The organism is Bacteroidota bacterium, assembly GCA_018266755.1.
Classification (GTDB): Bacteria; Bacteroidota; Ignavibacteria; order Palsa-1295; family Palsa-1295; genus JAFDZW01.
In genome coordinates, this window is sequence record JAFDZW010000005.1 from 1604320 (window position 1) to 1661990 (window position 57671).

General features: G+C 54.6%; 55 protein-coding genes (2 of these 55 only partly in view). 35 read left to right on the top strand and 20 right to left on the bottom strand.

Annotated features, from left to right (window positions below; all coding sequences use genetic code 11):
- The 8 genes from JSS75_11430 to JSS75_11465 form a co-directional block, all read left to right on the top strand.
- On the top strand, positions 1–45 hold the 3' portion of the coding sequence (locus JSS75_11430) for a 4Fe-4S dicluster domain-containing protein (GenBank protein MBS1904307.1). Its footprint begins 1284 nt before the window's first position; the window shows 45 of its 1329 coding nt (coding positions 1285–1329); its start codon lies off the left edge, out of view; its stop codon occupies positions 43–45.
- Positions 46–81: 36 nt separating this feature from the next.
- Positions 82–504 carry a GxxExxY protein gene (locus JSS75_11435; GenBank protein ID MBS1904308.1) on the top strand — a complete coding sequence of 141 codons (423 nt, stop codon included), beginning with the start codon at positions 82–84 and terminating at the stop codon, positions 502–504.
- Positions 505–529: 25 nt separating this feature from the next.
- Complete coding sequence (locus tag JSS75_11440) at positions 530–1132, top strand: DUF3501 family protein (GenBank protein ID MBS1904309.1); 603 nt, start codon at positions 530–532, stop codon at positions 1130–1132.
- A gap of 23 nt (positions 1133–1155) precedes the next feature.
- Positions 1156–1638 carry a 6-carboxytetrahydropterin synthase gene (locus JSS75_11445; protein MBS1904310.1) on the top strand — a complete coding sequence of 161 codons (483 nt, stop codon included), beginning with the start codon at positions 1156–1158 and terminating at the stop codon, positions 1636–1638.
- A gap of 108 nt (positions 1639–1746) precedes the next feature.
- Positions 1747–2334 carry a GTP cyclohydrolase I FolE gene (gene folE / locus JSS75_11450; protein MBS1904311.1) on the top strand — a complete coding sequence of 196 codons (588 nt, stop codon included), beginning with the start codon at positions 1747–1749 and terminating at the stop codon, positions 2332–2334.
- 124 nt (positions 2335–2458) lie between these two features.
- Positions 2459–4243, top strand: coding sequence for a M61 family metallopeptidase (locus tag JSS75_11455; GenBank protein MBS1904312.1), 1785 nt, complete (start codon positions 2459–2461; stop codon positions 4241–4243).
- 341 nt (positions 4244–4584) lie between these two features.
- Positions 4585–5001 (top strand): HNH endonuclease, encoded by a 417-nt coding sequence (locus JSS75_11460; protein ID MBS1904313.1) that lies wholly within the window; start codon positions 4585–4587, stop codon positions 4999–5001.
- Positions 5001–5240 carry a (4Fe-4S)-binding protein gene (locus JSS75_11465; protein ID MBS1904314.1) on the top strand — a complete coding sequence of 80 codons (240 nt, stop codon included), beginning with the start codon at positions 5001–5003 and terminating at the stop codon, positions 5238–5240. The genes JSS75_11460 and JSS75_11465 overlap by 1 nt, the downstream gene beginning before the upstream one ends.
- A 33-nt stretch (positions 5241–5273) precedes the next feature.
- Here JSS75_11465 and JSS75_11470 read toward each other — a convergent pair whose 3' ends face one another.
- The 4 genes from JSS75_11470 to kdsB all read right to left on the bottom strand — a co-directional run bounded on the left by JSS75_11470 (position 5274) and on the right by kdsB (position 9258).
- Complete coding sequence (locus JSS75_11470) at positions 5274–5957, bottom strand: uracil-DNA glycosylase (protein ID MBS1904315.1); 684 nt, start codon at positions 5955–5957, stop codon at positions 5274–5276.
- 104 nt (positions 5958–6061) lie between these two features.
- Positions 6062–7330, bottom strand: a complete 1269-nt coding sequence (gene coaBC, locus JSS75_11475; protein MBS1904316.1) for a bifunctional phosphopantothenoylcysteine decarboxylase/phosphopantothenate--cysteine ligase CoaBC — start codon at positions 7328–7330, stop codon at positions 6062–6064.
- Between the two features lie 63 nt (positions 7331–7393).
- The gene (locus tag JSS75_11480) at positions 7394–8518 is read right to left on the bottom strand and encodes an aminotransferase class V-fold PLP-dependent enzyme (protein ID MBS1904317.1); all 1125 of its coding nucleotides are present in this window, start codon (positions 8516–8518) and stop codon (positions 7394–7396) included.
- Positions 8515–9258 (bottom strand): 3-deoxy-manno-octulosonate cytidylyltransferase, encoded by a 744-nt coding sequence (gene kdsB, locus JSS75_11485; protein MBS1904318.1) that lies wholly within the window; start codon positions 9256–9258, stop codon positions 8515–8517. The genes JSS75_11480 and kdsB overlap by 4 nt, the downstream gene beginning before the upstream one ends.
- Positions 9259–9351: 93 nt before the next feature.
- Between kdsB and JSS75_11490 the strand changes: the two genes are divergently transcribed.
- A complete protein-coding gene (locus tag JSS75_11490; protein ID MBS1904319.1) occupies positions 9352–9798 on the top strand; it encodes an META domain-containing protein in 447 nt (148 codons plus the stop codon).
- Here JSS75_11490 and recQ read toward each other — a convergent pair.
- Complete coding sequence (gene recQ, locus JSS75_11495; GenBank protein MBS1904320.1) at positions 9786–11987, bottom strand: DNA helicase RecQ; 2202 nt, start codon at positions 11985–11987, stop codon at positions 9786–9788. The genes JSS75_11490 and recQ overlap by 13 nt on opposite strands.
- 242 nt (positions 11988–12229) lie before the next feature.
- Between recQ and JSS75_11500 the strand changes: the two genes are divergently transcribed.
- Positions 12230–12499 carry a TfoX/Sxy family protein gene (locus JSS75_11500; GenBank protein ID MBS1904321.1) on the top strand — a complete coding sequence of 90 codons (270 nt, stop codon included), beginning with the start codon at positions 12230–12232 and terminating at the stop codon, positions 12497–12499.
- 20 nt (positions 12500–12519) lie between these two features.
- On the opposite strand, the gene JSS75_11505 is transcribed toward JSS75_11500, so the two are convergent.
- From JSS75_11505 to JSS75_11525, 5 genes are all read right to left on the bottom strand, one after another.
- The gene (locus tag JSS75_11505) at positions 12520–13242 is read right to left on the bottom strand and encodes a DNA alkylation repair protein (GenBank protein ID MBS1904322.1); all 723 of its coding nucleotides are present in this window, start codon (positions 13240–13242) and stop codon (positions 12520–12522) included.
- Positions 13243–13247: 5 nt separating this feature from the next.
- The gene (locus JSS75_11510; GenBank protein ID MBS1904323.1) at positions 13248–14003 is read right to left on the bottom strand and encodes a VOC family protein; all 756 of its coding nucleotides are present in this window, start codon (positions 14001–14003) and stop codon (positions 13248–13250) included.
- Between the two features lie 4 nt (positions 14004–14007).
- Positions 14008–14715, bottom strand: coding sequence for a YebC/PmpR family DNA-binding transcriptional regulator (locus tag JSS75_11515; protein MBS1904324.1), 708 nt, complete (start codon positions 14713–14715; stop codon positions 14008–14010).
- A gap of 69 nt (positions 14716–14784) precedes the next feature.
- The gene (locus JSS75_11520; protein ID MBS1904325.1) at positions 14785–15042 is read right to left on the bottom strand and encodes a DUF1905 domain-containing protein; all 258 of its coding nucleotides are present in this window, start codon (positions 15040–15042) and stop codon (positions 14785–14787) included.
- A 5-nt stretch (positions 15043–15047) separates the two neighbouring features.
- The gene (locus tag JSS75_11525) at positions 15048–16874 is read right to left on the bottom strand and encodes a homocysteine S-methyltransferase family protein (protein ID MBS1904326.1); all 1827 of its coding nucleotides are present in this window, start codon (positions 16872–16874) and stop codon (positions 15048–15050) included.
- Between the two features lie 277 nt (positions 16875–17151).
- Here JSS75_11525 and JSS75_11530 point away from each other — a divergent pair, with 277 nt between their 5' ends.
- Together JSS75_11530 and JSS75_11535 are read left to right on the top strand one after the other, a co-directional pair.
- Positions 17152–17556: a hypothetical protein gene (locus JSS75_11530; GenBank protein MBS1904327.1), complete on the top strand. Its 405-nt coding sequence runs from the start codon at positions 17152–17154 to the stop codon at positions 17554–17556.
- Positions 17557–17725: 169 nt separating this feature from the next.
- On the top strand, positions 17726–17911 hold the full coding sequence (locus tag JSS75_11535; GenBank protein MBS1904328.1) for a hypothetical protein: 186 nt from the start codon (positions 17726–17728) through the stop codon (positions 17909–17911).
- Positions 17912–17914: 3 nt separating this feature from the next.
- Here the strand turns inward: JSS75_11535 and JSS75_11540 are convergent, their stop codons facing one another.
- Positions 17915–20500, bottom strand: coding sequence for a DUF5110 domain-containing protein (locus tag JSS75_11540; protein ID MBS1904329.1), 2586 nt, complete (start codon positions 20498–20500; stop codon positions 17915–17917).
- 187 nt (positions 20501–20687) lie between these two features.
- Positions 20688–21554 carry a hypothetical protein gene (locus JSS75_11545; protein ID MBS1904330.1) on the bottom strand — a complete coding sequence of 289 codons (867 nt, stop codon included), beginning with the start codon at positions 21552–21554 and terminating at the stop codon, positions 20688–20690.
- A gap of 92 nt (positions 21555–21646) precedes the next feature.
- Here JSS75_11545 and rsmA point away from each other — a divergent pair, with 92 nt between their 5' ends.
- From rsmA to JSS75_11565, 4 genes are all read left to right on the top strand, one after another.
- Positions 21647–22450, top strand: coding sequence for a ribosomal RNA small subunit methyltransferase A (gene rsmA, locus JSS75_11550; protein ID MBS1904331.1), 804 nt, complete (start codon positions 21647–21649; stop codon positions 22448–22450).
- A 168-nt stretch (positions 22451–22618) separates the two neighbouring features.
- Entirely contained in the window at positions 22619–22927 is a 309-nt protein-coding gene (locus JSS75_11555) for a hypothetical protein (protein ID MBS1904332.1), read from the top strand.
- Positions 22928–23251: 324 nt separating this feature from the next.
- Positions 23252–24229: a phosphatase PAP2 family protein gene (locus JSS75_11560; GenBank protein MBS1904333.1), complete on the top strand. Its 978-nt coding sequence runs from the start codon at positions 23252–23254 to the stop codon at positions 24227–24229.
- A 226-nt stretch (positions 24230–24455) separates the two neighbouring features.
- Complete coding sequence (locus JSS75_11565) at positions 24456–26072, top strand: T9SS type A sorting domain-containing protein (GenBank protein MBS1904334.1); 1617 nt, start codon at positions 24456–24458, stop codon at positions 26070–26072.
- Positions 26073–26328: 256 nt separating this feature from the next.
- On the opposite strand, the gene JSS75_11570 is transcribed toward JSS75_11565, so the two are convergent.
- The 5 genes from JSS75_11570 to JSS75_11590 all read right to left on the bottom strand — a co-directional run bounded on the left by JSS75_11570 (position 26329) and on the right by JSS75_11590 (position 30323).
- Entirely contained in the window at positions 26329–26889 is a 561-nt protein-coding gene (locus JSS75_11570) for a hypothetical protein (GenBank protein MBS1904335.1), read from the bottom strand.
- 123 nt (positions 26890–27012) lie between these two features.
- The gene (locus tag JSS75_11575; protein MBS1904336.1) at positions 27013–27570 is read right to left on the bottom strand and encodes a hypothetical protein; all 558 of its coding nucleotides are present in this window, start codon (positions 27568–27570) and stop codon (positions 27013–27015) included.
- 130 nt (positions 27571–27700) lie between these two features.
- The gene (locus JSS75_11580) at positions 27701–28150 is read right to left on the bottom strand and encodes a hypothetical protein (protein MBS1904337.1); all 450 of its coding nucleotides are present in this window, start codon (positions 28148–28150) and stop codon (positions 27701–27703) included.
- 184 nt (positions 28151–28334) lie between these two features.
- Entirely contained in the window at positions 28335–29084 is a 750-nt protein-coding gene (locus JSS75_11585; GenBank protein ID MBS1904338.1) for a hypothetical protein, read from the bottom strand.
- Between the two features lie 471 nt (positions 29085–29555).
- Complete coding sequence (locus JSS75_11590; protein MBS1904339.1) at positions 29556–30323, bottom strand: hypothetical protein; 768 nt, start codon at positions 30321–30323, stop codon at positions 29556–29558.
- 286 nt (positions 30324–30609) lie between these two features.
- Here JSS75_11590 and JSS75_11595 point away from each other — a divergent pair, with 286 nt between their 5' ends.
- From JSS75_11595 to dnaA, 11 genes are all read left to right on the top strand, one after another.
- Positions 30610–31455 carry an ankyrin repeat domain-containing protein gene (locus tag JSS75_11595; GenBank protein MBS1904340.1) on the top strand — a complete coding sequence of 282 codons (846 nt, stop codon included), beginning with the start codon at positions 30610–30612 and terminating at the stop codon, positions 31453–31455.
- A 369-nt stretch (positions 31456–31824) separates the two neighbouring features.
- A complete protein-coding gene (locus JSS75_11600) occupies positions 31825–33237 on the top strand; it encodes an FAD-binding protein (GenBank protein ID MBS1904341.1) in 1413 nt (470 codons plus the stop codon).
- Positions 33238–33783: 546 nt separating this feature from the next.
- Complete coding sequence (locus tag JSS75_11605) at positions 33784–34443, top strand: sigma-70 family RNA polymerase sigma factor (GenBank protein MBS1904342.1); 660 nt, start codon at positions 33784–33786, stop codon at positions 34441–34443.
- 122 nt (positions 34444–34565) lie between these two features.
- Positions 34566–36383 carry an OmpA family protein gene (locus tag JSS75_11610; protein ID MBS1904343.1) on the top strand — a complete coding sequence of 606 codons (1818 nt, stop codon included), beginning with the start codon at positions 34566–34568 and terminating at the stop codon, positions 36381–36383.
- Between the two features lie 235 nt (positions 36384–36618).
- Positions 36619–38961, top strand: a complete 2343-nt coding sequence (locus JSS75_11615; protein MBS1904344.1) for a T9SS type A sorting domain-containing protein — start codon at positions 36619–36621, stop codon at positions 38959–38961.
- A 249-nt stretch (positions 38962–39210) separates the two neighbouring features.
- A complete protein-coding gene (gene dnaB, locus JSS75_11620; GenBank protein ID MBS1904345.1) occupies positions 39211–40626 on the top strand; it encodes a replicative DNA helicase in 1416 nt (471 codons plus the stop codon).
- Between the two features lie 4 nt (positions 40627–40630).
- On the top strand, positions 40631–41023 hold the full coding sequence (locus JSS75_11625) for a RidA family protein (protein MBS1904346.1): 393 nt from the start codon (positions 40631–40633) through the stop codon (positions 41021–41023).
- Between the two features lie 187 nt (positions 41024–41210).
- On the top strand, positions 41211–42359 hold the full coding sequence (locus JSS75_11630) for an acyl-CoA dehydrogenase family protein (protein MBS1904347.1): 1149 nt from the start codon (positions 41211–41213) through the stop codon (positions 42357–42359).
- A 1-nt stretch (position 42360) separates the two neighbouring features.
- A complete protein-coding gene (locus JSS75_11635; GenBank protein ID MBS1904348.1) occupies positions 42361–42588 on the top strand; it encodes a hypothetical protein in 228 nt (75 codons plus the stop codon).
- Positions 42585–43754 (top strand): anhydro-N-acetylmuramic acid kinase, encoded by a 1170-nt coding sequence (locus tag JSS75_11640; protein ID MBS1904349.1) that lies wholly within the window; start codon positions 42585–42587, stop codon positions 43752–43754. The genes JSS75_11635 and JSS75_11640 overlap by 4 nt, the downstream gene beginning before the upstream one ends.
- Before the next feature lie 313 nt (positions 43755–44067).
- A complete protein-coding gene (gene dnaA / locus JSS75_11645) occupies positions 44068–45582 on the top strand; it encodes a chromosomal replication initiator protein DnaA (GenBank protein MBS1904350.1) in 1515 nt (504 codons plus the stop codon).
- Positions 45583–45690: 108 nt separating this feature from the next.
- Here the strand turns inward: dnaA and JSS75_11650 are convergent, their stop codons facing one another.
- Together JSS75_11650 and JSS75_11655 are read right to left on the bottom strand one after the other, a co-directional pair.
- On the bottom strand, positions 45691–46914 hold the full coding sequence (locus tag JSS75_11650; protein MBS1904351.1) for an RNA polymerase subunit sigma: 1224 nt from the start codon (positions 46912–46914) through the stop codon (positions 45691–45693).
- Positions 46915–47038: 124 nt separating this feature from the next.
- Positions 47039–47392 (bottom strand): transcription initiation protein, encoded by a 354-nt coding sequence (locus JSS75_11655; GenBank protein ID MBS1904352.1) that lies wholly within the window; start codon positions 47390–47392, stop codon positions 47039–47041.
- Positions 47393–47685: 293 nt separating this feature from the next.
- Here JSS75_11655 and JSS75_11660 point away from each other — a divergent pair, with 293 nt between their 5' ends.
- From JSS75_11660 to bamA, 8 genes are all read left to right on the top strand, one after another.
- Positions 47686–48756: a M42 family peptidase gene (locus tag JSS75_11660; GenBank protein ID MBS1904353.1), complete on the top strand. Its 1071-nt coding sequence runs from the start codon at positions 47686–47688 to the stop codon at positions 48754–48756.
- A gap of 37 nt (positions 48757–48793) precedes the next feature.
- Positions 48794–49504, top strand: coding sequence for a hypothetical protein (locus JSS75_11665; GenBank protein ID MBS1904354.1), 711 nt, complete (start codon positions 48794–48796; stop codon positions 49502–49504).
- A gap of 70 nt (positions 49505–49574) precedes the next feature.
- Positions 49575–50228 (top strand): DUF2059 domain-containing protein, encoded by a 654-nt coding sequence (locus JSS75_11670; protein ID MBS1904355.1) that lies wholly within the window; start codon positions 49575–49577, stop codon positions 50226–50228.
- 4 nt (positions 50229–50232) lie between these two features.
- Complete coding sequence (locus tag JSS75_11675) at positions 50233–51045, top strand: glutamate racemase (GenBank protein MBS1904356.1); 813 nt, start codon at positions 50233–50235, stop codon at positions 51043–51045.
- A 59-nt stretch (positions 51046–51104) separates the two neighbouring features.
- Positions 51105–52121 carry a flotillin-like protein FloA gene (floA, locus tag JSS75_11680; GenBank protein MBS1904357.1) on the top strand — a complete coding sequence of 339 codons (1017 nt, stop codon included), beginning with the start codon at positions 51105–51107 and terminating at the stop codon, positions 52119–52121.
- 81 nt (positions 52122–52202) lie between these two features.
- Entirely contained in the window at positions 52203–53558 is a 1356-nt protein-coding gene (gene glmM / locus JSS75_11685; protein MBS1904358.1) for a phosphoglucosamine mutase, read from the top strand.
- 86 nt (positions 53559–53644) lie between these two features.
- Positions 53645–54502: an isoprenyl transferase gene (locus JSS75_11690; protein MBS1904359.1), complete on the top strand. Its 858-nt coding sequence runs from the start codon at positions 53645–53647 to the stop codon at positions 54500–54502.
- A gap of 28 nt (positions 54503–54530) precedes the next feature.
- Positions 54531–56981 (top strand): outer membrane protein assembly factor BamA, encoded by a 2451-nt coding sequence (gene bamA, locus JSS75_11695; protein MBS1904360.1) that lies wholly within the window; start codon positions 54531–54533, stop codon positions 56979–56981.
- Positions 56982–57058: 77 nt separating this feature from the next.
- Here the strand turns inward: bamA and JSS75_11700 are convergent, their stop codons facing one another.
- Positions 57059–57671 carry the 3' portion of a hypothetical protein gene (locus JSS75_11700; protein MBS1904361.1) on the bottom strand. The gene runs 158 nt beyond the window's last position, so the window shows 613 of its 771 coding nt (coding positions 159–771); the start codon falls outside the window, past its right edge; it ends in the stop codon at positions 57059–57061.

Consider the following 57671-nt stretch of genomic DNA (forward strand, 5'->3'; position numbering starts at 1 on the left):
TATCGCGCGATGGGATTTACGAAATTTTTGAACCGGGGGCGATAGGCCACGGATGAACGCGGATCAAGCGGATTTGCACAGATGATTAAGCACCAAGCGATTACCGAGAAGATTATTCGAGGGTATTACAAAGTGTACAATACGCTGGGATACGGTTTTCTCGAAAAGGTCTATGAACAAGCACTCTGTCTTGAACTTCGTAATCAAGGGTTGCACGCGAGTACACAACAAGAAATAGAAGTATACTACGAAGGCTCTCGGGTCGGGCTGTATTATGCCGATCTTGTTGTAGAGCATTGCGTCATTGTCGAACTCAAAGCAGCCGAAGGACTTGCGCCAGAATACGAAGCCCAACTACTCAATTATCTGAAAGCAACAGACATTGAAGTAGGGTTGCTCATGAATTTCGGCCCAAAAGCACAGTTCAAACGGATGATCTTTGACAACGAACGAAAAGCGATCCGTGATAATCCGCTTGATCCGCGTTCATCCGTGGCCAATTGAAAGTTTGAAATAGACAACCATGTATATGAAACCGATTGAATTTGCTGATGTAAAGAATATCTACGAGTACGAGAAGGTGCGCACTGCCTTCCGCCAGCAGGTGATCGCTGCCAAGAAGCCGCGGCGCATGCACCTTGGCGAGGATATGACGCTCGTCTTCGAGAATCGCGATAGCGTACTCTTCCAGATCCAGGAGATGATCCGCACCGAGCGCATCATCACTGACGAGGGCATGCAGCACGAGATCGACACCTACAACCAGATCCTACCGAAGGAGAACGAACTCTCGGCGACACTCCTGATCGACATCACCGAGAAGCACCTGATCAAGCCGATGCTCGATTCGCTCGTCGGCCTTGGAAAGGACTCGTTGTTTCTGAAGATCGGCAACCAGGAGCTCCCTGCGCTGTTCGACGAATCGCAGCTCGAAGACGATCGTATCAGCGCGGTGCAATACATCAAATGGAAGCTTTCGGACGACGATGTACAGGCATTTGCCAACCGCACAACCCGGATCAGCCTCGTCTGCCGCCACCCGAACTATCTTGCCGAGCACGTCCTTACAGAGGAGCAGCGTATGGCATTATCAAACGATCTTCTTGAATCCGTTCGCCCGGTCTCGGCGTAATAGGACTTGCCGGAGGTATTACTATGGTATATGTAACCAGAAAAGCTCATTTCTCAGCCGCGCACCGGCTCTTTAACCCCACGTTCAGCGCCGAGCGCAACGAGGCCGTCTTCGATAAGTGCAACAACCCACACGGGCATGGCCACAATTATACACTCGAAGTGACTGTCGCCGGCGTCCCGGATCCGCTCACCGGCTATGTGATCGACCTCAAAAAGCTCGCCGCCATGATCGACGAGTATATTCTTGACCGCGTCGATCACAAGCATCTGAACTTCGACGTCCCGGAGCTTCGCGGCATCATCCCGACGGCCGAGAACATCTCGATCGTCTTTTGGCAATTGCTCGAGCCGCGCATTTCCGAAGGCACGCTGCACTCGATCAAAGTATTCGAGAGCGACAACAATTTTGTAGAATACAGAGGCGAACCGGTCGGCCCGCTGCCGCGATACGACATCGACGCAACGCAGGGCCAGCCGATCGAAGACCACCCACTCTATGCATAGAAACCGAAACGTATGACTCCTGTGACGACATTACCGGGCCGCATGGCCGATGCATCGCGAACGATGACCGAAGCCGAGCTTGCGGAGCTCGAGCACGGGCCGGACGAGATGCCCTATACGAAAGAAGGCTCGGAATCGGACCCGACCCTTCGCTCGCTCACGCGTTCGCTGCTTGTCGAGCTCGGCGAAGATCCCGAACGCGCGGGGCTCAAACGGACGCCGCACCGCGTGGCAAAGGCCATGCGATATCTGACGAGCGGCTATGAGATGAATATCGAGAAGGTGCTCAACGGCGCCATCTTCGACGAACAGGTCGACGAGATGGTGATCGTTAAGGACATCGACTTCTTCTCGATGTGCGAGCATCACATGCTCCCCTTCTTCGGGAAAGCGCATATCGCCTACATCCCGAATGGTAAGATCGTGGGTCTCTCGAAGATCCCGCGCATCGTCGAGGTCTTTGCCCGCCGCTTGCAGGTACAGGAACGTATGACCCGCGAGATCGCCGACACGCTCATGGAGCATCTCAATCCGCTCGGCGTAGCAGTCGTAACCGAAGCACGGCACATGTGCATGATGATGCGCGGCGTCGAGAAACAGAACTCCGTCACGACGGCCAGTGCAATGCTGGGTGCATTCAAAGAAAAGCCGACGCGTTCCGAGTTCATGACACTCATCAACTCGAAGCTCGTCTGATCCCTGCCACGGGAGACGCGGGAAACGGGCGGCCATGGGTCGCCCGTTTCGTTTTATGAAACTCTCTGGGGTGATTTGCGCATACCAATGCATTCATCCGACACATATCTTCATGCGCTCATTCATGCTCGCCACTGTTCTGATGCTCGTTGCCTCGGCATCGCTTGCGCAGCAGCTATCGTTCACTGTCGATCTTACCAAGACCGGTTCGAAGGAAGCCTTCGTCGAGCTTTCGATACACGGGCTCAAACCGGCGAAGAAGCCAAGTTACCAAATGCCGGTCTGGGCTCCGGGCGCCTATTCGGTGACGAACTACGGACGCTTCGTCAAGAACTTCAAAGTCGTCGATGCCTCCGGCAAGGAGATCCCAGCAACGAAAGTGAATGAGAATCGCTGGGAGATGCCCGCCGGATCCAAGCCCGCGAAGATCACATACTCCGTGATCAACTCGTATCTCGACTCGACGAGCCTTTACTTCGCCATGTGTCATATCGACACCAATTTCTTCTTTGCGAACGGGACTTGCTTGTTCGGGTATATGAACGATGACAAATCGCTCAAGGCGAAGGTCGGATATCTCATCCCCTCCGGCTGGTCTGGGTATACGGCAAACAATACGGCCGAACTTCCGAAGACGCTTTCGCTTGATGCCAGTAATTACGACGAACTGGCCGATGCGCCGATCATGGCGGGCAAGGGGCTGCAAGTGCGCGAATTCGAGCAAGGTGGGGCGAAATACGATGTCGTCGTCGCAAGCGATGAGTCGTTCCTAATGGATTCGCTCGAGATCTATACGAAAAAGATCGTCAAGTCACAAACCGATTTCTTCGGTGACACCCCGTTCAAACGGTACACCTTCCTGATCAACGCACCCACGTTTTCCAAAGCGCCATCCCAGGCATTCGGCGCATTGGAGCATGCAAATTCCAGCGCGTATCTGATGATCAACATGCCGTGGTCCTTCTTTAAGGAATTCGGCATCTCGACAATCTCGCACGAGTTCTTCCATCTCTGGAACGTCAAACGAATCCACTCCAGCAAGCTCGGACCGTTCGACTATACACAGCGCGTGATGACGACATCGCTCTGGCTGAGCGAAGGCGTTACGGACTACTATGCAAATGCGCTGCTATCTCGCAGCGGAATCCTTCCGCCGCACGCCTTCGAAAAAAAGATCGCCGAGTGGTCGATGGCGTCCGGTGGTTCTCGCGCCGTGAAAGAAGAAACCCTCGAACAACTCTCGATCGACGAGAGCGCGTTCGATCTGGGGAAAGCCATGAGTTTCTACACCAAAGGCCCGCTCGTCGCGCTGATGCTCGACATCGAGATCCGCACTCGCACGAACGACCAGTATTCTCTCGACGATGTCATGCATGGGCTTTATGCGCAATCGAAGAACAAGAACTACTTCAAAGACGAAGAACTCATCGGCCGCATCGAGAAGATCACAGGCCTCAACCTTCAGAGCTTCTACAAGAGCTATATCGCCGGGACCGATTCGCTGCCACTCGCGTCCTATCTCGTGCAGCTTGGACTGCTCAAAGACGTCGAACACACCGAATACTCCGGGTTCGCCTGGCGTACGCGGTTTGTGCACGACGATTCCGCGCTCGTGATCGAATCGTTCTATGACAACAGCGAACTCGATACTGCCGGCCTTGCGATCGGCGATACAATCCTTTCGATCAACGGGCAGCACATGACACGCGACGATGCCGACGAATTCTCGATGAATCACGCGACTCCGCAACGGCTCGACATTGTGTTCCGCCGACATGGTACGACGCTACAGCGAAGCGTTACGATGCTGCATCCGCGCTCATCGCGGACGTTGAAACAGGATATCGCACCCGATGAACATGCCGGTTCGCTGGCCCGCGAGATCCGCCGAAGCATCTATGGCGGCTAACTGGCCGAGGGAGAACTCAGGACGAAGTAACCGAAGGGTAACGCCGTTTCGGGAATTCATTTTGACAAATTTGAATTGCTATTACAAAGCACACTATCCCGGCCTGGCACGCCGGCGTCACAAGAAAGGAGAACACTGTCTTCAGTAGTTATCGCTCATTTGAGCAACATCTGCGTCGGTTACTCGACGAAGACGATGTTGCCGAGTCCGTCCTCAACTCCGACAGTCCCGAATTATCCGGGACCCTAAGCCCTTCTCTCTCCGGCAAAGTTCTGCTCCTCAACGGCAATTACGAACCGCTGACCATCTGCAGTGTGCAGAAGGCGATCGTACTGTTGTTCATGGGAAAAGCGGAAATCGTCGGGACCGCAACGGGCAAACGCGTCCATTCCGCGCATGCGTCGATGCCATTCCCAAGTGTGGTACGGCTCTCGCAGTACGTGCACATCCCATTCAAGAAGGTGATCCTCTCGCGCAAGAATATTCTGCGACGCGACGGACACCAGTGCCAGTATTGCGGCGCACGCAGCGCGCTGACTGTCGATCATATCGTCCCGAAATCGCGCGGCGGCGAGGACTCGTGGGAGAATCTCATCACGGCCTGTATCCGATGTAATAATCGCAAAGGCAACATGAGCCTCGACGAATCGAACATGCGTCTGCGCTCACGCCCGATCAAACCGAACCATGTGGTGTTCCTGCGTCAGTATGTCGGCACTGTCGATAAGTCGTGGGAGCCATATCTCTTTATGCAGTAGTGTCCCACTTCGATAAATCATACACGAACGGCGAGATCACGGTATTCTGGAAACCGGAGATCTGCCAGCATAGTGGGAATTGTGCCCGAGGCTTGCCGACCGTCTTCAAGCCGCGTCAGCATCCGTGGATCACGCTTGAAGAAGCCAGCACTGCGGAGATTATTGTGGCCGTAGAGAATTGCCCGTCCAGGGCACTGACGTGGAAGCCGGTTGAGATCGATCCGCGCACATCCGCTTGATCCGTGTTATCCGTGGCCTATTCTTCCCTGGCGTCACTCGGTGACAGAGAGCATCATCTCATCATACAACGCCCTGAACTTCTGCAGATCTTCCCACGCCCCGTGCTTCCAATTCGGATTGCGTAACAGCGCTGCAGGATGGTAGGTCACCATCACCTTCGCACCGCGAAAATCATACACATTCCCCCGCAGCTTCGCGAGAGTGTCGATGCCATTTTTCAACAGGTTGATCCCCGCGATGCGGCCCATGCACAAAATCATCTTCGGCTTGATGATGTCGATCTGTTTCCAGAGATACGGTTCGCACGCTGCAACTTCCGCAGGCTGCGGATCGCGATTTCCCGGCGGACGGGACTTGAGGATATTCGCGATGAACACTTCCTCACGCGGGAAGTTGATCGCAAGCAGCATTTTGTCGAGCAGCTGACCGGCTCTACCGACGAACGGCTCGCCTTTCTTGTCTTCATCGGCGCCGGGCGCTTCGCCAATGACCATCACTTTCGCATTCGGATTGCCGACGCCGAAGACGAACTTGGTGCGCGTCTCATGCAACGGGCATTTCGTGCAGTTCTCGATCATCGATTTGAGCATCACGAGATCGGTTGCATTCTCCCATGGTTCGGAGGTCGAAGGATGCTGGGTGTGGGTTTCGATCGTCACTGGCTGTTGTACTGCCTCTCTACTTGTTGGTGTGTGCAATTCGTAACTCGTTGGCATTCGCTCTTTGCCGAGATAGAAATGTTCCTCGCCCGAGCGCAACCGCTGATTGGCCCACCGCTCGATATCGGCGAGCACATGATCGAGTGTTCGTTCGTTCGACATCAGATCAATGATGCAATGAGCGTAAATATCTCGCGAGCGATCTCGCGTTTACCGGCAAGTGCGAAGTCGCGGCGCGAGCCGTCCTTTAGAAAGATCGTTACCCGGTTGGTGTCGGTCGCAAAGCCTGCACCCGCCTCGTCGAAGTAGTTGAGAACGATCATATCGAGCGACTTCTCTGTGAGTTTCTTCCTTGCGTATTCTTCGCCGCGCTCTTTCGATTCGAGTGCGAAGCCGACGACGAACTGCCCCGAGCGTGTATTCGCGGCAATATCTTTGAGTATGTCCGTTGTAAGTTCGAGCTCAAGCGTCAGCGCCGAGCGCGACGCATCTTTCTTCAGTTTTGCAGCCGAATAGTTCTTGATGCGGTAGTCGCTCACTGCCGCACTCATGACCACAATATCGGCGGCAGGAAGTTGCTGCATCACTGCACGGTACATCTCGGCGGCAGATTCGACATCGATACGATGCATCAACCCTTCCGTCTGTTCGCTCGATGGGCCCATAACGAGCGTTACGGCTGCCCCGAACTCCTGCAGTGCCACGTTCGCCAATGCCGCGCCCATTTTACCGCTCGAACGATTACCGATGAAACGAACAGGGTCGATGGGTTCGTAGGTCGGACCGCCGGTAATGAGGATTCGCTTCCCGCTTAGCGTGCCGTGTTCGGGCTTCGGGTTCGGTGTCGGCGTCGTCGGAGTTGCCGATGCCCACATGTGCGCAAATTCTTCGACGAGTTCGTCCGGCTCTTTCATGCGGCCTTTCCCGCTGAGCCCACTGGCGAGTGCGCCGCTTGTCGGTTCGATAACATACACGCCCTTCCCGCGGAGCCACTCGATGTTTTCCCGTACTGCAGGTTGGAGCCACATTTCCTCGTCCATTGCCGGCGCGACCACCAACGGTGTGCCCTCTCGAAGAGAAGCCGCAGCAAGCAATACGGCATTATCGTATATGCCGAAACGAAGTTTCCCGAGTGTCGTCGCGGAACATGGTGCAATGAGCATTGCATCGGCCGAACGGCCAAGATCGATATGCCAGGTCGAGGAGTGCTGTGTGCTCGGCCTGGAGTGCGGTGTTGGGAATATGCTCGTGATCGCTTCGTGCTTGGTTAGCACCGAGAGCGCATACGCCGTCGTGAATTGTTCGGCATGCGTCGTCAGCACGCAATGCACCTCGGCACCCGCGCGCATGAGTTCGCGCGCGACGATCGGCGCCTTGATCGTGGCGACCGAGCCCGTGATACCGTAGATGATCTTTTTGCCTTGAAGCATGCTGGTGCAGTGGCGCAGACTCTTCGTCTGCGCGGCACGGACTCAGAGTCCGTCCTACTACGATCAACTAAAGACGATATTCATCGCCTTCTTGATCTCCTCCTCCGTCGTATAGAAGTACGGAGAGAAACGAATCTTCCCCGCTCGAAGTGCGACCGTTATTTCGGCGTTCATGAGCCGCTCATATACCGCCTCCGGATTCTCGATCGCGATAGACGCAATCCCCCCGCGCTCGGTCGCAACTGCGGGTGTGAGCACTTCCACGCCTTGTTTAGTACACTCTTCGACGATCATCCCCGAGAGAGCAACCGTCCGCCTCTGCATTTCGTCGTAGCCGAATTCCTCGAAGAACTCCAGCATCGCTTTGAGACCGGCAATGCCCGGGTAGTTCATCGTACCGTTCTCGTAGCGTCCGGCGTCGTCACGAATACGCGAAAGGTCGAAATCGAATGGGTTCATCGCATTCTTCACCGTCGTCCAGCCCATGGTCGGTTGATGAATACGTGCTTGCATCGCCTCGCTGACATACACGAACGCCACGCCTTCCGGCGACATCAACCATTTATGAGCGCCGCACGAGAGAAAGTCGATCTGTGCTTTCTCGACGTCGATCGGCAGATAGGGGAATCCTTGGATGGAGTCCACACAAAAAATGATCCCGCGTGATTTGCAGAATGCGCCGATCGCTTCGAGGTCCGCCCGATATCCCGAAAGGAATTGTACGGAGCTGAGTGTGAAGAGCTTTGTGTCCGGCTTGATCGCGGTTGCCAGATACTCCGGCGTGATGCGCCCGTCGGGTGGTTCGAGCAGATCGATCGCGACACCCTTGCGTTGTTGATTCAGAAACGGATAGACATTGGTCGGAAATTCGTAGCGAAAAAGGGCAATACGATCGCCGGCGTGCCACTGCAGTCCTTCGGTGAGCAGACTCAAGCCCTCGGAGGTATTGAGCACGAATGCAAGCCGGTCGGCCTTCGTAGCGAAACGATTGGCAAGCGTAATCTTCACCTGGTTTGCCATGCGCGGCGCAGTCGGCCAGCTTTCGATATCCTTCAGTGCCCGTGCTTCAAGATACGCTGCAACAGCCTCGCGCACACGAAAGCACATGGGGCTGATAGCCGCATGATTGAGATAGACCATATCGGTCCACGTATGCGGGAATTGCCGTCGTGCTTCGCCGACCGTCATGCTTCCCCTCGCTCTCTGAGAATTGCTTCCACTTTCTCGACATCCTCGGCCGTATCCACGGCGACCGAGCGATACTCTACATTCACGCAATGAATGCTGTAACCCGCGTCGAGCCACCGAAGCTGCTCAAGTTTCTCGGCACGCTCGAGCGGACACGGCGGTAGCTCGAGAATCTGTTGCAAGTTTTTCTTACGGAATGCATAGACGCCGATATGCTGCCAGTAGTCCACGAGGTCCGCGCCATCGCGGTCGAACGGGATCGGCGAACGCGAAAAGTACAGCGCACGGTTATCGCGACTCAGGGCAACTTTTACAACGGCAGGATTCGCGAGCTCGGCGTCGTCAAGGAGTGGCGTAATCGGGGTTGCGATACGCACACCGGGTGAGATTTCAAAGAGATCGCGCAACGTATCCAACACGATCGGATCGATCAGCGGCTCGTCGCCCTGTACGTTAATCACCACATCGATGTCCTCCGGCAACGACTGCGCGGCAATGCCGACGCGCTCCGTACCGGTTTCGCACGATTCGGGGGTCATAATCACCTCGCCACCGAATGCACGAACATGATCGGCGATCTCCACACTATCGGTCGCAACGGCGATATATTCGATACCATGCGCTCGTTTGCATCCGCGATATACCCGCTCGACGAGTGTCATACCCGCAATCATGTGCAGCGGCTTGCGCGGCAACCGGGTAGAACCAAGACGCGAGGGGATGATAATAGCTGTCTTCATTGGACTGCAAAACTACGAACATGTTGCCGCATGAGGGTCGGATGCCGGAACTCCGGCCAAGGTACTCTGTTCGATAGCACAGATGGTATCGCTATGAAACACTCTCTTCATCATCTGCTATGCATCCTCATGTTCGTTGCCGCCGGCTGTACGAGTGCAACACCGCCGCCGATCGTACCGCCGACGAACCAACTCGACGGCACTCACTGGAGGCTAAAAATAATATTCCGCAGAATAGCCGACGATATCTACTTCGATGACAGCCTCGTGACCCATTACACGCTCAATTTCGGCGCGAATTATACTGTTTCCGGGGTCGGGGACTGCAATCAGTTCTCCGGTACGTATCGGTTCGGTTTGCAGGACACCATCCAGTTGACCGATCTGCACACGACACTGATCGGTTGCCCGGACCCCAATACCGAAGAGTTATACTTTACAGGGCTCTCACAGGCTATCGAGTATCGTGTTGATACCGACGAGATGCTCGTCTACTGCCCGGGTGACCATGTCTGGCAGCTCTATTTCTATCGTTTTTGAATGAGAGCGGTTCGAGCACGGCAATACTCCCAGGCCCGTACAAAGCGCACATCTTCATACGTGAACTGCGAAGCGTTCAGATGCTGCTTTACTGCGCCGAGTGAATTCATCGAGCCTGCCTTTTTTAAGGCATCGAGGATCGGCTCGATCTTCTCCGCTACAACAAGCCGCGAGATATCGGTAATATCGCCCGAAGCAATGTAGGCTTCGAGATGCGTCGCAACGGTGGACGATGCAAGTCCGCGGCTCTTGGCAATCTGTTCGAGTGTACATCCTTGCTCATAGAGTGATCGGCTGAGCGCTGCGGATGCAGCAATGGCGGGAGGTTCATATTCAGCCCGCAACGGCGGGGCGCTTGGCGTGGCATGAGCCCTGTTGGCATCGATCACCTTGAGGAATGCTGTGCCATACCGCTCCAACTTCGTTTGCCCTACGCCGACGATCTTCCCAAGATCATCGAGTGTCTTTGGTAAAACAGCAGCCATCTCGCGCAGAACGGCGTCATGAAAGATCACGTATGCAGGGACGTTGTGCTCATCGGCAATCGATCGACGCAGAGATCGCAAGGCGTCGAAGAGATCCTGATTCGCGATCACGGGACCGTTAGTTGGCCCCGACGACCCTTGCTCGGTGGCATCCATTCTCGAACGCTTGGCCTCCGGCGCATTGACCAGTTCGATCGGTTGTCGTTCGAAGAGCGCCTGTCGACCTTTCGGACGAAGCTTCAGTATCCCATAGTTCTCGTCATCCTGCCAGATATACTCTTCCCGGATCAGTTCTCGGGCATAGTGCTGCCACTGTGCCTTCGAGACGGACTTCCCGACACCGTATGTCGGGAGCGTGTGATGACGATTGTGCAGGATGCGATCGTCTTCTTTTCCGCGAAGGACATCGATGAGATAATTCATCCCGAAGCGTTCTTCCGTGCGAACCATCGCCGAAAGAAATTTCTGCGCGACTTCCGTCGCATCGCTCCTTTCGAATTGCCCGGGCTTCAGGCAGATGTCGCACTTCGTCCGGTCGATACAGGAATATTCCTCGCCGAAATACCGAATGAGATATTCCTTCCGGCATGAATGCGACTCGGCATATCCGCACATGATATCGAGTTTCTCGTACTCCGCCCGCTTTCGCTCGGGCGACACTTCCTCTTTCTCGATGAAGTGTACATATTTCGACCGGTCGCCGCGAGAATAATACAGAATACATTCTGCAGGCTGGCCGTCGCGCCCCGCACGACCGGTTTCCTGATAGTAGCCTTCGAGATTTCTCGGCAGTTCGTAGTGAATCACAAACCGTACGTTCGGTTTGTCGATCCCCATACCGAAGGCGATCGTCGCACAGATGACGTCGATGCTGTCACGCTTAAAGACATTCTGTACTTTTGTTCGTGACGCCGAGTCCATTCCGGCATGATATGCTTTCGCGCTGATGCCTTGCGCAGTAAGCAGGTCCGCCAGTTCTTCCGTCCTCTTACGACTAATACAATAGATTATGCCGGACTCGCCCCGATGCTTTTTCAGATACGGTACGAGCTGCGATTCGGGAGGTTGCTTCGGCAGGACCCAATACGATAAATTCGTCCGCTCGAAGCTCGCTTTATAGATCGAGGGTTTACGTAGCTTCAGTTGATCGAGGATATCTTCTGCGACGCGCGGTGTGGCGGTGGCAGTCATCGCAATGATCGGTGTGCGGGGGAATTTCGTCCGAAGCACGTCGAGTCGGCGGTAATCCTCGCGGAAATCGTGACCCCATTGGCTGATGCAGTGCGCTTCGTCGATCGCGAAGAACGATACGCGTACACTGGCAAGAAATTGCAGGAAGTCCGGCATCACAAGCCGCTCGGGGGCACAAAAGAGCATCTTGACCGCCCCTCTGCGAATTCGATCCTTCTGTTCGCCGACCTCGACCGGATCCATTGTCGAGTTGATATAGATGGCCGGGACCCCGAGCTCGCGCATGGCATCGACCTGATCCTTCATGAGTGCAATCAGCGGACTCACGACCACAGCCAGCCCATCCTTCAAGAGAGCCGGAAGTTGGTAACAGAGCGACTTGCCGCCGCCGGTCGGCATCAGGACGAAGACGTCTTTGTCGGCAACAAGGTCTTCGACAATCTCCTGCTGCAACGGCCGGAATTCGGTGAATCCGAAATACTTCTCTAATGCGATGAGGTGCCTATCGTCCATGCGAAATAATATAAGAATGAAGAACACCGAATCATGAAAAAACGACTTGGGTTATTCCGGTGGGTGGAGGCGTGGTGTTAATTTGATGTACGTATTGTCATTCTACCCAACGCACCGTCATTCTGAGCGAAGCGAAGAATCCTTTTGGCGGAGCCTTACAGGGTTTCAGCAAGGGATTCTTCGCTTCGCTCAGAATGACGTCTGTTGAAAACCGTTTCAAAGGATTCACAACCCTAGTATCAATGTCAGCACCAATCCTCAATATCGGGCCGAAATCTGCACAGTGGTTGCGTGAAGTTGGCGTGTATACAACGGCTGACATCGAGCGCATCGGCGTGCTCGATGTGTTCCGGCTGCTCGTCGAGCGCGGCATCAATCCTGCGGTGGTGATGCTCTACGCGCTCGAGGGTGCGATCACAAATACGCACTGGAACGAGATCGGCGACGAACGCAAAGCAGCGCTACGCAAAGAGGGACAACGGATTAAGAAGCTTTACTGTAAGAAAAAGTAGGGTTGTACTGACGATGGCACTCAACCAGCAAGTAGCCGTTTCTTCAGATTCTCCGGGAGATTCCGACTACCTTCTCGCATCGTCAGTCCCGATGCTTCTGCCTTACGCTCCTTTAAGAATTTGAACGTCATCTCCGGGTAGTGCTTACACATTTCTCTGAGCGCCCAGCCGATGGCTTTGCGAATGAAGAACTCCTTCTCGTGCAGCAACTCGGCAAACGTTGGCAAGGCTACATCTGCGCGCAGTTGTTTCTTCCGAGCCGGCATGACGTGAATCAGGATCGAAGCACGGCGAGTCCAGAGGTGCTTGCTTCTCGTCCAGGTTCTGACCTTCGGGTAGATTTCATCAGGGTAGTTCATCGCCATCACCCCCAGCGCTCGCGTCGAGATCCAATCGAGCATCGCCCATCCTTCGCAGTCGCCGACCATGTTTTTAATATTCGGCAGATCGGAAGGTGTGAGCACCTTCGTAATGCGATCGAGAAGCAACAGTGCTGCGCCTTGTTCTTCGAACCACTCGGAATTCCATAGCGCATCGATGAACGGCCACATCTCCTCCTTCGTCAGCTTCGGGCGCTTCGGGAAGACATCGTTCACGGCCGCATTCAAGACGGGCGTTTTGATGCCGTAGAATTTCTTGCTCGACTTCTGATAGTTCTTATGGAACGCTGCATGCTCGGCATTCGCATGTTGTTTCAGGAGGGTACGAAGTTCGGCGATCTTGCGCCCTGCCACGGTTGGCATCGCGTTCAGCGCAAGCCCAGAATATTCACGATGAGTCCTTCGGGAGATTCGAACGACGCCATGACTGCTCCGCCATTCTTCCCGTCGTCCGAAAGGATCGGCTCGATCCCCTTGGCCCGGATCGCCTCGATCATCTCAGCCGCTGTGCGGCTTGCATAGGTGATCGACCGCTCGGTGTTCGGGTCTTGGTGAAGCCCGATCGTGAACGAACCGTTGCCGAGACGAACGACCCGGTGCGGTTGTTCTCCTCGATACGACTCGGCAAACCCGAAGAGCTTCCAAAATTTTGCCGCCGCATCGACGTCCGTCACAGGCACAGAGAACTCCACGAATGCACCGCATGCAGGGTTCGCCGTCATTGGTGGTTGCTGCATGCTTCCCTGCGCCGACGGATGAATGAAGAGCATGACGCCGCCGGGAGCATGCACATCGATCTCCGATATTTGGCCATCTTCGCCTCGGAAGACGTTCACGCCGCTCTCGGTGGAAAGCAGGGTATCGACATGACCGATATCATCGACGAAGAGCGCGAGTTGCGGCCCCTTCAGCTCATCGTCGAGCCGCATCAGCGCGGCAAAAACCTGCCCGTCGCCGAGGCGAACGATGGAATGGACGGAGTCGAGCGTCGTAAACCCGAAGGTGTGCAGAAATTTCGCATACCCGGAAAAGTCACGAGCCGGCAGCAACAATCGCATCGAGCGGTGTTGCGCCATCGACGATGTTGCAACCAAGAGCGCGAGAAGGACCAGTGCGCGTCGCATCCGGTTATGCTACGGTGTGATAGACTGCCTGTACGTCGTCATCCTCTTCGATGCGCTCGATGAGGTCGAACACTTCGGTCGCTTGTTCTTCCGAAAGTTCTTTCGTGGTGGTGGCAAGTCGCTCGATCTTGGCTTCTGTGACTGCGATGCTCTTTTCTTCGAGAGCCTTCTGCATCCCGGCAAAGTCGGCGAACGACGTATAGACGACCAACTCGTCGTCCTCGGCTTTGATGTCCTCGGCGCCGAAGTCGATCAACTCGAGCTCGAGCGCATCTCGGTCGACGCCTGCCGCCGGCAGACGAAAGACGCCTTTGCGTTCGAACATAAAGGCGAGCGCGCCGCTGGTGGCAAGCGCACCGCCAAACTTTGTAAAGTACGAGCGGATATTCGCAACAGTACGCGTCGGGTTATCGGTCGCCGTTTCGATAATAATCGCTACACCGTGCGGACCGTACCCTTCGTACACTGCCTCCTCGAAGTTCTCCGCGTCTTTGCTCGATGCGCGCTTGATGGCACCTTCGACGCGGTCCTTCGGCATGTTCACGCCTTTGGCATTTTGAATCGCCGAGCGAAGACGAGGATTGCCGGCCGGATCGGGTCCGCCGAGGCGCACCGCGATCGCGATTTCCTTGCCGATCTTCGTGAACGCCTTGGACATCTTGTCCCAGCGCTTCATCTTGCGTACTTTTCGAAATTCGAATGCTCTGCCCATAATACGTAGGATTAACGGTCGAGGTAAACACCGGGAGGGTCAATTTTGTCCACACCTCACGCAAGGCTTCTATCTGGGGTCAGGATCCGCTTCAATCTCGATCGTGACCACATCCCCGCCAATGAGCCCTGCGGTACGAACAGTTGCCTTGTGGACACCAAGGTACAGGATCCCACTGTAGGTAACAATGTTGGAGCGGAAGGGTGTTCCGTTGATCGTGCCGCGAACACGTAGGCGAGACGAACCTCCAAGTTGTGCACGAACGTCATCGGGTACAACGACCGCATGCCCGCCGTCGGGTTCTGCAAGCAAGGTCCCTTCAAACATGAGCATCACGCCGCCTTCGGCACCATCTCCCACTTGCGTTCGTCGAAGATGATCTGGCGGGCTAGGTCGCGGCCCTTCTCGTCGATCTTGTGCAACGGCATGATCTTGCCCGAGTGAACGATGGCCATGTCGAGCCCCGCTTCGATCGCGTAGTGCAGGAAGACAGAGTTCAGGACGTGCCGTGCATGCGGGTTCAGGCCGAATGAGATATTCGAGACGCCGAGGATCGTCTTGACCTTCGGATGCTTGGCTTTGAGCATACGAATCGCCTCGATGGTCTCGATACCTGCTGTACGGAATTCTTCATCGCCCGAACCGAGCGTGAACGTGAGCGTATCGAAGATCAGATCTTCTTCGCGCATGCCGTATTTGTGTACCGAGAGCTCGATAATGCGCTCGGCGACTTCTACCTTACGCTCGCGCGTCTTTGTCATTCCCTGTTCGTCGATCGTCAGTGCGATCACCGCAGCGCCGTAGCGTTTACAGAGCGGGAGGATATGCGCCATGCGCTCCTCGCCGTCTTCGAGATTGATCGAGTTAATAATCGCGCGGCCCGCGTAATGTTTCAGCGCTTCTTCGATGACGGGGTACTCCGTCGAGTCGATCACAAGCGGCAGTGTGACCTGCGTATTGAAGAGCTTCATCGTCTCGCGCATATCGCGAACTTCGTCGCGACCGACGTACGCGACACAGAGATCGAGCATATGCGCACCTTCTTTCACTTGTTCTTTCGCAACGCCGACGGCGCCTTCGTAGTCTTCGGCGAGGATCAGCTCTTTGAATTTCTTCGAGCCGTTGGTATTGCAGCGCTCGCCGACAATCACGGGTGCGGGTTGCTGCTCGAACGGTGCGGAGGAATAGATCGACGCCGCTGCAGGGGTCCACGTGACGGCACGCGCCGCCGTATGAATACTCTCGGAAAGACTCGCGACGGAGCGAATGTGCTCCTTCGTCGTGCCGCAGCATCCGCCGATCACCGAGACGCCGAGATCGCCGACAAAATGCGACATCCATTTCTTCATTTCATCCGGCGTCAGATGGTAGTGCGCGACGCCGCCGATATTCTCCGGCAATCCGGCATTCGGCATGCAAAAGATCGGCTTGACGGAGTTCTGTGTGAGGTAGCGCACATTTTCTTCCATCTCCTTCGGACCTGTCGCGCAGTTCATGCCGATGAGCGAGATGATGTCGTACGGCTCAAGCGCGGTGAGCGCCGCCGCGATCTCGGTACCCATGAGCATCGTGCCCATCGTCTCAATGGTTACGGAGGTCACGACAGGAAGTTGGATTTTCCGCTCGGCGAATACATCCATCGTTGCAGCAAGCGCGCACTTCACCTGCAACAGGTCTTGCGACGTCTCGATGCACAACAGATCCACTCCGCCATCGACGAGCCCGAGGATCTGTGTGTAGAACGTATCGCGCATCGCATCGAACGTGATGTGCCCGAGCGACGGCAGCTTTGTCGTGGGTCCGACAGAACCCGCAACGAATCGGGGCTTTGCAGCCGTTGAATAGTCTGTCGCGACTTTCTTCGCAAGTTCGGCGGCTTCTTTCGAGAGATCGTATGCAAGATGCCCGAGGTCGTACTCGGCGAGCACGATCGATGCCGAACCGAACGTATCGGTCTCGATCACGTCGGCACCGGCCTCGAGATAATCTTTATGGACGAGCGCAACCGCATCGGGCTTCGAGCGCACGAGGTATTCGTTACAGCCGGCAAGGTGCTCGCCGCCGAAATCGTCGGGTGTAAGCCCCTGCCCCTGAAGGTGCGTGCCCGTCGCTCCGTCAAAGACGACCGGCCGCTCGCGGATGAGTTCGAGAAATGTCATGTGGTAGTATAGAACGATGGAATCGGCTGCAAGTTCAATGCACTGCCTGTATAACAAATCTGCATTCCCGTTGTCAGGTGTTAATAGTGCTCAGTTTGAACGGTTACACAGACGTCATTCTGAGCGAAGCGAAGAATCCCTCGATGAAACGCAGTGAGGCCCCGCCGCAGAGATTCTTCGCGTTGATCAGAATGACCTTGCAATACTAATACACTCAAAACGGAGCCATTACGCAGAGGTTCGCAACCGATCATCCATGAGTTGAGTTACGATATGCATGAGTCTCAAGATCGCCGAACAATTCGCATCCTCTATCGATGCATGTCGTTTCAACGAAGCAGGAATGTTACTTGCCGAGAACTGCACCTACCGCTACAACGAAGGCAACTATCAAGGCCGCACCCATGTCATTGCGCTCTACGACCGGAATACGAAGTTCATGCAGCAGACATTCGACGAGGTGAGTTTCTCCTCCACAGTAGAACAACTGCAAGATGGCACTTTCAAACTGAACTTCATAGATTCGATCCGCCATAAACACGGGCGTCATGAGTCCAGATCGTACGAGGTGATTTCCATCGAGCATGGGATGATCGTATCGATCGAGCACTTCGATATTCCCGGCGAAGCGGAAGCGATGCGCACATTTTATACTCGGATGCGTTCGATGAGCACACCTTGAGTGCATCAGGACACCTCAGCCTGAAATAGAGTACCGTTTAGAGTAACGCCTTCTCCAAGCCTCCCGGTAGTTTTGCCTTGGAACATTCACCCATTCCATTTCAGACCATGACATTTCTTCGTTCTATTGCTTTCGTGATAGCCGCTTGCATCGCGGTGGCGCTCGTCTCGTGCAAATCGAGTACCGATTCAACTCCGACATCGACGTATTCGATCGTCACACCATCCACCGCCGGCCCGCACGGCTGACCTGTCTGTCCGAGCGCAACATCGAAAACCACCGGTATCGGATCCGTAAAAAATTCGATATCCCGAAGGAAACCAGCATCATCGAGTTTCTGACAGCGCTCGAATAACGGTTACCGCGAAAGCACGATCACCTTTTTCGTCACCGACCATCCCTTGCCAGTCACAACCAGTTCGTAGGTACCTGGTGTAAACACAGTACCGTTCGGACTGAATAGATTTTCCCCGGCAAATGCGTGATCGTTGCTCTGATAGACAATCGCTCCGGTCACCGTGGAGATCGTCGAATGGATATCCGTATCGGTCGGTGAATAGACATTCCAGCGAATACTACCTTGCGTAGGATTGGAGACGACATCGACGGCAATCTGCCGAAGCGACTCTGCGGGCTTCGAGTAGTCGATGATCGGCTCTAGTATAATATCGGCTGCGCGGAATGGATCTGAGACGCTGATCACGAGTTGGTGCGCTATTGAATCAAGTGCCCAACCGGTTTGTGTGCGGTCATAGACATCCGACAAAGACATTGTGTCGAGTGCAACCCCATCGTACAGTACCCGAGCGATCCCTCGGTCGAGGCAGTGAACGATAAAAAAACCGTGACGAGGTCGAACAGCATACTCTCCTTCCTGCGCCCCGACCGTGATATGTTCGGCATCTCGGCTGTAAGTATGCCGATAGGGAATCTTCGCATACTCGCCGTGCTCGTAGTTATAGCTTGTGAAGTCATCCTCGTAGTATGAGGTCGTATCGGATGCACCACTATAGACATGGAAGCGGATATCACGGTACGACTCGCTGTCGAGCGAGAATCGCCCTGGAATTTGTTCGGGGATAATCGCACCACGTTTGATGAGAATCGGAACACGATCAAGCGGGGCATCCAACGTTGCATCGGCACTGCCGGCAACGAGACTATCGGTATAGTAATTTACCCAAGTCCCGGGCGGAACATGGAATGTGATCGATCGGGCAAGCGAATCGACAACCGGCGCGACAATCATGCTCGGTCCGTAGAGCTCCGCTTTGTTCTCGTAATGCGAAATAAAATCCGTCGGGTAGTCGAATACATACGGACGAACCGGCGGGATACCGTCATCGACGAACGTCCGAAACAGGCCGTAGGTATATGGCAAGAAAGTATAGCGAAGTTTGATTATCTCGCGGCTGACTCGTTCTGCTTCAGTGCCATAGAGCCAGGGCTCGCGTTCGCGGCCGATGCAGCCATGGATGCGGAAGAACGGCACGAACGCACCAAGCTCCATCCAGCGGATGTATCGCTCGGCAACGCCGACACTCGAATCGGGATATCCCCAGAAGCCGCCGATGTCCATGCTCCACCAACCGAGCCCAAGCAACGCAGAGTTGAGTACCCCTTGTTTTTGAAACTGCAATGTTGTAAAGTCGGACTGGATATCCCCCGTCCACATGCCATAGGCAAACTTGTTGACTCCGACTGAATAATTCCTGTTCAGCGAGAACACACGATAGTTGTTATACGACCGTTGTCCGTCGTATTGCGCCTTCTGCATATTCGGACAATACAACGAGCGGTGGTACCCGACTTCGTCGTTCCAGAGCGCCTTTAGCCCACGCTTAAACGGATCGCGACTGCTATCGACAAGCGATTGCCAGTACCACTGTCGGACCTTCGGATTATAAAAATCGAGTAGTGCGACTCGTTGAAAACTTACATAGTCATAAAACGCCGAATCGGGCAGAAAATACTTGTGTGTTACCGCATACTGGCCTTCGGGCTGATCGACGTGAATACGAGGTTTGCGAATACCCATCAGTGAGATACCGAGCTTCTGCATCGAATCGGCAAACACACCGGATTCGGCATCGGGGAAAGCCGTCGGATTCCATCGAAACTCGCCCCATGGCTGTCCCCAGTCCATCCACTCGTAGTCGAACGCGAATGCGTCGACTCCGATATTTCGAGAACGGTATTGGTGCGCAAGATCGTAGTCGTCCTTCTGATCCTGCCCCCACTTACTATGCAGAAACCCGAGCGACCACAACGGCGGCATCGTAGGCTTGCCGAGAATATCCGCAAACGAACGAAAAATCTGCCAAGGGGTGCCGAATGTCATATAGAGATGATTATCTCTGCGACGACTATTTGTCTTGTCATAATAGAAGTTGCCTGTCCAGCCAGTGGCGTTCGCACCACCGTCATCCACGTCAGCGACAATCCCATATCCATCGGTCGTCCAGAGAAGCAGACCACTTGCTTTGCCGTAGTCACCGGTAAACACCCACGCCGGCCAGTCGCCGCGGGCCAAACCCCACGTCCGGTTATCGAGTCCGTAGTAATCGGCATGTTGCAGGATCTGCGCATAACAGCCATTGCTGCGGAAGCCGGTATCCGGATATGTTGCGAATACGATGCGATCATTCGCATCGCGCACAGTGATTGCAAACGGTGAGGTTGTTGCCTCGATACTGTACGCTCCGCCGCGAATGTGCAAGCCGTTTGCATCGGAGTCGACGCGAGTAAAAACACCGGACGGGTGATAGTTCGGATCGAAAATGATCGTCGCCGTGTCAAGGTTATTGGCAAGCCGATAGGACATTTCGAATGTTCGATCGTCGGCAGCGACAAACACGATCGTATCGCGTCCGTGCATTAATCGTGCCGAGTGTTGGGCATACGCCTTGGAAACGAGCAGGACAATGGCAATACATGCGAGCACACTGGGAACAGACCGGAAGTTCGGGGGGCGAAATGTGCGGGAGTTATGTAATAGCATAGGAAATAGTCAGATCACCACTGTCGTATCCGCCGGAAACGACCGCAAGACGATGGATACAAATATACTACTGTGTTTCCTGCTGTCAGCGTCCTGACCAGGGCAATTCTGCGTTCACTACGACCGATCGTTATTTCTTCGGCTCGGAGGTGATCGTAAAATTACTGGTGATCTTCATCGGCGACTCCGTGCCCGTCCCCTGCTCTTTGACCTTCATATTCATCTCCATCTGCATGGTTGCATTGGACGTCCAACCTGTTTTGAGCGACACGGTATAGCTGCCATTCATCGTCGCATCGAGCGAACCTTCGGCAATGAGCCCGACAATATGCGATTCGAATCCGATCTCCGCAGTTGTCGTGCCGACCGATTTGAGTGTGTAGGTCACATCCGTAGTCAGATCCTGGCCGCCCTCGTTCTTCACCGTCTTCGCATGCCACGAGTCGCCGATGGAAACCGGGTGGTCCGGAAATACGACCGCATATTGATTATTCTCGGAGTTGCCGGCAAAATCGCTGACCTGATACTTTGCAATCACCGAGTCGAGGTCCGTCGAGACCTGTGCTCCGTATTTATCGTATTCACTGTTATAGCTTACCCCGATCAGCTTCGTGAGTCTCGGAGCAATTTCCTCGGCTGCATCGCCTTTGTTCTTCGAAGGGTCTTTGGTATCGACGATGGTTTCGATCTGCTGCCCACCGGCATCGACGTTCTGCGTGATTGCAAGACGGTCGTATTTCGTCGTCAGGACCTGATTACCGTCTTTCTTCGCTTCTTTTACCTTCATACTCATACCGAAGACCATGTGTTGGTCGATCTTGACGTCGATCCCGCTGCTGGTACCGTTGATCTTTTGTGTCATGTCCGTCAGGATCGTGTATGCAGCGCCTTTGGGCATGTGCATCTCTAACGTGATCGGCGTCGACGATTGAGCGAACGAGGGTACTACGAATGCGAGTGAAAGAACGAGTGCTGCGAGCGTGCGGGTAAACTTCATCGATGGGTTCATTATTGATTGCACAAAGATACATGGGTTCGATGTTATGGTAACGAATTCCGCGCTACTACTTTGCCGGAAACAACCGATCCATGCAGCGATTTGAAACAAAGAAATCACTCGGGCAGCACTTTCTCTTTGACGAGAATATCCTCCGTCGTATTGCCGACGCGTGCGATGTGCGCGAGGGCGAAAGCGTCATCGAGATCGGCCCCGGTACGGGTGCGCTTACTCGGCACTTGCTGCATCATCCGCTATCTCGGCTCATTGCGTTCGAGCTCGACGACCGCGCCGTCGACGTACTCGAACGCGAGATCGCCGACCCGCGCTTCGAGGTCGTGCATACCGACTTCCTCAAGACCGATCTACAGAACATCGCGCCCGAAGCGCGCCTCAATGTCGTCGGGAACATCCCGTACTACATCACAAGCCCGATTGTCTTCAAGCTGCTCGAGGAGCGGACGATCATCCGTTCTGCTACATTGCTCGTGCAGTTAGAAGTTGGCGAGCGCCTCGTGGCCGTGCCGCGCACGAAGCAGTATGGTATTCCATCCGTGATCTCACAATGCTTCGCAGATGTGAAGATGCTCTTCAAAGTCAAGGCCGGGGCGTTTCGTCCACCGCCGAACGTGGACTCTGCCGTCGTGCGGCTCGACTTCACGAACGACTATTTCGCCCGCTCGAACATTCCGCCGCCTGCGAACTTCACCGACAAACAGTTCTCACGGATGGTCCGCACGCTCTTTTCAATGCGTCGCAAGACGATCAAGAATAATCTGAAGGCACTCGGCGATACCGGCGCCGATGCCGCGGCGCTCGAACCCTACTTGCCGAAACGCGCCGAGGAGCTCGATGTCGCCGAGATGGTGAAACTCTACAGTATCCTGTATCCGTAGGGGCGACCCATACGTCGCCCGTCGTAATAATAAACCACCCGCCTCGGGCGAGGCATGCCTCGCCCCTACAAGATTTTTTCTGGCCTCGCACATCCAATCCGACCGTCCGCCTGTATTCCTTGTATCATTCATCTGAATCTATTCACTTATTCATACGGAGAACTCACAATGAGCAAGATCGCAATGATCATGAAATGGGACGGGATTTCCCTGGAGCAATATGAGGAAGTTCGGCAGATCGTCAAGTGGGAGCACGACATCCCGGCCGGCGCCATCTTCCACGTAGCCACACATGACGGCTCAGCCCTGCGCGTCGTCGATGTGTGGGAAAGCCCCGAGCAATTCAACCGCTTCGTCGAAACGCGCCTGATGCCCGGGGTGATGTCAACCGGCATTACCACCCAGCCGCAGGTCGAGATCTACCCGGCCTACGCCATATTCGCTCCGGCGTTCGAAGGCAAACTTCAAACAGCCTGAGCTCGGGCTCGCGCTCAACGATCAAGTGGACGTAGCGGCTCCGTTTGAACACTGTATGACGACGTCATTCTGAGCGAAGCGAAGAATCTCTGCGGCGGAGCCTCACTACGTTTCATTAAGGGATTCTTCGCGGAATTTACACTGAGCAAGCGAATGTGCTCAGAATGACAGTACCATATAGTCAAGAACTGAGTCGCTACCCGAGATGAACGCACCAAACCGATCCCTCCGGACCCCTGCATCGGGGTTGGAGGGATCGCATATTTTTGGGCGTGGCAAAATACAGCCTGGTCCGGTGGTATTTTTGCATAATACAAAAGATTCTTGACCACCCGGGCATCATTCCTTTCCCGCACCTATCGCGAATTCACTTCGGTGGAGTTCGTGACGGCTGCTTTTCTTGTCGTGTTCGATGTGCTCGCGCTCGTCTTCCATAATTCGGTGGACGTCGGCGCCGTGCTCGTGAGCTCGGTCGTCATCATGCTCATCATGTTCGCGATGAACGCATTGCTTGCCGGCTACCCGAACAAATGGACGCACGCTGCGCATACGTTCTATGTCGTGCCGATCGCGTTGATGGTCTTCAAGACGGTCGAGAAGCTATCGTTCGCCATCCACGGACGCGACTACGACGACGTATTGATCCACATCGACCGCAGCCTCTTCGGCACCGACCCGACCGTCTGGCTCTTTCATCACATCCCCACGCTGCCGGTCGTCGTTGAGTTCTTGCAGTCGTGCTACTTCATGTATTATTGGCTGCCCGTGATCGTCGCATGGGAGCTTTCGAAGAGGCGACAGCAGACTCGCTCCGAACGCGCGACACACAACCTCGAGGAGCTGCGCTTCACCATTGTGTACGGCTTGCTGGTCTCCTACGTCTGCTACTTGCTCCTGCCCGGTGTCGGACCGCGCTTCACACTGCACGACTTCGCCGCGCTGCCGCACGAACTGCCGGGGCTCTGGCTGACCGACGGACTGCGCTTCCTCATTAACTGGGGCGAGAACATTTCGGCGGCAATGACGAACGCCGAGGCGATGAAGGTCGTCACGCGAGATGTCTTCCCGAGCGGACACACCGAGATCACGCTGCTGACGATGCTGCTGGCATTCAAGTTCAAGGTCCGCGCTCGCTGGTTCATCCTGCTTGTCGGCTCGGGCCTGATCTTCTCGACCGTCTATCTGCGCTACCACTACGTCATCGACGTCATCGGCGGCGCACTACTGGCGATGATCGTGCTCTATTCCGTGCCCTGGGCGATGCGGGTGTTTAGGAATAGAACGAAGGATGATACACGCTGAGCACGGCGTTCGCATAGGGCGTCTGAGACGACCTTTGCTTTGCATGCCGCACAGATCTACCAACGGATGTCCTGTTCCATATCTCTAAAAGAAGTTGATGCTCTGAATGAAACCCAACTTAACTACCTGTCACAAATTCGGGGGACATCATAATATGATGCCCCAATGGCAACAAAAGAGGTAAGAATGGACTTCAAAGAGAGGCACGGCTTTTGCCCTACAGAGTATGAAGAAAAATTGTAACCGTCGTCGCCATCGGTTGTCATTTGTATATATGCGCTTTGGGGCCTACATTCTCTTTATTTGTATCTTTTTCACTGGCCGCGTTTGGGCGCAGATCGATGATGCAAGCGATCCGGCTGCCATTGATGTGGCTCCGTTACTCAAAATTATAGACACTTCACATGAAGGATTTGGTCTATATCCTAATCTGAACATAGGCGATATAGACGGCGACGGATATGAGGACATGGGCTTCGGGTGCCATAACGATACAATTAATGCTTATACTGTTATACATTATGGGGGGAATAAACTTTTTGATAAATCCAGTGACAGTATAGTCTTTGGTGTTCCTTATGCTTGCGCTGATTTTGACGGAAAAGATGGCAAACAAGATTTAATAACTCTTATTGATGGGCACCCTCTCTTTAGGAAAAATTTTGGTCATTACCCTTATTTTTCTCAAATTAGAAATACTGATTCAATTTTCAGACAAAAGGCGGACAATTCTTCACCTTCACTACAGACAGTATTTGATTATGACGAAGATGGCTATTCTGATTTCATTGTTGGCGGTGCTAACCCTGGCCCATATTTTGGAATTTACAGCGGCGGAAGTTTCATATACCAAACTCTCTTCGGTTCAAAAGTCATCTATCCGAATGATTCGTGTATACTGACGACTACCATCTATAACGGGGCAATTATTGGAAAATTTGGTCGCAGTCTGAACCCTATGATTGTATGCCGAAGTACAAATAGAATTGGTTTATTTAGGCATGATTTGCCTTTTTCGCAGGATACTCTATTATGGCTTACCGATTCGGGCTCTATAGATGCAAAAGTATTGTATGCGATGGATATTACTGGTGATGGAGTTACCGATCTGCTTATCAGCGATGGAATGAACGTTTACATTTATCCTGGCAACGATAATTTTGGCACCTACAGATTGACAAAAGAGAATGCGTATTATGTAATAAAGTCACCTGCTCAACTCGATCTAACTTACAGTCTTATGAAAGATTTCGGTGGTTATATGCGTAACTGCGGAAATCTTATTGGTGATGGAACGCCATTACTCATGGTAACTGGAACAGTAAATGATAATTTTGGCGATTACGTAACGTATGCTTTTTTCTATAGCGGGGGAAAAGCATTAGACACTTATTACGATGCTCGATACAGAGAGTTTAGGTCTACCGATTTCACGATGGATACCCTCCATTTTATAGATAATACATACCGAGGTGCGGTCGTTTTTCAAAGCACTGATGGCCCTACCGGAGAGAATTTCTTATTGTATAACGGATGTACGGATATTCCACGAACACCGAACCCGAACCTTCGCATCGTCGAACCAGCGAGTTTTGCAACACAACTCATTCACGCTTTTCCATCTGTCGCACATCAGTATGTACGTATCTTATTTTCTTCCCTGCAAACAGCCGGTGTGCTTCGAATAGTAAATATATTAGGACAGGAGGTCGAAAGAAAAGCTCTATTACCAAACAACACAGAAGAGTACCTTCCTACATCATCGTATCCTAACGGTGTGTACGTAGCAGAACTACAGACGGCAGGTTTTACCACGAAGGTAAAATTCGTCGTCGATCACTGACATAATATAATTATTACTGGAAGTAAGATCGCCCACCTAATACTACGCATTTTTTATGATTGCTATTCATTCTATCGAAAAACTATTCTACCAGTTGGCAACACCCAACGCATTCTAAGGTACTGAAACGACCGACGTTCGATGCTGTATTGTTTTTCAAGTATTCCTTCTTCAGAAGTCCGAGCCCGTTCAAGTAGTTCATTCGCTTCCTTGGTCCAAGTCATACACATAGTCCTTCTTATGCTCACCCTGATCGCTATCGTATTGATCTCAGGCTGAATCCTACACTGAACCCGCACCAGTTGCGCCAGTGTGACGCATCGAAGAAGGGCGTGTACGCGAGCCGAATCATCGCTCCCGGCACCATAGATTGAAATCGCAGCGCGAGAGTCCCGGTCGGTTTGAATCGGCTGTTATTGCCATCGAGGATCGCATTTCGATAGTGTGTACTCATGTCGACCACCGTACCGATCCCCATCTCCAGACTGCTGGCCTCACCACCGAACAGATAGCCCGCCATTGCAACTAACTCTCCATCGCAGACGAGCGTCTCGAACTCGTACGGCATCCGGTAATTGAAACCAAGGCCGAACCGAGTGAAGTAATGCTTGCGCATCACCACATCGGCATTCACTGATGCCGCCGCCGCATTGCCGCCCATTTCCAAATAGAGTGTCGCCCGTGGCTCCTGCCATTGCGAACCTCCCGAAGTGACCCTGCCGTTCGAGCCGCCACCGGGGAGCTGAGGAGCAGCCTGTGCAAATGCACGACCTATCAGCGCATGCATCATCAGCAACGCAATAAGGAGAGGCAACATGTACCCACCACGACCAGTATGGACGCTCTGTTCCATATCTCTACAAGTAGTTGGTTCTCTGTATGAATCCCAACCTAACTACCTGCCATAAGTTCTGGGGCATCATAGGTCAAGCTACCAGTGCTAGAACTGCATCAGAAAATTGAGCGAAGCCGTGTTGCCCCTCCCAAGCGACGGGTACAGCATCATCGAAGTTGTCTTGGATTCCTTTGGATGCTGGAATAGATTGTATGCGAATACGGTCAGGACGGATGGGGCGACACCGAGTGCAAGAAACTCAGGCAAGTTGAATTTATGATTATCGAGTTTGTGGTTGAAACCATACACAGCTCCGTATGTGTACGAGCAGATGAAATCGGACACGAGGCCAATCCAAGCCGCGTGCCAATACGAGGCCTCGCAATCTGAAGTCGACTCCGCAACCGGACCCAGCGTGAACACAAGAATCAATAAGTCGAGCGGTAAGAATAGTCCTCGAATCCTGAGATACTCGTTGGAGTCAGCATCGAAGGGCTCACGCCATATCCAAAATGAGGGTACGCCCAGGACGAGGGTCGTCACACCGATCTCCAGGGCCAAGGAAGGGTGGCAGTCTGCTTTTGCCAATGACGGGGTGGGGATGGAATCGTAGCCATTTCTCTCTTGCGCATAGCCTCTTGCGACAGCAAACAGGATGAGCACAGATGCGATTAATAACTTCATTGTTTATTCTGCAAAGAGATGTTCGGACTGCCTCGCAGCATACCAAAAGAACCTCGTCCTTAAGCGTATAGACACAATACCCGCTCGCAAAGCTACACGAACCTCCGATTCACTCGATCCCCAGAAATCCTCCCTTGATGAAGAAGGAGACCATCATGCCAGATGTGTCACATCGCAACATCAGGTTCGAGTGCGCGAGACGCACCTCGCCGCGGAGCACTTCCTGATCTCCTTCCTTGATGTATTTGCACCAGCCGTCACCGTCTCGAACGGCATCGAACGAATCCTTGACCGCCGTCCACCTCGAGCGCGGCAGATGAGACCTCGTAAAGTTCAACGACAAGATCGGGACCCGCTTAGAAGCGATGTCGGCCTTGAAACAACCGGAGTCCACGCCGAAGACTGTTGCATTCCAAGCAGCGATGACGCCGTGTTTCATCGGCATTGTCGAATCCATCGTGATGTCATCGCTGTCGATCTTCGGCTCGAGTCCTGCAGAACGTATCGCGTCGAACTCTTCGAGTCGTTCGCCGCACAGGAACATGCTGTCGATGTCCATACGGCCGTTCAACAAGACTCGGCGGCTTGTAACCTGATCAGACCGTTTCGAGCACGAAACGAGCGATGCGATGCAACAAGCGATGCACACGCAGAGAAGGCCGGCGCTCACCGCGCGATATCGAGATATGAGAAGAGTAACTATCGTTATCATTTGGGTCGCTTCTTCTGTATTAGATCTTCACTCACCGTTCATTCGAACTCGACCCAGCCTCGAATGTCGCGCCGTTCGACTTCCGCATCCAGAATTTCGTCAACTCGACGGTGGGCAATCTCCATTCAATGTGATCGCCACTGATGCGGGCATTGGTCGCTGGCGAGACGATCCGTGGTTCTCTGCCGAATATTCTCACTACAGCGTAGTCCTTCCCTCCAAGAAATTCATTAATCGTACTGTCGGCAGCATTGATAGCGTGACCTGAACGGGACGACGACGATACGACCGAATCCTTCATGATGTTGTACGTGTACTCGAAGGTGGTCCGCTGTTTTGCCGTTCGGACTCGCAGGCCAACGAATTCATTCGGTGGCATCGCGCTATCCGTCAGCGTGGGATCGTACCCGAACAGCATCGCATGTAGTCGCTCCACGGCACGATCGGTCGACACGATCGCCTCCGAGATCACGAAGACCAACGAATCGGTGAGTGAGTCCCGTACTTGCAAGCGAGAAACATCCGGAATATTCATGACGGTGGCTGCACTCCACGCGTGTAGCCTATTCTCATGAGCGAACAACTCCGAATCCGATGGGATCAGGTTCTGAGTACCCGTTCGCTCGTTGATGTCGTGCACAGCCTCGGAGCGTGAGGCGACTACGATCTCGCGAAACAGGAATCGCCCGTCGCCGAGTACGTGTATCTCCTCAATCGTATCGAGGCAACCGGACAGTGCGGTCGCGGCGATGAGGACGAACCAGAACACGCCTATTCTCATGTTGCGAAGATACGTCGGCGTTGTGAAAGTCGGCTTAAGAATTCTCCGACAAGTACTTCTGTCGAAGCAGGCGTACTCTATCTCATCTCCTGGGCGTTGTGGGTGTTCGAGTCCGAGCGTTAATTCTGCTTTCTTGACCTGATCTCTTGTATTTTTTGTCTGAGTTCTCTGCTCATCTCGAAAAACGACGGTAGCCCATATTTGCGGCGCATGATTAGGGACGCCGTACCGAATGCGAATGTGGTAAATATGCTCAGGTGATAGGGCATCCAGTGCGTGTTACCTGTAAAGTCGCAGTACAGCATAAAAAACCCCGAAAGCATACATGCACGCCGTACGAGACGATGTTTACGTACCTTGCTTGGATCTACTGAGTGTGTCTGCACTGAATCAGTACTTAACATGAGTTACTATGTGCAGCATGTATACGTCGCTCTTGCTATGCATAGTGTGAAACGTTTATTTCAATGTTCACTTTGGATTGTGCTCAGGACCGACTTCAAACGTCGCACCGTTCGATTTGCGCAGCCAAGGTTCTGTAACTTCGTCCGGAGGAATCAGCCACTCAATGTGACCGTCCACGATCCGTGCGTTCGTCGCAGATTTTTTGATTCGTGGATTCGAGCCATAGATCCGTACAGTACCCCTGTTAGTTAGGCGCATTCGTTCGTTGAGCGCTGTCGAAACAGGGTCATATCGATAGGCCGAGTCGGACTGATTTGCAGGAGTTGGATCTTCTATGTTGTAGGTATAGCGAAAGGACGTACGCCCACCAGCAGAGTGAACACGAAGAGCCACCATCGATTTGTTCAATATCGTATCCATACTGAGCCCGGGTCCGAGCCAAGCAATCATTCCGTGCAACCGCTCGACGGAGGAATCTGACGATGCAACTGCCTCTGAGATAACGAAGATGAGCGAATCGGTGACAGAGTCACGGACTTGCAGATCCGTAACCCCAGATATCCTCTGGATGTCGTTCGGTTTCCAGGCGTGTAACTCATTCTCAAACGCGAAAACCTCGGAGTCACTTCTTGTATAACCGGGCGTCCGCAGCCGTTCGTTCAGAGCTTGAGGTGCGTCACTGCGGGAAACGACGGTAGTCTTTCGAACAAGGAACCGTCCGTCGCGAAGCACATGGATATCCTCGAACATTTCGAGGCAACCGGACAGTGCGGTCGCGGCGATGAGGACGAACCAGAACACGCCTATTCTCATCTCACGAAGATACGTCGGCACTTTGAGGTTTGTAATTGTTTTTTCTCAACGGCACCTTGCAATCCTCTCGGGATTGTTGTATGTTAAAACATGAAACGATGTGCGCTGCGCGTCGTGGAATGCAACACATAAGTAGAATGGATCCATTTCAATGCAATACCGACACTTGACTGTGACCATCTGCCGGTTCTCTGTAGCGGTTTATTGTTTCGTAGCTCTATCAGCTCGAACAGTCCACTCGCAGAATATTGACTCGTTGTTCTCGAGATTTGCGAGCTTGGCGATCGTACATAACGAAGACTCCGCGATGGAGGTCGTCCGTCGGAACCCAGAATTGATCGATACTTCGGAAAGTATACATGGCAACACCTTGCTCCAGCTTGCGGTTACGTGCCACAGTTCAACCCGGGTTCTCGACGAATTATTGCGAAGAGGAGCGAGTCTGTATGCGACAGATCATAGTGGTTCTGACGCCTTTGTCGCAAGCATCATATTCTCAAACTCAGATGCGTTAGCTCTCTTGCTGGATACAGCCGAACGAAGGCACGATTCGCTTCAGATTAGCGAGCTGCTCATTCTCGCCGTGAGGCAGCGGTCTTTGGGTTGCGTGAATACACTTATTCACGCTGGAGCAAACGTGAATTTTCTTGGGAGCCTATTCGAACTCGGAACACCGTTGTGGACGGCGATAGCGTACCCGTGTGCACCGATCGCTGAGCAATTACTCATCAGCGGCGCGGACCCGAATGCGAAATGCAATCTGCTCGGAGATACACCGCTTGAGTATTCTTGCAGAGAAGGCCATGAAGGACTCTCACGATTACTACTCGAACATGGGGCCGACGTGAATGGCACACAACACCCGATCCGGCTTCCCTTGGCTGAAGCAATCGGCAATGGGAGCGATTCTCTTATCATGCTTCTTCTCAGGCACGGAGCACAAATTAATCCTGCGGTCCCATTTGCTAACTCACCGCTTGCTGTTGCGTTAGTATCTGACAATCTTCCACGAGCATCGCTCCTTATTTCCAAAGGAGCAACGATTCCGCTCGTCCTGCAAAAAGACAGTATCGCTCTCAATATGTTCATGAATAAACTGTCGATAGCCGCAAGAACATATACACAACATTATCTTCAAACACTTCCCCATTAGATCGCCTCTTCATGAGCATCTTGGTGCCGTCAGCACGTCCGAGTCTCAAAGAAGACTGGGGAGAACGAGGTATATAGCCGCATAAATATTCATTAGTCGGTCGTGCATAAACTGTGGTGTGCTTCGATAGGGATTCTTCGCTTCGCTCAGAATGACAGCCTCGTAAACCATTCTCACCGAGCCGTATTTTTTTTCTCGACGGGCACCTTGCAATCCTCTTAGGAATGTTGTATGTTAAATATGAAAGGATAGGCACCGCGCGGCTCGGAATGTAAAAGGCAAAATGTAAAATGTAAAATTGGGGTGCGTGTTTGTGTACAATTAGAACGTTGATAAATAATATAGTTAACTACCCCTCGATAGGTGCCCATGAATGAGCGTGCGAGCGTGTGGGAAGCGTACTTGCCGGCCGAGCGGATACTCACCGCGGCGGCGGACCGGCTCGTCTATGACGCCGATGCGGTGACGCTCGAGCGCGTGCGGCCGACGGCCGTGTTGCTTGTGCGCTCGGCCGCCGAGATCAGCGCCGTCGTGCGCCACTGCAACGAGCACGGCATTGCCTTTATCACGCGTGGTGCGGGCACGGGGCTTTCGGGCGGTGCGATCGCTTGCGGTGAATCGGTGATGATCGTTACGTCGGGGATGAATCGCATCGTTGAAGTGAACGTCGCCGAACGCTGGGCGATCGTCGAATGCGGCGTAGTGAATGGGGCGCTCTCGCGCGAGGTGCGCAAACACAATTTGCATTTCGCACCCGATCCGTCGAGCGGCGCAGCATCGAGCATCGGCGGCAACATCGCGGAGAATGCGGGCGGCCCGCATTGTTTGAAATATGGCGCAACAGCCGAGCATGTTCTCGGCGCAGAAGTAGTCTTAGCGGATGGTCGCATTGTGTGGCTGGGTAGCGAAGGAGAATCTGCGCCGCTGCTCTCACTGATGATCGGCTCCGAAGGCACGCTCGGCATCGTGACGAAAGCGAAGGTGAAGCTCACCCCGATCGCACAAGCGGTCGAGACGATGCTCGTTGATTTCCCGACACCGCGCGATGCATCCGAAACGGTGTCGGCGATCATCGCCAGCGGCATCGTCCCTGCAGCGCTCGAGATGATCGACGCCGAAGTGCTCGATGCGCTCGAAGAAGCGTTCGGCCTCGGCTTCCCGACCGATGCAGGTGCGCTGCTACTCGTCGAGCTCGACGGCGCTGCGGCGTCGCTTGCGCGGCTCTCGAAGCAGGTGCAGGATATTTGCCGCGAACACGGTGCGCGTACGGTGCGCGTTGCGGCGAACGACGTCGAACGCACGTCGCTCTGGATGGCCCGCAAAAAAGCGTTCGGTGCACTCGGTCGCGTGAGCCCGAGCTATTACACACAAGACGGTGTTATCCCGCGTCATGCCCTGCCCGATGTATTGGAGGAAATATATCGGATCGGGAAAAAATTTGGTCTGCGCATCGCCAATATCTTCCACGCCGGCGACGGAAATCTGCACCCGGCCATCTTATATGACGAGCGCGACCCCGAATCTGTCAAGACGTGCCTGGCAGCAAGCGCCGAGATCCTCAAGCTCTGCATCGCCAAGAACGGCTCGATCACCGGCGAGCATGGCGTGGGAATCGAGAAGAAAGAGGCGCTGGGCTGGATGTTCTCAGGGCCGGATATCGAGGTGATGTCGCGGCTGCGCTCGGCCTTCAATCCGGGCGGCTTGCTCAATGCGGGCAAATTCCTGCCGTCCGACCACCCGTGCATGGAAATGGGGCATAAGCACCGAAAAGTGGCGGTGTAAACCACTCCTCGTAGGGGCGACGCATGCGTCGCCCGGCGTTCGGCGGGGTGCTATGCGAAAGAACGGTCGAGGCATGCCTCGACCCTACGGAGAGTAGGGAGCGCGCTGACTTGGTCAAAATCCGACCTCCGGCGTTACTTTTGGCGGCCTGACGTGTTAATTAGTAGGAAGCAGACAATCCGGGGGTGAAAATTTCTTCATTTTCCCTGTGAAGGAAAACAACGGCCTCATAAATGTGTCTATATTTGTAGGGACGAGTTTTGCGAACCGTGTTCCCGAAACTTAATGGTTATTTAACCATATAAGGTATGTGGATAACTTTCTCAAGTGACTCCTGCTACAGAAAAAGTTGGAACGATTATTGTGAAAGTAGGTCCAAAATGTCGTATCTTTGCACGTTACTGACGGAGGGAGTAGGCTGGTGCGTATAGCCAACCTACAACATTTTCCCCCACGAAAAGAAATCCCGATAGTCAGTAATTCGCGTAGATACTAACGATAGGGTACGGGCGCATTCGTTGCGCCAGATGGCAAAGGATAAGGATAATGTTGGACGACAAATTGCTCAGGGATCGGCACCGAGACTTCGAACGTGAGGCAATGCCCCACGTGACGGCGCTGTATAACTTTGCGCTTCGCATGACGAGCGATCCCGATGATGCGAACGATCTCCTGCAGGAGACGTACATGAAAGCGTACAGGTTCTGGGACAAATTCGAACCCGGGACGAACTGTAAGGCATGGTTATTTCGCATCATGAAGAATTCGTACATCAATATTTATCGTAAGGAATCGAAAGAGCCCGATAAAGTTGATTACGAAGACATCCAGAACTTCTACAATACGATCCGTTCGGAGTACACCGACCCGAACGACATGGAGGCACGCCTCTATCGTAACCTGCTCGATGACGATCTGACGCGCGCCGTCGAATCGTTGCCCGAAGATTTTCGCACGGTCGTGATTCTTTGCGATATCGAAGGCTTCACGTACGAAGAGATCGCAGAGTTCGTCGATTGCCCGATCGGCACGGTTCGCTCACGTCTGCACCGCGGCCGCAAGCTGCTTCGCTCGAAGCTCATCGAATATGCCCGCGTTCGCGGCTATAATGTCGATGAAGAACGCCATCGCAAAACGAAGAAGGACCTCGAGTACGAAGAGTTCGGTACCAGCGCGCTCTCGACGAGCAAGATCCACAAGAACTGATCGAGTTCGGTTCTGTTTTGATTCTCTCGGGCAGCCATCACCCATGGCTGCCCGTTCTGTTTTCTGTGCGACGCTCTGCACGAATGCATTCAACTGCTACGACACTATTCGCCCACGAACGTATGATGACCAGAGCAATCCGTTCTATTGCGACGGTAGTTCTCTTCTTACTCTGTTCCGCGATCTCGGCCACCGCCCAGATCGACATTTCGAGCCCCCCTACGACCAAGACTATACCGGCATTCGAACAATTCATCGAGGCGAATGCCCCGAGTGAAGATGCATTCGTGGCGGTTCAACGCTTAGCCTATTGGCCGATTAAACAGGAACGGTGGGACGAGGCTGTCACAATTTTTCGCAAATACGAGGATCGTTTCCCCTCGATGCGCGAGCGGTTCGAGAAGATCATCCACATTCTCCAGGCGCCTTCTGAGCACCTCGTCCTGACGAATCTCGGACCGTCGGTGAACTCGGCAAAAGAGGAATTCTCACCCACGCTCTCGGTCGACGGAACAACGCTCTACTTCACTAAAGATAATGGGACCAGCGAAGACGAGTACGACGAGGACATCATGGTCTCAGAATTTAGCAACGGTGCCTGGCAGCCGGCGAAGGATGTCGGCAGCGGCATTAATACGAAGTCGAGCGAATCGGTCAACAGCATCGCTGCCGATGGAATGACAATGGTTCTCTTCGGCAACTACGCATCGAGTCTGGGCCGAGGCGACCTATTCTATTCTGTCAAGCAAAGTGACGGATCATGGGGCGAGGTACACCATTTCCCAGAGCCGATCAATACCAAAGATTTTGAAGGCGACGGTTGTCTCACGAGTGACGGGACTGCAATGCTCTTCTCATCCGATCGTCCCGGCGGAGTCGGCGCATTTCACGAAAAAGGTCAACCGTATCACGGCGACAAGTGGGGCAACACCGATATTTACGTTACGCTGCGTCAACCCGATGGCACGTGGGGAACACCGATCAATCTCGGACCGACGATCAATACCTCCTTCTCCGAACGCAAAGCATTTCTGCATCCGGACGGGAAGACGCTCTACTTTTGCTCGGATGGTCATGCAGGCCTCGGCATGTTCGATATTTTTAAGAGCACACGACTCAACGATACGTCATGGACCGAATGGAGCGAGCCGGTGAATCTTGGCAAGGAGATCAACAACGGTGCAGATAATTTCGGCTACCGGGTCTCGACCGATGGCACGAAGGCTTATTTGAGTCTTGACAACCGTGAAGACGGATACGGCGGAGGCGATATCTACACCATGACGCTCTCCGAAGCAGCGAAACCGGCTGCAGTGGCAACGATCTCCGGTACGGTTACCGATGAAAACGGTAAACCGCTCGTTGCGAACATCCGGTGGGAAGACCTCAGCCGCAACCGAACCGTCGGCGAACTATCGAGCGATCCGACTTCCGGTTCGTTCTTCATCACGTTACCGCTCGAAAAGAATTATGGGTACTACGCCGAGAAACCAGGTTATTATCCTGTCTCGAAGAACATCGACTTGCGCGCCGCAACAACACCGATGAGACAAACGGAGAACATCGTCCTTGTCTCGATCGGATCGTTGCGAGATGAAGGAAAGGGGATCAGGCTCAATAATCTCTTTTTCGACTTCAACAAAGCGGAGTTGCAGCATGAGTCATACCCGGAGCTCGACCGTCTGGTGACGTTTCTGCACACGTACCCTGACCTGAAGGTTGAGATCGGAGGACATACCGACAATAAAGGATCGGCACAGTACAACCTGTCACTATCGAAAAAACGCGCGCAGTCGGTCGTCGATTACCTTGCCGATCACGGCTGCGAACGCGACCGATTGATCGCGAAAGGATACGGCGACACTCGCCCTGTTGCCAGCAACGATACGGACGAAGGCCGAACACAAAATCGTCGTGTCGAGGTGCGATTCATAAAATGATACTCCCAAAGTAACGCAAAGAAAAACAACTATTTACTCAGCAATCTACTGCAGAGATACCGATACCGACGCCCTCTTGGTATAATTCGCCTACACGATTCTGCAACAAAAACCGAGAAATGGGGTTATATTTGCTGTTCGTGCCGTTTGTAAAATCCCCCGAAGTACATTCCCTCCGGGGTATGCGAGTGTTTTATACTTCAGAAATCAGTTCAATTCATCAATAGAACCAACTATGAAACGTCTGGTACTCTTTGCATCTCTACTACTGTCGATTGTCGCGGGTACGACCCGTGCGCAATGGACAAGCGCCCCGCCTCTCCCGGTCGTGCTCGACTGGCCGATGACGGCACAAGTAAACGGTACGATCTACGTCTTTGGCGGAATCATCAGTGACGGAAATTCGGTATCGAAGAATGTCTATTCCTACACACCGGGCGATGCAGCTTGGAAGAAGCTCAGCGTGACAATGCCGAAAGCAAAGTTCGGCGGCTACGCAGAAGCGGTCGGCGGCAAGATTTATATCACGGCCGGCATGACCACCACGGCACAAACGGGTCTGGATAACTCGACGTTTGTGTTCGACCCCGCGGCATCCACCTTCACTTCAAAGGCAGCGATCACGACGAAGACTGCCTGGTGCGATGGTGCAACCGTCGATGGCAAATTGTATGTCATGGGCGGTATCATGTATAACGGCGGTCAGGGATATTACGTCACCGCCGTACAGATCTATGATCCGGCATCGGATGCATGGACCACTGCAACAACCCCCGTGCCGTATAATGCACAGTATTCGTCAAGCTTCGGCCTCAATGGTAAGATCTATATGATCGGCGGCGTCGATAACACCGGATACCTTACCAGTGTTTGGCAGGGTGTATCCGACGGCACCGACGTGACGTGGACTCAAGTCGCAGATCTTCCCGACGGCCTCGCGCGCGCTTCGGCTGGATCGGTAGGCGGCAAGCTCATCGTTGCCAGCGGTATCAGCACTGCTTCTTCGACCTTCACCCCGACGTATGTGTACGACGATGCTGCCGATAAGTGGAGCAAAACGTATGCCCTCGCAGGCCCGATCTATAACGCCGGTCAGCTTGTCACCGTTGGTAGCAACGTGTATATCATGGGCGGTTATTCCAATACGTTGGTGTATTCGCTGACGTATCCCCCGACCCAAACGGTCGCAGTCGCGGATATTACCACAAGCAACAGCTTCCTGACGCTGAGCCAGAACGAGTCGCGTACGTTAACGTATGCTGCAACTAATCTGGGCGCTGCCGATCTGAACGTGACCATTGCGATCCCTGATAGCGTGAAGGCTTGGGTGTCGCCAGTAAGCTCGCCTGAGACGATTCCAGCAGCAACCAATGGAACGTATGGATTGACCATCAATGCAGGAACACTATCCCCCGGCTTGCATAAGGCGACCATCTCGATGACAACGAATGACAATGCACATCCGTCGTACAGCTTCGATGTCAGGTTGTATGTACTGCCTTCGACGATTACCCCACAAAAAACAAAGGTGGTGCTCGAAGAGGGAACGGGTTCGTGGTGCGGCTACTGCCCGCAGGGACATGAGATCTCGAAGAGTATCGTCGATCAGTACAATGGCGATGTGATCGCATTGCAGTACCACGGCGGCGGCGCTGTCGATACCTTTATCATTTCCGCAGGTCAGAACCTCATAAATGATCTCGGACTGCAAGGTTACCCGAATGCATCGATCCAGCGTTGGCATTTCCCTGGAGAGCAGTATCAGATGACCAATCGCGGACAATGGGCTGGCTATGTCCAGAACGTATTCGATCAGCAGCCGAAAGCGCCGGTTGGACTGACGATCACCGACTACAGCTTCGACCCGACGACACACAAGGTTCATGCTGTGGTTGACGTGGCCCAGAACATGGCCATGATCAACACGAGCTCGACGATCAACTTGACCGCGGTCATCTCGGAGGACAACATGGTCGTAAACAACTATCAGGAAGATTACCGGTTGCCCAGCCCGTACTTTGTCGACACATATACATGGGAGGGTACCGTTCATCAGTTGTATCCGAACGAGTTCGGAAAAGCGGTCACCTTCGACAATCCTACGATTGTCGATGGCGACGTGATCGTACCAGGTAGTACAAAGACGATGACACTTGACTTTACCGTACCGTCGAAGGGTGTCTTCGATTGGGCGAATTGTAATATCACCTTCATCGCCAGCGTCGTCAATAGCGACAACACCTTCGGTGACGTACTTCAGGCGTCACAGCGTCCGCTGCTTTCGGGCGCGGGTGTGCATGCAGGCACGGGCGTAACCGGCTTCACGCTCGAGGGCAACTACCCGAACCCGGTGCAGGGCGAGACGAAGATCGTTTATTCGCTCGACGGACGCATGCCGGTGAGCCTCGCCGTCTATGACGTGCTTGGCCGCAAGGTAGCCGAGGTCGTTAACACGACGCAGGATGCAGGCTCCTACACCGTAAACTTCGACGCATCGAAGCTCACGACAGGCACCTACACCTACTCACTCACGGCCGGCGAGCAGAAGCTCACGCGCACGATGAATGTGATTAAGTAATACACAAATTACTGTGCGATCGAACAGCGCGGCCCATTCGGGCCGCGCTGTTTATTTATCAACAACAATCCACATCACTATTCAAAACTTGTTCATTGTGTCGCGGTGTTGTCGTAGTAGATTTGCAACCCGTTTTTTCGTACCGAAGGAGCACCATAGGTGAGCGTAATTCCCATTCAGGCAAAAGAAACAGCCGGCAAGCGACGCAGTCAGGCGTACTTACGGAGCTTTAGCGAACTCTTCGAGCGCATCAGCGGCTCGGGGCTTGTCCCGCCGCAGGCGGTCGAGATCGAGGAATCGCTCCTCGGCGCCATGATGATCGATAAGGTCGCCGCCAACCGAGCGCTCGAAGTGCTCGGCGACCGTACGCTCGAAGACTCCCCGTTCTACCGAGAAGCCCACACGGCGATTTACCGCGCGATGGTGGACCTCGATAGCAAAGGCGAACCGATCGACGTGCTTTCGGTCACGAGCCGTCTGCGGCTCAACGGTACGCTCGAAGAAGTCGGAGGTCCGGCATATCTCGTCGAACTGACGTCGAAAGTCGTCACGACCGCGAATGTCGAAGCACATGCGCGGCTGCTGCTCGAAAAGTATCTCGGCCGCGAACTCATTCGTACCTGCGAAGAAATTAAGCTCCGCGCCTTCCTCGGCGAAGATGACACGTTCGAGCTGCTCGACCAGGCAGAAGGATCGCTGTTCCATCTGTCCGAAACTCGTCACCGCCGAAGCTTCCAGCGTATGGACCGTCTCTCGCACGAGACGATGGAGCATCTGCAGCACATTCACGATCATCACTCGAGCATCACCGGTGTGCAAACCGGCCTTACCGATCTCGACGAGATTACCGGCGGCTGGCAAAAGACCGATCTGATCATCATTGCAGCACGTCCGTCACAAGGAAAAACGGCACTGTCGCTGACTCTTGCACGCAATGCGGCGATGAACCCGATCAAAGAACACCGCGTCCCGGTCGCGATCTTCTCACTCGAAATGGGTGCACAGCAGTTGGTGCTACGTATGCTCTGCTCGGAATCCCAAGTCGACATGCAATCTGCCCGCAAAGGCAGATTGAGCGGCGAGGATTGGAAAAAAGTATCGCATGGCATCAGCCGCCTGCACGAAGCGCCGCTTTTTATCGACGACACGGCCGGCATTACGCCGCTCGAACTTCGCGCGAAATGCCGCCGGCTCAAGGCAACGGAGAACATCGGCCTGGTGATCGTCGACTACTTGCAGCTCATGGAAGTCTCGCGCTCGATGGATTCGCGCGAGCGAGAAATTTCGACGATCTCTCGTTCGCTCAAAGCATTGGCGAAAGAGCTAAACATCCCTGTGATCGCACTGAGCCAGCTTAATCGCGGCGTTGAAAGCCGTCCGGACAAACGACCGATGCTCTCGGATCTTCGTGAATCAGGCGCCATCGAGCAGGACGCCGATCTCGTGCTCTTTATCTATCGCCCCGAGACCTACGGCATCGAACAATACGAAGACGGAAAGCCGACCGAAGGCACGGCCGAGATTATTATCGGTAAGCACCGTAACGGCCCTATCGGCCAGGCGCGTGTCGCATTCCGAGGCAGTGTCGGCCGCTTCGACAACCTGATCTATATGCCGCAGTTCGAAGACGACACACCAAAACCATCCACCTCACCGGCGTTCTAACACCATGCCCGAGATCATCAACCCACCCGAACTCGCCAAGCCTGTCGGATTTGCACATGCTGTGAAGGCCACTGGCACAATGGTCTTTCTTGGCGGGCAGGTCGCATTCGATGCGAACGGCGTTGTCATGCATCCCGGCGACATCGTTGGTCAGTTTCGTCAGACGCTCGCAAACCTTCAGGTCGCCATCCGTGCATCAGGCGGCGAGATGACGGACATCACACGTCTGAACATCTATGTGACGGATAAGCACGTCTACAAAGCCAATGTTCGCGAGCTCGGGAAGATTTATCAGGAGCTCTTCGGCAAATACTATCCCGCGATGTCGCTTGTGCAGGTCGCCGCGCTCTTTGAAGACGAAGCGATGATCGAGATCGAAGGCATCGCCGTCCTGTAACGGTTGCATGTCGATCCTACGGTGATGCTGAGCAACGCCAAGAATCCCTTTCGGCTTACACAAAGCATTTCACCAGCAACAAGGGAGATTTGTACGCTGTGCAGACTCTTGGGTATGACCTCCTCGCAGCCCGACACTTATTCCCTCGTTTCTGCATTTCCAATTCTTCATTCTCAATTTCTATCACGTGTTTTCTCCGGACGAACTTCGCTGGCAGCAGATCGCGCGTGACTTCGCGCAGAACGAGGTCGCACCCATCGCCCGTGAGATGGACGAACGCGGCGAGATGCCCATGTCGCTCGTCGCTCGAATGGCCGATCTTGGTCTTCTTGGCGCTACGATCGGCCGTGAACACGGCGGCAGCGGCATGAGCGCACTGGCGCTCGCCATGATCTACGAAGAGCTTGGGCGTGCCTGTTCGAGCACACGCGGCTTCATGACCGTGCACTCGTCGCTCGTAATGCAGTGCGTGAACCAATGGGGCAGCGACGCGCACAAACGCGAATATCTGCCGAAGCTTGCATCGGGCGCGCTCATCGGCTGTTATTGCCTCACCGAGCCGGAAGCAGGCAGCGACGCGGCAGGCATCCGCACGATGGCAACGCCTGTCGACGGCGGATACTCACTTAACGGTGAAAAGATCTGGATCACCAACGGTGGCATCGCAACATTCGCTATTGTCTTCGCAAAACTTCCGGCGCTCGACGGTGAGAAACCACACGGCGCAATCACTGCATTCATCGTCGATCCAACGTCAAAGGGTTTTCATCGTGAACCCATGCCCGGGAAAGAGCTTGGCCACCGTGCAAGCGATCACGCGCACATCACTTTTACCGATTGCTTCGTCCCTGCAACGAACGTGCTCGGCACCGAGCGTACCGGTTTCAAAGTTGCGATGAGCGCGCTCGATCACGGACGTCTCGGCGTTGCCGCGGGCGCGCTCGGCGTGCATCAGGCGTGTCTCGATGCAAGCGTAGCCTTTGTCCGTCAGCGCAAGCAGTTCGGCTCGCGCCTTGGCGACTTCGAAATGATCCAGGCGAACATCGCGGACATGAAAGTCTCGCTCGACGCATCGCGCGCACTCGTCTATCAAGCAGCAACGAAAAAGGACCGCGGCGAATCGGTCTCACTCGAGACCTCCGTCGCAAAGTTACACGCAACGGAAGCCGCGCTGAACGCCGCGAGCGATGCCGTGCTCATTCACGGCGGACGCGGCTACTCGAACGAGTATCCGGTCGAACGGTACTACCGCGACATAAAGGGCCTGCAGATCTACGAAGGCACCTCGCACATCCAACGCATCGTCATCGCTCGTCACGTGATCGGCAAACCCTAAGATGGCAGTATTCAACAAACGGTTGGCAAGCTTCGGGCGCGAAGATCGCAGTTCGGGTATTCGTGCCTTCCTGCGATCGGATTCGATCGTGATCCGGCTGATCGTATTTATTGTCATGAGCGGCATCTTCTACCTTGTCGTTCAAGCAACGCACAAAGCCCCTCGCAACACAACCGAGCCGCCGCAAAGCGAGCAACCTGCCGGCGAAAAGCAACCCGCAACGAAATGACCGTCGAAACCAACCCACGCGATCTGTTTATCGGCATCATGTCGGGCACAAGTCTCGACGGTATCGACGTCGTGATTGCCCGATTCGATGGCGGTGTCGAATGCATCTCGCATCACGCAACCGATTTCGCTCCGGAATTTCGCAGCCTGCTCTATGAGTGTGCTACCGCGCGACGAATCGATATCGATACACTCGTTCGCGCACACTTCGTCCTTGCGCGAGTATATGCCGAAGGAGTACAGGCTGCACTGGCGGCGGCACATCTCTCTTCAACAGATATTCGAGCGATAGGCGCACACGGACAAACTATCCGCCACCTGCCAATCCCAATGGCCGTAACTGCAGACACACCATCGGTCGGCGCAACCTTCCAGCTCGGCTCCGGAGCGGCCCTCGCCGCACTCAGTGGCATCGATGTCGTCAGCGATTTTCGAAGTGCAGACGTCGCGCTCGGCGGACAAGGGGCACCACTCGTTCCGATGTTCGACACAGTGTTCCTGCAAGATGATCATCGCGATCGTGTTGCGCTCAATATCGGCGGCATTGCGAACGTCACGATCCTCCCCGCCCGATCAAGCGGCAAAGAGATTGTCGCGTTCGACAGCGGCCCGGGCAATATGATTATCGACGAACTCATGCGCCGTTTCTTCGATAAGCCGTACGACGAAGACGGGAAAGTTGCCGCGAGCGGAACACTCAACGAAGAACTGCTCACGCGAATGATGCTCGACGATTACTTTGCTGCGCCTGCACCGAAATCGACGGGGCGCGAACTCTTCGGCGGGAAATTTCTGGCGCAATTTACCAATGCAGTTGAGAACGTCAAGATTTCAGCCGTCGATGCTGTCACGACAGCGACCGAATTAACGGCTCGCTCGACGGCATTTGCACTGACCGGCTGCCAGGCCGACATCTATGTAAGCGGCGGCGGCGCAAAGAATCTCTTCCTGCTCAAGCGCCTGCGTGTGCTGATCCCGGGCTGCACAGTCACCACCTCCGCCGACCTTGGCATTCTGCCCGAAGCGAAAGAGGGTGTCGCATTCGCATTTTTCGCGAAAGCATTTCTCGACGAAATCCCGATCCATCTCCCTAAAACCACTGGTGCGTCACGCACACAAATTCTCGGTTCGCTCGCACGCGGCAATGCTTTTTTCGGCAGTAGATAAATTCTTTCGTATCATCGTATAGGATGATGAATGCCGAACGATGTGAACCGATTGTGGATAACTTCTGAGGCTCAAGCAGGATAAGGCGAAACGATGTGATTATCTTTTGACAATACGAGTGTAATAGGGCTCGCTTGGTATTCATCCTTCCGTTTCTCGCACGATCGACGTATGATCGCAGTGTCGGCGAGTGCCAGCCGACATCGTTGAAACTCTTGTTGAGCTAATAACAATTGTACGAACAGTGTTAGTTGAATCAGCCCCCAGTTCGGACGCATTGGCGTCCGTGATGATGAGAGAATTAGATACAAGCATGCCCCCAGCCAGTGGTGGAGCCATATCGGAGATAGTGCTGACCCCCGGGGTCGCAGCCGGCGACGAGCTTCGTTCGGCCGCGATCGCCGTATGGTCGCGCTGTACCGAAAAGATCCGCGCACAGGTATCGCCGCAAAGCTATACGACCTGGTTCGAGCCGCTTTCGGCTCGTTCGCTCGAGGGGACCCGTCTTGAACTCATGGCCCCGAGCGGCTTTATCGCCGAATGGGTGTTGCAGCATTACGAACCGCTGCTCGTAACCGTCCTGACCGAATTCCTCGGTCAATCGGCTGAGGTCAGGATCGACCATAGCGCCGAAGTCGAAGGCGTCGAGACTGCCCTCGCACCCGTCGCTGTCGTTCAGGCCGCTCCTGCTGTACAGCCCGTGGAGCCCCTCAACCGCTTCGACGCTCCGTTACAGCCGTTGCGCGAGAACAAGCCCTCGGGTGTATCCGCGACCGTCACAGCCCCGAAGCCGCCTCTGGTCTCGAACGTCAATCCGAACTACACGTTCGATTCGTTTATTCGAGGCGAATCCAACAAGCTTGCCTACGCTGCGGCCGTCGCCGTTGCGAACAATCCGGGCGGTACGAAGTACAACCCGCTCGTGATGTACGGCAATGTGGGTCTTGGCAAAACGCACTTGATCCATGCCGTCGGCAACGCCGCGCTCGAAAAATTTCCGGGTGTGCGCGTGTATTACACGTCGAGCGAACGCTTCACCAAGGAGTTTGTCGAAGCGATCCAGTCCGACCGCATCAACGATTTCAATACGTTCTATCGCTCGATCGATCTCTTGATCATCGACGACGTGCAGTTCTTCGCCGGCAAAGAGCGCACGCAGGACAGCTTCTTCCACACGTTCAACGAACTGCGCGAGAACGGTAAGCAGATCATCCTGACCTGCGACCGTCCGCCGAAAGAACTGCGCGACATCGACGATCGTCTGCTGAACCGACTACAATGGGGGCTGACGACCGACATCCAGCCGCCGGATCTCGAGATGCGCATCGCCATCTTGCGTCACAAAGCGGTTCGCGACGGCTTTGACATCTCGGAAGAAGTGCTCGAGTACATCGCATCGAACGTCACGACGAACATCCGCGAACTCGAAGGCTGCTTGATCTCGCTCGAAGCCGCGATCTCGCTCGAAGGTAAAGAAGGCACGGTCGAACTTGCCCGCGATGTGCTGCGCAAAGTAGCGCGCCGCTCGGCGCCGATCTTGTCGGTCGAGACGATCCAGAAGTACACCGCGAAGTTCTTCAATATCGAAGAAGCACTATTGCGCGACAAGACACGCAAGCAGGAAGTCGTGCAAGCGCGTCAGGTGGCGATGTATCTCTGCAAAGAACTCACTGCAAGTACACTCAATACGATCGGCTTGCATTTCGGTGGCCGTGATCACTCGACGGTGATTCACGCACAGCAAACGGTATTGGATGATATGCGCAACGACCCACTCTTCGCTAATCGCGTCGGCGAGCTCAAGCGCCAGCTCGAAATGCTGCAATAGGAATTCGTGTGAATGATGGATGAATGAGACAGCCCCCTCATGACTAAGACGAACAGCCGAGGACGAAAATCCTCGGCTGTTCTGGTTATTGACGTTTGTAGTCGTTGTTTAGGATAGGCGCTCGATCCGGCTACGAAGAAGTGCTCGTTCCGATTCTCCACGAGCGATTTGCAATGCCCTGTCGAAATGAAAGGTAGCTTGTTGGTTGTCGATGCCAGCATAGAGTTCGCCGAGCAGTGCATGGTAGAAGCGGTTGTTCATTAATGCCAGCCGTTGCGCTTCCTCGATCGCCATTTGCGTCCCATGTACTTTTGAAACCGCATAGGTACGGTTGAGTGCGACGATTGGCGAATGCTCAAGTGCGAGGAGCCGGTCGTAGAGTCCGAGGACGTTCTCCCACTTCTCCGGTGTGTCTTCTTTGCAGGTACTCCAGTACGCGATCGACGCTTCGAGGTGATACTTCGAGATCGTATCACCGCGAGCAGCGCAGCTCATGAAATAGGCGCCTTTGCTGATGAGAGCCTCGTTCCATAGCGAATCATCTTGATCACCATACAGAATCAACTCGCCCTCCGCGCCAATGCGTGCATCGAAGCGAGACGTATGAAAGCACATGAGCGCCATTAAGGCATTCGCCTGCGGCGTGTCTGTTGCCGGATATTCGATGAGCATCATGCACAATCGCATTGCCTCGATGCACAGATCCTTGCGGACGACCGCATCCGAATGCTGCGAATAATATCCTTCGTTGAACAGTAGATAGATCGTCCGCAGGACGGTGCCGAGCCGCGCATCAAGTTCTTCGGGCGATGGAAATTCGAGTTCGACCTTTGCTTCGCGCAACTTCTCCTTCGCACGGAAGAGCCGTTTGTTGATCGTCTCCTTGTTTGATAAGAATGCCGAAGCGATCTCATCGATGCTAAAGCCGCAGAGGATGCGTAAGGAAAGTCCGATCTGTGCCTCAACGGGGATCGACGGATCGCAAACCGCGAACATCATCTGCAACTGGCTATCGACGATATTCTGTTCACTCAGATCGAGTTCGTACGTATCATCCGCACCGTGGCGAAGCTCGGGCGCAATGTGTGTCGCAAAGAGTCGTTCTCGCTTGAGCGCATTCGCCGCTTTGTTCTTCGCGACCGCATAGAGCCATGCCACAGGTTCATCCGGAATCCCGCCGAGCGCCCACGTTTGTGCAGCCGTCAGGAATGTCTCGCTCGCAATGTCTTCGGCCGCTTCGCGAAACTCGAGACCAAAGCGCTTACACAAGACCGAGACGATCTTGCTGTACTCGCTACGGAAGAGATGAGGGATGAGGTCGGTGCTGTGCATTGCATCAGATAGTCATGAGAGTCATTCTGAGCAACGCGAAGAATCCCTTTCGGACTGTCAGTACGATTGCGCAACACCGAAAGGGATTCTTCGTCGGGCTGAAGCCTCCTCAGAATGACGTTGTTTACTTTGCTCCGCCGCCGTGCGCGATGCGCCGCACTTCGATGCTATTGCCATCTCCTTGCAGCACCGGTAAGTCTTTCGCAATTTCTGCGGCCTCGGCGGAAGATACGGCTTTGACGATGACGTAGCCGCCGAGCGTCTCTTTGATCTCGCCGAACGGACCGTCGGTCACGACACCTTTGTGCCAGACGACTTTTGCATCGTCGAACGCAAGTCCGTTGCCACCGACAAGCTGGCCCGTTGCTGCCACGCGATCCATCCAATCGCGCGTCTGCTTCATCCACATTTGAAGCTGCTCGGGCGAAGCAACCTTGAGACCGTCCTGATGACGGAAGATCAACATGTATTCGTTCATGATATGCCTTTCAGTATAGTGAATTACATACCCATGACAATCGAGTAGTCAGATATTGGACAACTGATAATTACTCAGTTCGGAGCCTCCCCATTTAGGCTTCGGTACCTGAAATATTACAGATTAATGGACACCTGCTGACATATACTATATAATTAGTATATCCGTTGAATGAAATTCGAGCTTCTGAGTGGGGTGGTAGCGGCTGCCAGGAGTTTCAGCTCGCGCGGATGGGCGAATCTCTCGGGGCCGAATATCGTTGTTTTGCGTTCATCAATTCGAATTTCTGACCTATGACCCAATCCCAAGAGCAATTCTTGCAGACGCTGATCGAGACGCCGGGCGTTTCGAACTATGAAGAGAACGTTCAGGCCCTCTGGCGCGACGCCGTCCGACCGTATTCCGATTCGATCGAGGTCGTCGGGCACGGTAACAATATCGCCACGCTCAAAGGGACCGACGATATCTCGGTGCTCATCGTGGGTCATGCCGACGAGATCGGCCTGGTCATCCGCTACATCACGAGCGACGGGTTTTTGTACGTCTCGCGCGTCGGTGGCGTCGATCCGGCGATCCTGCCCTCGCATCGAATCCGTATTTTTTCGTCGAAGACAGGCGGCATCGTCAACGGCGTTGTCGGCCGCACGGCACCGCATCACATGAAGGACGGCGCAGGCGATAAGAAGATCACCTATACCGACGTCTGGATTGACATCGGCGCGAAGAACAAAGAAGAAGCAGAGAAGTATGTTGCCATCGGCGACGTCGCGATCTACGGAGAAGGCTACAACCGACTGATCGACACGCGTGCGACCGCACGCTGCTTCGACAACCGGATCGGCATCTATATCGTCGCCGAAGTGATGAAGAACTTGCACGCACGACGCAAGGAGCTCAAGGCGACCGTGTACGGCGTCAGCTCGATCCAGGAAGAGACGGGTGTGTGGGGCGCCGGTCAAGCTGGGTATCATCTCAACCCGACGCTTGCCGTCGCGCTCGACGTGACGCCGGCGACCGATTCGCCAGGCATTTCGAAAGAGTTGTGGGGACAGGTTGACGTCTCGAAGGGCGCTGTCATCTCGCGCGGCATTCGCAACAACCGCAAGATCAGCGACCTGATGATCAAAGTCGCCACCGACAAGAAGATCCCCTATCAGATCGAAGTGGATAACGGTTACACCTCCACCGATGCCGACCCGATCAGCCAGGCACGCTCGGGCATTCCGATCAATGTGCTCAGCCCGGCGACGCGCTACCTGCATTCGTCGGTCGAAGTACTCGACCTCGATGATATCGATCACTGCGTGAATCTGCTGACCGAGTTCATCCTGAGCCTCAAGGGCGGCATGGATTTCAGACCGTAATATTCACTCCACCACATACTACTATCGGGAGCAACCTATGGCACGCCAACGATCGTGGCAGATCATTGTTCTGGTCGTCGCCCTCGTTGCGATCGTTCTTCTGCTGTGGCTTAAGAGTAACGGGCCGAAACGAACGGTACCCCTCGCTTCGTCATCGGCTGCTGCTTTTCACGGAATTCCGCCCGAAGGAAGCGGTGGCGATCCGGAGCTGAATCGGCACAAGAATCGGTGGAGCGAACCGGCATCGTACACCGACATGAGCGTACCACAGATTATCGCATTCGATCATTCGGCGCTCGACGATGCCGGGCGCAAACAGCGTTCGAACTGGAGCGCAACCGCAACTGCACAAGCGGCGAAATATGAGCAAATGGGCGTTCGTGTCGAGGGCTACTTGGTTGCTGCAAAGCAATCGGGTGCCGAGAGCTGCAACGGGGAAAGCGAGACGTATCGTGACGACCACTTATGGCTCGCTGCTTCGGCTGACGATCAGAAACGCGATGGACTCGTCGTCGAGGTCACCCCCTACTGGAACGAGAGACACCCGGAGTGGGATCTCAAAACGCTCACTCGCCTTGCTCGCGAACACACACGAATCCGTGTGAGCGGATGGATACTGTGGGACGAAGAGCACGCCGACGAAGTCGGGAAGTCTCGAGGCTCGCAGTGGGAAATTCATCCGATTACCCGGATCGAGGTTGCCCAGGGCAACGGATGGCAATTGCTCTCCGCAGAGAATCCATTGTAAGGCGCTCGTACAGATAGTAACTTTGCCCTGTAGTTTCTCGTTAGAAGTAGCTCTAAATCAAACGTATTGTATGAACCGTAGTATAGTATTCATCCTCGTTCTTTCTGCGATCGGCGCACGTCTGGTCGCACAGCCCGCAGCCCCGGGAATGGTCCCCGGTCGGTCGTTGGAGCTCACTGCAACGAAGCAATCGTATAAAGACAGTGCTGAGTTTGCAAAGGTCTTTAAAGAGATCTTCCCCATCGTCGGACCGAAAAAGACGGTACAGGAAGATGCGAAAGAGTATCTCGCTCGCATGTCGCGTTCGTTCACCGTGCAAGGCATCGATAGTGTCAAAGCCGACAGTGTTGCATTGATTGGCCTGGATGCAGATGCATACCGAAAGATTTATTTCACTGCGTACCGCAGTAATCTCACTGCGATCGAATTAAAGAAATATCTTGACTTCGTCAAGACGCCGGAAGGCAAAAAGGTACTTTCCGTACTGCCGCAGCTCGAGCGGCTGGCGCAACAATCGAACTCGTATATCGCGCAACTGATCAACACGAATGTTTCACCACTGCGGCAAGAGGCATTCGAACGGATGCGTAAAGAGCGTCCGCCGACACAGCGCAACAAGGTGCCATCGCCGATCGGTGTCCCCGGCACACCAGGTGTGCCGCCGGGTGGAATGACGCCGCCCGAACCGCCGAGCCCGCCGATCGCTCCGCAGCCGAAACAATAATTCGATGAGCGCGAACACGATCGCTGTTTTCGATTCCGGTATTGGCGGGCTGACCGTCGTACGCGAGCTCTTCGCTCTGCTGCCGCACGAACGCATCGTGTATTTCGGCGACACGGCACGAGTCCCCTACGGTTCTCGCTCGCCTGAGATCATCCGCCGATACGCCCGCGAGGATACCGAGTTACTCCTGCAGCATAATCCGTCGCTGATCGTCGTTGCCTGCGGCACTGTCAGCTCGGTCGCTCTCGATGTGGTGCAAGAGACCGCTTCGGGTATCGATGTCATCGGGATGATCCCGGCCGCAAGCGCCGAAGCGCTCGCCGCAACTCGCAACGGCCGGATCGGCATCATCGGCACGGAGGCGACGATCGGTTCGAATGCCTATGGCGCCGAGATTCGGGCCAATGCGGGCAGCCGTCACATCGAGACATTTTCGCAAGCCTGCCCGCTCTTCGTCCCGATCGCCGAAGAAGGTTGGCAAGACCATCAAGCGGCGCGGCTCATCGCCGAAGAGTACTTGGCCCCGCTCAACGAGGTCGGCGTCGATACGCTGATCCTCGGTTGCACACATTATCCCGTACTGCGATCGGTGATCCAATCGGTGATGGGACCGAATGTGACGCTCGTCAACCCGGGCGCCGCGAGTGCGAAGATCGTGCAAAGCCGGGTAACACCTTCCGGCGATGCTCCTGCGGACCATGTGCTCATGGTCAGCGACATTCCCCGGAAGTTTCAGAGCGTCGGCGAGCGCTTCCTGGGATACGAGTTGCCTCCGGTTCGCCGCGTAGTCTATAAAGAGGCTTGGGTCGTTGCGTGAGGCGACAGGCGTTTCTTTCGTAGTTTTGTGCTACAATTTCACCCTCATCGGAGCGTTCTATGAATTCCATCAGCGGGCTGTCGATCGCGATCCTCATCGCAGGCTTCTTTTTTCTGATTTTTGTCCTGTATATGGTGCCGCTCGGCCTGTGGATCACAGCGGTTTCCTCCGGTGTGCGTGTGCGCATCTTCGGTGACCTCGTCGGCATGCGTTTTCGCAAAGTGCCGCCGGATCTGATCGTCCGCTCCAAGATCACCGCGCAGAAGGCAGGCATCCCGGCCGAGATCGGTCGGCTGGAAGCTCACTACATGGCCGGTGGCAATGTCGCAAAGGTCGTCAATGCGCTCATTAGTGCGCACAAAGCGAACATCGATCTTGACTTTGACCGCGCCGCTGCGATCGACCTCGCCGGTCGCGACGTACTCGAAGCCGTGAAGCTTTCGGTAAATCCAAAGGTGATCGAGACGCCCCCGGTTGCAGCAGTCGCGAAGAACGGCATTCAGGTGACCGCCGTCGCTCGCGTGACCATTCGCGCCAACATCGAGCGACTCGTCGGCGGCGCAGGCGAAGCGACCATCCTCGCACGCGTAGGCGAAGGCATCGTCACTACGATCGGTTCGAGCGAATCGCACAAGGAAGTACTCGAAAGCCCGGACAATATTTCCAAAACCGTGCTTAACAAGGGGCTCGATTCCGGCACGGCATACGAGATCCTCTCGATCGATATTGCCGACGTGGATATCGGACAAAACATCGGCGCAAAACTTCAGAGCGACCAGGCCGAAGCCGAGCTCAAGATCGCCCGTGCAAAGGCAGAAGAGCGTCGCGCTAGCGCGATTGCCTACGAGCAGGAAATGAAAGCCAAAGTTCAGGAAATGCGTGCTCGCGTCGTCGAGGCGGAAGCGCAAATCCCGATGGCGATGGCCGAAGCCTTCCGCGCCGGTCGACTTGGCGTGATGGACTATTACAATATGCAGAACGTCCAGTCCGACACCGCCATGCGCAAGGCGATCGCCGAAAGTTCGTCACCCGACATGGGCGCCATGGGCGGGACAACGACGACAGGGAATGCATAAGCAATTATGAGCCATGAACTATGGACTATGAAGCAGTCGTTTGATGATACTGCTTCATAGTTCATAGCTCATACCGACCCCGTGCTCATCCGCTCTATATCCGGCCTTCGAGGCATTACCGACGCTCCTGACGGACTCACCAACGAGACGATCATCGCCTATGCATCGTCGTTCGCGACCATGCTCGGCAATGCCGGCACTGTTGCGCTTGGCTTCGATGGCAGGCTCGGCGGCAAGCGCATCTACGAGTTGGTTGCCGAAACGCTGACCGTTTGCGGATGCGATGTCATTCTCCTCGGTATGGTCCCGACGCCGACCGTGATGTTCGCCGTCGAAAAGAACGAGGGCGTTCGCGGAGGCATCGCAGTCACCGCCAGCCACAATCCGCAAGAGTGGAATGGCATGAAGTTCATCGCCTCAACGGGGCTGTTCCTCGACAAAGCAGAGAACGAAACGCTGTGGTCGATCCTCGATAACCGCTCGTGGAAGAGCGATGCAACGCGCGGCACAATGCGAGACGGATCGGATGTCGTCGAGGCGCATATCGCAGCAGTGCTTGCGATGCCATCGCTTGCTCTGGATGCCATCGCAAGTAGAAAGCTTCGAGTCGTGCTTGATACCGTCAATGCAAGCGGCTCGTTCATTCAACAAGAATTGATCTCAAGACTTGGCGCTGCCGAAGTAATCGGTGTTGCGACCGACGGCTCAGGCCGCTTCCCGCATACACCGGAGCCAATCCCGCAAAATCTGACCACGCTCTGCAGCGCCGTTGTCGAGCATGGCGCGGATATCGGAATCGCGATCGACCCCGATGCCGACCGCTGCGTGCTCATCACCGAACAAGGTGAGCCGTTCATCGAAGAGAACACCATCGTACTCGCTGTCGAAGAAGTCTTGTCCGCCGCACCCGCAGGTCAGCACGTTGTGGTAAACCTCTCAACGACACGCGCAGTCGAAGACATTGCCGCGAAGTTCGGCGCTACGGTCCACCGCACACCCGTCGGTGAGATCAACGTGGCGAAGAAAATGCGCGAGGTCGGCGCCATCATTGGCGGCGAAGGTTCTGGCGGCGTTATCTACCCGGATGTTCACACCGGCCGTGACTCGCTCGTGGCCGTTGCGCTCGCACTGAGCAATCTGGCCCGCAGCGGGATGACGCTTTCTCAGAAACGCTCCGCACTGCCGCAGTATGAGATCGTCAAAGCGAAAATCACGCTTGCAAGCCAATCTGACGCCCTGCCTGTGATCGCTCGCATCAAAGCCGCAATGGCCCCGAACGCCACCGGCATCAACGAAGAAGACGGCCTGCGTATGGAGTTCGGCAACACCTGGCTCCACGTGCGCGCCTCCAACACCGAGCCGATCATGCGCATCATCGCCGAGGCCCCGACCAAGGCGGAGGCCGAGGCACTTATAGCGCGGGCTCAGGCGGCCTGAACGTGGCCCGAAATTTCCCCGAATCATTTAGGCTCGTTTTGGCGTAGGCAGGCGTTATTACGAGCGGCGTGGCAATTCTACGGAATATATTCAAACCAGGCGAGTATGAGCAGACTCCGGCGGACAAGCAAGTCCAGCAGGAGCTGATCTCGCGCGGCCGTATTCCGGAGCACGTCGCAATTATCATGGATGGCAACGGCCGCTGGGCCGAGGAGCGCAAATTCCCTCGCGCTGTGGGCCACCAAGCAGGGATTGCGAGCGTCCGGGATATCACCCGTTCGGCCAGAGAACTTGGGATCCGCTACGTAACGCTCTATGCGTTCAGCACCGAGAACTGGCGCCGGCCCCGCAAGGAAGTCGCGATGCTCATGCGGCTGCTGCGCAAGATGCTGCACGAGGAGATTGAGGAGATGCTCCAGAACGGGGTGCGGCTCACGACCATCGGCCAGACCAACGCGCTGCCGCCGGAGGTCCAGAAGGATCTCTACGACGCCATCGAACGCACGTCCGGCAATAACCGCCTTACTCTCACGCTTGCGCTTTCGTATTCCGGCCGCTGGGATCTGGTACGGGCCATGCAACTGATGGCGCTCGATATTCGTCGTGGCAAACTCTCACCCGAAGATGTCAACGACGGCTTGGTAAAGTCGTATCTGACGACAGCCGAGATGCCGGACCCGGACCTGATGATCCGCACATCCGGCGAAATGCGACTCTCGAATTTCTTGCTCTGGGAGATGGCGTATAGCGAGATCCACATCACCAAAGTGTTCTGGCCCGATTTTCGTCGCGAACATCTCTATGAGGCGATTCGCGATTACCAGAGCCGCGAACGTCGATACGGGATGACCGGCGCGCAACTCAAAGCGAAGGACGACGTACCGGCCGAACATGCGTCCTACATCAAACAGATCGTCGGTGCCCTGACGAAAGGGAAACCGTAACATCGAGATCAGCCAGCCGATTGTACGAATGAAGCTTCTTCACCGCAAACTCACGTATCTACGCTTGAATCCGTCGTTGCGTCTTTTGTTTGTGCTCTTAGTCTGCGCCCTGAGCCTTGGCTCCGCACGCCTCGCGAATGCACAACAAGTGCCACACGATCAGGAATACACGATCCTCGGTATTTCGGTCGAAGGCAATCGTTCGGGCGATGCAAGCACGATCATCGCGCAGAGCCAGTTGCGCAAAGGTGCGAAGTTCACGATGCCGAGCGACGATATTCGCAAAGCGATCGATCGTCTGTGGGCTCAAAATCTCTATAGCGACGTGCACGTCCTCGCCCAGAAGGTAATCGCGCAGGCAGACGGCACGCCCGGAGTGTATCTGGTAATCAAAGTCACCGAATTCCCACGTATCGATTCCGTTGTCGTCGAAGGCAACAAGCATCTTTCGCGAACGGATATCGACAAGGCATACGCATTCTACAAGAATGAGTTCATGCGCCCGTGGGATATCCAAACCGCGAAGAACCGCATCAAAGCGGCGTATGTGAAAGATGGCTATAACTTCGTACAGATCTCGGACGAAGTCGAGCAGAAGGCCGATGACAAAGTATGGCTGCATCTGAAGATCGACGAAGGAACGGAAGTCACGATCAAACACATCGACTTCACCGGCAATACGCTCGTCAGCTCCGGTGATCTGCGCGGCAGCTTTGACGACACACACGAAAAGCCGTGGTGGAATATTTTCCGCAGCGGTTCGTTCGACGAACGCAAGTATGCCGACGACAAACAGAAGCTGCTGGCGTACTACCGTTCGCGTGGGTTCCGAGATGCTGCCATCCTCTCGGATTCAATCTGGGTGACCAACGGCTCCAACCTGAATATCCTCGTGCATGTGTACGAAGGTCCGTTGTATTACCTTCGCAATATCGCGATCGTCGGCAACGAAGTCTTCACCGACGACGAGGTCCGTCGTGCAGTCGGATTCAAGAAGGGCGACATCTACAACCTCGAGAAATTCCAGCTCAACCTGAAGGGGCCAACCGCCGACTTTAACGACGTCGGTTCACTCTACTACGATCGCGGATACCTTGCGAATATCGTCCCCGAGGAGATCGTGGTCCCGGGTGATTCCGTCGATGTGACGGTTCGCATTCAGGAAGGCAAACGACACTACTTCCGCAATATCGATATTGCAGGCAACACGAAGACCAAGGACTATGTGATCCGCCGCGAACTCTATACACGGCCGGGCGATCCGTTCAGCCGCTCGGCGATCATCCGTTCGCTTCGTCAGCTTGCACAGCTCAATTATTTCAACCAGGAGAAGCTCCAACCCGATGTAAAGCCGGTACCTGACGCAACGGCATTCGACGTCACGTACAATGTCGAAGAGAAATCGAGCGATACGTTCAATGCGTCGATCGGCTACGGCGGCGCACTCGGGCTGACAGGCTCGATCGGTGTGTCGTTCAACAATTTCGATATTGCCGATCCGTTACACGGTGGTGCTGGTCAGATATTCTCGGTTTCCGCAGAGTTCGGCCAGCTCAGCTACCGCACACTGTCGTTGTCGTTCAGCGAACCGTGGCTCTTCCAGGAGCCGACATCGCTCGGCTTTACGATCTACAATACACAGAGTAATGTGTATTACGAACAGCGTTCGACCGGCGCAACGATCTCAGTCGGCCGCCGTTTCCGTTGGCCGGATGATTTCTTCCGAGGCGATTGGTCAATCTCGGCAGCACATACCGATATCGTCAACGGCGGCGGATACTATGCGACCGGTATCCACGACGAGCTCGCCCTTCAACAAGTAATCTCTCGTAATTCTGTGGACGACCCGCTCTTCCCGGGCTCCGGCTCCGAGTTCTCGTTCCTGACCAGACTTGCGTTGCTGCCTCTGAAATCCGTCGCGCCGAACCAACCGGCGAACTACTACCGTCTTGGTCTGACAATGAAATTTTACCAGACGCTCTTCGGCTTCAACGCCACGAATAAGTTCGTCTTCGCAACGACCGGGGAAATCGGCCAGCTCGGCGATGTGACGGGTTCGCCGTTCGTACCGCCGCAGGAGCGCTTCGTTATGGGTGGCTCAGGCCTGACAAGCGGCTTCTATACGATCCCGTTGCGTGGCTATGACGATGCCAGCATCGGCACGCAGCATGCATCCGGCAATACATACGCACAAGGCGGGAACGCGTATATGCGTTTTGCCGCGGAGCTTCGCTTCCAGGTAGCTCGCGAACCGATCCCGTTGTTCCTGCTCGTCTTTGGCGAGGCCGGCGACGTATGGGGCAGTTTCTCGCAGGCAGATCCGTTCAACCTCAAACGTTCACTCGGCGTCGGCGCACGATTGCAGGTACCTGCAGTCGGGCTCATCGGCCTCGATCTCGGATACGGATTCGACAACGTGACTCCGTTCGGCGCGCCGAGCGGCTATCACACCCACTTCCAGTTCGGGAAGTTCTTCTAAGTTCGTTCGTGCGCAAAGCAGACGGCCGCTGTCACCAAGTGACAGCGGCCGTTTCTGTGTCTATGCATTCCCCTCGTTCAGAATTTGGACCAAACTGTGATCGCTGTCCGCAACGCTGCGTCGATGAGCGGACGGTTTGCCGGATCGCGCGGGTCGAGTGCGAAGCCGATGACTTTGAACAAATACACCGGATCGAGCCGCAATACCAGCATGTGTTCCGAGCCTCCCGAGAGCGTGATGGCCGGATTGAACCGCCAAGTCAGGTTCGCCGTAACCTTCGAGTAGTACGTGAACGGGCTCTTTACTGCGCCATTCCATACATATCCGCTGATCACGATCGTGTACGGGTCCGGCGCCTGAAAGAGCGCGGAGGAATCGTCCACATCGAGATCGTTGTGTTCGTCGTGATCGCGATCGAATTTATGGATCTCGAATTTGATACGGTCGTATGTCCCCGGCGTGATCGCGGTGGTCGTGAGCAGCCGTGCACCGGCCGAGTCGTACACGACGACGAACGGACCGAATCGGAGCGTTTCGTCATGATCGTCGGCGAGCGAGTCGTTCTCTTCGTGATGGAGTTTGATATCGCGGATCACATAGCGTGCGCTGGTGATCTCGAGCGAATCGACGACCATGCCGTGGAATCCTTGTGGCGTGGATTTATCCCACGGGGTGACCGATTCGGGCGTT

Bases quoted from the DNA above. Each gene is read 5' to 3' on its own strand.
- JSS75_11435 (MBS1904308.1), top strand. From the start codon at position 82: ATGATTAAGCACCAAGCGATTACCGAGAAGATTATTCGAGGGTATTAC.
- JSS75_11440 (MBS1904309.1), top strand. From the start codon at position 530: ATGAAACCGATTGAATTTGCTGATGTAAAGAATATCTACGAGTACGAG.
- JSS75_11445 (MBS1904310.1), top strand. From the start codon at position 1,156: ATGGTATATGTAACCAGAAAAGCTCATTTCTCAGCCGCGCACCGGCTC.
- folE (MBS1904311.1), top strand. From the start codon at position 1,747: ATGCCCTATACGAAAGAAGGCTCGGAATCGGACCCGACCCTTCGCTCG.
- JSS75_11455 (MBS1904312.1), top strand. From the start codon at position 2,459: ATGCTCGCCACTGTTCTGATGCTCGTTGCCTCGGCATCGCTTGCGCAG.
- JSS75_11460 (MBS1904313.1), top strand. From the start codon at position 4,585: ATGGGAAAAGCGGAAATCGTCGGGACCGCAACGGGCAAACGCGTCCAT.
- JSS75_11470 (MBS1904315.1), bottom strand. From the start codon at position 5,957: ATGCCAACGAGTTACGAATTGCACACACCAACAAGTAGAGAGGCAGTA.
- coaBC (MBS1904316.1), bottom strand. From the start codon at position 7,330: ATGCTTCAAGGCAAAAAGATCATCTACGGTATCACGGGCTCGGTCGCC.
- JSS75_11480 (MBS1904317.1), bottom strand. From the start codon at position 8,518: ATGACGGTCGGCGAAGCACGACGGCAATTCCCGCATACGTGGACCGAT.
- kdsB (MBS1904318.1), bottom strand. From the start codon at position 9,258: ATGAAGACAGCTATTATCATCCCCTCGCGTCTTGGTTCTACCCGGTTG.
- JSS75_11490 (MBS1904319.1), top strand. From the start codon at position 9,352: ATGAAACACTCTCTTCATCATCTGCTATGCATCCTCATGTTCGTTGCC.
- recQ (MBS1904320.1), bottom strand. From the start codon at position 11,987: ATGGACGATAGGCACCTCATCGCATTAGAGAAGTATTTCGGATTCACC.
- JSS75_11500 (MBS1904321.1), top strand. From the start codon at position 12,230: ATGTCAGCACCAATCCTCAATATCGGGCCGAAATCTGCACAGTGGTTG.
- JSS75_11505 (MBS1904322.1), bottom strand. From the start codon at position 13,242: ATGCCAACCGTGGCAGGGCGCAAGATCGCCGAACTTCGTACCCTCCTG.
- JSS75_11510 (MBS1904323.1), bottom strand. From the start codon at position 14,003: ATGCGACGCGCACTGGTCCTTCTCGCGCTCTTGGTTGCAACATCGTCG.
- JSS75_11515 (MBS1904324.1), bottom strand. From the start codon at position 14,715: ATGGGCAGAGCATTCGAATTTCGAAAAGTACGCAAGATGAAGCGCTGG.
- JSS75_11520 (MBS1904325.1), bottom strand. From the start codon at position 15,042: ATGTTTGAAGGGACCTTGCTTGCAGAACCCGACGGCGGGCATGCGGTC.
- JSS75_11525 (MBS1904326.1), bottom strand. From the start codon at position 16,874: ATGACATTTCTCGAACTCATCCGCGAGCGGCCGGTCGTCTTTGACGGA.
- JSS75_11530 (MBS1904327.1), top strand. From the start codon at position 17,152: ATGAGTCTCAAGATCGCCGAACAATTCGCATCCTCTATCGATGCATGT.
- JSS75_11545 (MBS1904330.1), bottom strand. From the start codon at position 21,554: ATGAAGTTTACCCGCACGCTCGCAGCACTCGTTCTTTCACTCGCATTC.
- rsmA (MBS1904331.1), top strand. From the start codon at position 21,647: ATGCAGCGATTTGAAACAAAGAAATCACTCGGGCAGCACTTTCTCTTT.
- JSS75_11555 (MBS1904332.1), top strand. From the start codon at position 22,619: ATGAGCAAGATCGCAATGATCATGAAATGGGACGGGATTTCCCTGGAG.
- JSS75_11565 (MBS1904334.1), top strand. From the start codon at position 24,456: ATGAAGAAAAATTGTAACCGTCGTCGCCATCGGTTGTCATTTGTATAT.
- JSS75_11570 (MBS1904335.1), bottom strand. From the start codon at position 26,889: ATGTTGCCTCTCCTTATTGCGTTGCTGATGATGCATGCGCTGATAGGT.
- JSS75_11580 (MBS1904337.1), bottom strand. From the start codon at position 28,150: ATGGACATCGACAGCATGTTCCTGTGCGGCGAACGACTCGAAGAGTTC.
- JSS75_11585 (MBS1904338.1), bottom strand. From the start codon at position 29,084: ATGAGAATAGGCGTGTTCTGGTTCGTCCTCATCGCCGCGACCGCACTG.
- JSS75_11595 (MBS1904340.1), top strand. From the start codon at position 30,610: ATGGAGGTCGTCCGTCGGAACCCAGAATTGATCGATACTTCGGAAAGT.
- JSS75_11600 (MBS1904341.1), top strand. From the start codon at position 31,825: ATGAATGAGCGTGCGAGCGTGTGGGAAGCGTACTTGCCGGCCGAGCGG.
- JSS75_11605 (MBS1904342.1), top strand. From the start codon at position 33,784: ATGTTGGACGACAAATTGCTCAGGGATCGGCACCGAGACTTCGAACGT.
- JSS75_11610 (MBS1904343.1), top strand. From the start codon at position 34,566: ATGATGACCAGAGCAATCCGTTCTATTGCGACGGTAGTTCTCTTCTTA.
- JSS75_11615 (MBS1904344.1), top strand. From the start codon at position 36,619: ATGAAACGTCTGGTACTCTTTGCATCTCTACTACTGTCGATTGTCGCG.
- JSS75_11625 (MBS1904346.1), top strand. From the start codon at position 40,631: ATGCCCGAGATCATCAACCCACCCGAACTCGCCAAGCCTGTCGGATTT.
- JSS75_11635 (MBS1904348.1), top strand. From the start codon at position 42,361: ATGGCAGTATTCAACAAACGGTTGGCAAGCTTCGGGCGCGAAGATCGC.
- JSS75_11640 (MBS1904349.1), top strand. From the start codon at position 42,585: ATGACCGTCGAAACCAACCCACGCGATCTGTTTATCGGCATCATGTCG.
- dnaA (MBS1904350.1), top strand. From the start codon at position 44,068: ATGCCCCCAGCCAGTGGTGGAGCCATATCGGAGATAGTGCTGACCCCC.
- JSS75_11650 (MBS1904351.1), bottom strand. From the start codon at position 46,914: ATGCACAGCACCGACCTCATCCCTCATCTCTTCCGTAGCGAGTACAGC.
- JSS75_11655 (MBS1904352.1), bottom strand. From the start codon at position 47,392: ATGAACGAATACATGTTGATCTTCCGTCATCAGGACGGTCTCAAGGTT.
- JSS75_11660 (MBS1904353.1), top strand. From the start codon at position 47,686: ATGACCCAATCCCAAGAGCAATTCTTGCAGACGCTGATCGAGACGCCG.
- JSS75_11665 (MBS1904354.1), top strand. From the start codon at position 48,794: ATGGCACGCCAACGATCGTGGCAGATCATTGTTCTGGTCGTCGCCCTC.
- JSS75_11670 (MBS1904355.1), top strand. From the start codon at position 49,575: ATGAACCGTAGTATAGTATTCATCCTCGTTCTTTCTGCGATCGGCGCA.
- JSS75_11675 (MBS1904356.1), top strand. From the start codon at position 50,233: ATGAGCGCGAACACGATCGCTGTTTTCGATTCCGGTATTGGCGGGCTG.
- floA (MBS1904357.1), top strand. From the start codon at position 51,105: ATGAATTCCATCAGCGGGCTGTCGATCGCGATCCTCATCGCAGGCTTC.
- bamA (MBS1904360.1), top strand. From the start codon at position 54,531: ATGAAGCTTCTTCACCGCAAACTCACGTATCTACGCTTGAATCCGTCG.